This window comes from Candidatus Roseilinea sp. NK_OTU-006, from assembly GCF_012931985.1.
GTDB lineage: Bacteria > Chloroflexota > Anaerolineae > J036 > Brachytrichaceae > JAAFGM01.
The window spans coordinates 1-42,110 of sequence record NZ_JAAFGM010000027.1; the positions used below are offsets into that span (position 1 = coordinate 1).

The following is a 42,110-nucleotide window of genomic DNA, read 5'->3' on the forward strand; positions in this document are numbered from 1 at the left end:
AACCGGCGACGCATGCAATACCAGAGCCTGCGCGAAGATGGCTGGCCGATCGGCAGCGGCGTGGTCGAGAGCGCCTGTAAGCAATTCCGTCATCGCTTCGCCGGTAGCGGGATGCGCTGGAGCCGTCTCGGCATCGAGCGTCTGCTCCCGATTCGGGCGGCCGTCATGGGTCACGCCTTTGACGCGATGTGGTCTGCTGCCTATTCTTCGCCCCCAAACTGAAATAGACCCTTCACATCTTGCGCATTGCGCATCCGGCCATTCGTGCGCAAAATAGACGCCGTGCGATGACACACGGAGGTGAGCCATGTCGAGAGTGCTGGTGGTCGGTTCGTCGGTGGGCGGCAGCACGGCAGCCAACACACTGCGCGATTTGGGCGTCGAGACGATCCTGCTCGAGCGCGACCTAAACTACGTCAAGCCATGCGGCGGCGCCGTGCCGCCGCGCGTATTTAGCGATTGGGATTTGCCGCATGACCTGATTGATCGCAAAGTCACCATCGCCGTCGTGTGCTCGCCCAGACACTACAGCGAGTTCCCCGTCCTCAGCAGCCATCCGGCGCCGGAGACGGACTTCATCGCCATGGTGCGCCGTGAGAAGTTCGACCGCTACATCCGCGACCGCGCCGTGCGCAAAGGCGCCGAGCTAATCGAGGGCAAGCTCGAGCACGTCGAGTTCGGGCCGCGCGGCATCCGGGCGACCTACGAGGACAAACGCAACAAGACGCACATCATCGAGGCCGACGCCGTGATCGGCGCGGACGGCGCCTACTCCACCGTGGCGAAGTCGCTGGGGCTGGAGCGGCTGCCCATGGCCGTCGCGTATCAGGAGCGCATCCGACTGCCGGCGCACGCGATGACATACTGGGAGAAGCGGGCGGCGCTCTACCTGGGCGACGACGTATCGCCCGACTTATACGCCTGGGTCTTCCCCAAATACGACCATGTGGCCGCCGGCATCGGCGCGGGTGCGGGCAAGACCAAAGCAGCGCGCCAGTTGCTGGCCAACCTCAAGCACAAGCTGCGCGATCAGCTCGGCGAAGGGCTGAGCGTGAAGTTCGAGGCGCACCACCTTCCGATGCACCCGCGCAAGCACCTCTCGTACGACCGCGCCGCACTGGTGGGCGACGCTGCCGGCCTGGTGCAGCAGACCAGCGGCGAAGGCATCTACTGGGCGATGAAGAGCGGCGAAATGGCCGCGCGCGCCATCGCCAAACACCTGGACGCGCCGACCGCTGCCAACCTCCGCCAGGACTACGACGCGCCGTGGTGGAAAGCCTATCGCCCGACCTACCTCTTCCTCGCCTTCCTGCAACGCATCAGCTACAACGGCGACCTGCAACGCGAAATCTTCGCCAAGATGTGCGACGACCCCGATGTGCAACGCCTGACTTTCGACGGCTACCTGACCAAGCATATCGAGCCTGCGCCCTGGACGGTGCAGATGCGCATCACCAGGCATTGGCTAAGCACCGCGGTGCATGAGTGGATGCGTCAGCAGAAGGAGAAGACGAGTTCGTCGAGCGCATCTTCAGGATGATGGCTTGGGATGATCAAGGGCCGGCAACATGAACCAAAACTCGCTGCCCTGCCCCAGCCGACTCTCGACGCCGATCCGCCCGCCCATGTTCTCGACCAGCGACTTGGCGATCGCCAGGCCGAGGCCGGCGCCCCCTGTGCTGCGCGACCGCGACCGGTCGCTGCGGTAGAAGCGATCGAAGACGCGCGGCAGGTCTTCTTCGGCGATGCCCTCCCCGGTGTCGCGCACGCTCACCCGCACGCCATCCGCCAACGCCTCCGCGCTCAGCGTGATCTGCCCGCCCGGCGGCGTGTGCCGGAAGGCGTTGCTCACCAGATTGTGCAACACCTGCGCCAGCCGGTCGGGGTCGGCCTGGGCCGGCGGAATCCCCTCTGAGATGGAGACGCCCAGCGCGACCTGCTGCGCATCCGCGGCAGCCGCGAAGCGCTCAGCCGTCGCACGCAGCGCCGCGCCGACATCCACCGGCCGGATCGCCATCGGCAACTGGTGCGCTTCGGCCAGCGCCAGCTCGCGCACATCCTCCACCAAGCGCGCAAGCAACCGCGTCTCGTCATAGACGGCGGCGATTTCCTTCATCTGCAGCGGATGCACGCCGTCCAACAAGGCGCGTAGCGAGCCTTGAATTACCGTCAGCGGCGTGCGCAACTCGTGCGCCACGTCGGCCATCAGGTTGCGCCGTTGCGCCTCCGCTTGCTGGAGCGAGTCGGCCATGCGGTTGAAGGCTTGCGCCACTTCGGCGACCTCGGCGATATGGGCTGTTGCTTTCAGCGGCACGCGCTGCGACCAGTCGCGCTGGGCGAAGGCGTGCGCCGCCTGGGCCACCACGGTCAGCGGCTTCGACAGGCTGCGGCTGACGAACAATCCCGCGACGATCCCTAAGCCTACGCCGACCAGGGCAATCAGGGCGATTGAGCCTTGCAGATCGCTCAGGAAGCGCCGCTCCAACGGGCCGAGCGGATCGAAGTCCGGCGAGCCGGCAAGCACGTAGCCGACGACGGCGTCGCTGACCACGACCGGCTGCGCCGAGGCCAGCGCGATGGGATCGAGCATCTGGCCGATGCGCTGACGTCCCGCCTCGTCATACACGATTCGGCCCTGGGCATCGGTCACGAGCAACGGCGGGCGGTGTTTGGGAAACGCGCCGCGCCGAAGCCGAGGACGCACCGCGCGCAGTGAATCTCCCACCCCCGCCCATGAGCCGTACGCCTCGTAGTGTGCCTCCAACACGTCGAGCGCGCCGCCGCGGGCGAAAACCCCCGGCTGCGCCAAATAACCACGGAACTGCCGGCTGGCGCTCCACGTGATGGCGACGGCGACGAAGGCAGCCATCAGCAAAGTCACCAGCAGAAACGCCAGCGTCAGGCGCACCCAAAGGCGGTTCACAGGGGCGCTCCAATGCCGCGCGCGTCCGGCTCACCGTTTGCACTGTTCGGCGCGGCGCGCAGACGATACCCCACCCCAACCACCGTCTCGATGTAGGTTGGGTTGGCCGGATCAGGCTCGATCTTGCGGCGCAGGTTCTTGATGTGGCTGTCTATCGTGCGCTCCAGACCCTCATAGTCGTAGCCCAGCGCGCGCTCGATCAGCTCGCTGCGCGTAAAGGCATAGTTCGGGTTGGCCATCATCGCGCGCAGCAGCGCGAACTCGGTTGGGGTGAGATCAAGCGGCCGGCCGTCGAGCGAGACAGTATGTTCGTGATCGTTCAGCCGAAGGCCGCCGATCTGATAGACCGCTTGCGGCGTCTGCGCGCTCCACCGCGCCCGGCGCAGAATCGCCCGCACACGCGCGACCACCTCCTGCGGGTTGAACGGCTTGGTGATGTAGTCATCCGCGCCCAGCTCCAGGCCGACCAGCTTGTCGGTGTCTTCGACGCGCGCCGTCAGCATTAGGATGGGCGTGGCGGCGAGATGCTCATCTCCGCGCACCCACCGTGTCACGTCCCAGCCGCTGCGCTTGGGCATCATCAGGTCGAGCACCACGCAGTCCGGCCGTTCGCGCCGGATGACGTGCATCGCTTCCTCGCCATCAAACGCCGTGAAGACGATCATGCCGGCGTGCTCGAGGTAAGACTGCAACAGCCGGACGATCTGCCGATCGTCATCCACGATAAGCACGCGCGCAGACATGACGCGATTTTAGGACGAGGGAGACCGCTAGGCCATCGCCAGACCGATGTCGAACGTCGCGCGGTAACCGTCGCCGTCCGGCGTCAGCGTGAGCGTGGTCTGATCGCCACCGCTCCGGTAGATGCCATCGTTGGCATTGCGCAGGAACCCTGATCCCTTGCTGGAGTACGGCGCCCGCATGAACACCTGCTCACTCAGCCCGTCATCAAAGAAGAACTGCGACGTGAATTCGTAATTTTGACCGGCGGCGTTCGCACTGCGCACCTTAAAGTGGATGTGCACTGCTCTGCCTGGATACCACCCAGGATAGATCGTGGTGAAATTGACCACACCGTTCGCGTCGGTGATCTGATAGCCGCGCAAGAAGTCTTGGCCAACAGTGTTGAAGCTGCGATCCACGACGTCCGAATACACGCCCAGCGCGTCGCAATGCCAGATATCCACCATCGCGCCAGCCAGTGGCGCACAGCCGCGGCCGCTGACCTGCAGCACACGCAGCGTCAGTTGGAGCGGAACGCCCGCCTTCACGGCGCCGTCCGCAGTGTTCACGCGAATGTCGGAGCGGTTCAGCCGCTCGTCTACGAAGTATGGCCCTTCCGTCATAGCCGGGCTGACCACGCACGTCGGCAGCGCGACTTCACTCGTGGTCGTCTCGATTGCGCTCGGCGCTGAGGTTGCAGCCGGTGTAAGCTCCTGAGCGATCGCAGCGATGGTTGCGCCAGGCGTTGGGGAAGCCACCGGTTCGGGCGAGGGTTGTTCGCCCACCGATGCGCCTGAAGATTGTGTTGCAATAGGCGCAGCACAGGCTGCCAGCACGCCAACACCCAAAACACCGAGGACCATGAGCGCTTCGCGCCGGCTCAGGATGCGTCCAACGGGCAAATCGTCGTTATCCATAAGGCGCTTAATGTGTCGGGCTGGGCTACGAACACAGCCCAGCCCTCACCGTATAAGCGATTACAGCGTTGTATCGGTATTCGTCGGTTGCGGCGTGACGCCTGGCCGCAACCACTTCCCCGGCCAACGGCCAAAGCCGAAGCCGAAGGCGCCGCCTTTCAGCGCGAGCAGTTCTGGCAGATTCTCTTTCAGATTGGCGATGGCCGCATCGGCCTGTTCTTGCGTGATGCGCCCCGCAGCGACCGCAGCGTTGAGGCGCGTGGTTTGCTCGGCGACAATGGCGTTAATCACTGTGTCGAGCGCGACACCCTTGGCGGCAGCCACGTCGGCGATGGACTTGCCCGATTGGAGTTCGGCGGCCAGCTCGGCGACGGTCATGTTCAGCGATGTGGCGGCCGGGCCGAGCAAAGCGCCGGCATGATTGCCCAAGCCACCTTTACGCCCGTGCGCCCGGCCCCACTTGCCCAAGCCGACGCCATGGCCTTTTAACCCAACCACCGGCCGCACTTGCAAATGTGCGGGGAGCACTATCTTGAGATTGGCCAGGATCGCATCGGCCTGCGCTTGGGTGAGGCGGCCCGCCGCTACGGCTTCATTCAGCGCGGTCGTTCGCTCGGCGATGACGGCGTTCACGATGGTCTCCAGCGCCACACCCTTGGCGGATGCGACGTCGGCGACCGACTTGCCGGCCTGCAGCTCCGTGCGCAGTTCAGCTTCGGTCATGTTGAGCGCTTGGGCGATGGCGGCCAGTTCTGCGCCGCTCCGGCCCAACCCGCCGCCCCAGTGCTGCGCGCCGGCTCGCAGCGACGCTGCCGGCACCAGCGCCGCCGCCGGCGACGCGAAGGCCAGACCGGCGGACGCGATCAGGGCAACAGCGCCCATCCCCAAACTTACTTTGAACCATGTGCGTGTCTTCATATTCATCGTCTCCTTTTTGTTTGTCGTCTTGCGGCTTTGCCGCTCGCGCTCGATGGTATTGCGGCGCTGTGGAGAAGCGATGGAGGCAAGATGAGAGCAGAATAAGCGTTGAGCTGCGCGCTTACGACACGCGCGGCACGCGCGCCAGGATCGCCGAGATCACTTCGTAGCTGATCGTGCCCAGGCGCGCGGCGACATCCTCGGCGGTGATGCGCTGGTCGCCCTGCCGGCCGATCAGCACCACCTCGTCACCCAGCCGCACGCCGGGGATGTGCGAGACGTCAATCATGGCCTGATCCATGCACACGGCCCCGACGATGGGTGCGCGCCGGCCGCGCACCAACACCTCGCCGAAGGTGGACGGCGCACGGCGGAAGCCATCCGCATAGCCTACCGGGATGACGGCGATGGTCGTCTCGCGTTGGCAGATGAACTGCTTGCCGTACGACACCGGCGAACCGGGCGGCAGACGCTTCACCTGGGCAATTGTGGTCTTCCAGGTAAGCGCCGGCCGCAAGGCGAGCCCGGCCGGTCGGAGCGGCGCGGGCGAGAATGGGTTCAAACCGTACAGGGCTAAGCCCACGCGCACCAGATTGAAGCGCGCTTCGGGGTAAGCCAGCGCGCCCGCCGAGTTCGCGGCGTGAACGTAGCGCAGCGTCGGAAGCGCATCCCCCAGCGCGTCAAGCACCTCACGAAAGCGCGCGATCTGTAGTCGCGTGTAATCCGGGTCGGAATCGGCGCAACTGAAGTGGGTGAAGATGCCCTCGACGCACACGCCCGGCAGCGCCGCGACCGCGCGGATGAAGTCCGGCGCGGCATCCGGCAGCACACCCAAGCGGCCCATGCCGGTATCCACCTTCACGTGCAGGCGCGCCGTGCGGTTCAGCTCCTGCGCTGCCCGCGCGTAGGCGCGCGCCACGTCCAGGTCATAGACCGTGAGTGCGACGTCGCGCAGCAACGCCTCGCGGGCGTGCCAGGGTGGGGTAAAGCCCAGGATCAGAATGGGCGCGTCTATGCCGGCGTTGCGGAGCGCTGCGGCCTCGTTCAGCGAGGCCACGGCGCACGCGCTCGCGCCGTTGTTCAGCGCCGTGCGCGCCACCTTCACCGCGCCGTGGCCGTAGCCGTCGGCTTTGAGCACCGCCATCAGCGCCACGTCCTCGCCGACGACTGCCTTCACGGCGCGCGCATTGTGGGCGATCGCGTCCAGGTCCACCTCCAGCCAGGTCGGCCGGGACGGCATAGCCACGCGCACCGACTCCCAGCCCGGCTCTTGGCGCGGCAGCCGCGCAAGGTCGGCGCGGTCGGCCAGCAACTCGGCGACGATGCGCTCCATGCGCGCGCTCACGTCACCCTTCACCAGCACCAGATCGCCGGCCCGCGCGTGGTCGCGGATGTAAGCGACCGCATCCCGCGCCAGGTAGGTGACGACGACTGAGGCCGGGTCCATCCCCGCTTCGCGCGCGCCCTCGGCAACGTGATACGCCTGTTCGCCCAGGGTGATCAGCCTGATGCGCCCATCGGCGCGCTGCGCTACGAGCGCGCCGATCTCGCGGTGCAGGCGCGCGCTGTGTTCGCCGAGATGGTCCATGTCGCCGAACACCAAAAAGCGGCATCCGCGCGGATGCGCGCCGACGCGCGCCGGCAGGTCGCCGGATGCCCATGCGACGGCGTCGCGCATCGAGGCCGGCGAGGCGTTGAACGAATCGTCCACCAGGATCGCGCCGTTCACGCCGCGCAGGACACTTTTGCGGCCGGGCAGCGCCGGCAGGCGCGAGAGCGCCTCGCCCGCCTCGCGTTCCGGGATGCCGTAGTGCCGCGCCATGGCGTGAGCGATGGCGCACGACAACGGATGCAGATGAGGCGGGGCTGCCTGACAAAGCGACGCTCCGACGGCAACCACTTGGGCGCGGGTAAAGTCGCGCATCGCCCAAACGCGCGGGTCCTCGCAGTTCAGGATGGCCAGGCCGTCGGTCGGCAGCGCCTCGACCAGCGCGCGCTTCTCGCGCGCGGTCTCATCGAGTGCGCCGAAGTAGGCCAAATGTGCCTCGCTCACATTGGTGACCACGCCCACGCGCGGCGCGGCGATCTCACACAACTCACGGATCTCGCCCAGCCGGTCGGCGCCCATCTCCAGCACGATGATCTCGTGCTCCGCTTCCAGCGCGCCGAGCGCGATCGGCACGCCCAGCCGCCCGTTGAAATTCGCCGGGTTCTGGAAGACGCGGAAGCGGCGACCGAGCACAGCAGCGATGGCGGCGCGCGTGCTGCTCTTGCCCACGCTGCCGGTGATGGCGATGACGGGGAGGTTGCGCCGACGAATGATGTGGCGCGCGTAGCGTGTCAGCGCCTCGTAGGTATCGGGCACGACGATCAGGGGCGGCGCATCGTCGGGCGCGAACGGCTCACGCGCCACGAGACGTCCTGCTTCGACCAGCGCCCCGCCTGCGCCCTTGCGAATGGCGTCGGCGACGAAGTCATGCCCATCGCCGCGTTCGGTTCGGAGCGCGACGAACAGCTCGCCGGGCCGAGCGCGGCGCGAGTCGAAGCAGAAGCCGGCGAATGCGCGCGCACCGGGCGCATCACCGAGCAGACGGCCGCCCGTCGCTTCGATCAGATCGAGAAGGCGAATCAAGTCAATAAACCGGCCTGGGAACGAACGTCAACACGAACACCAGCACAGCAGCGACGATGAGGGCGTAGTGATGCGATTGCAGCCGCACGGCTTCGTTGAGCGGCGGCGGATGCTGGCGGGCGAAGGAGAACAACAGCACCGCCCACACCAGCCAAGTCTGCGCAATCAGCGCCAGGCCGAACATGGCCAGGATGACGACGTAGGACAAATAGCGCGCGCGGGAGCCGAGCAGCGCGTAGGCGATGTGTCCGCCGTCGAGCTGGCCGGCCGGGATCAAGTTGATGGCCGTGATCAACAGCCCGATCCACGCGCCCAACGCGATCGGGTGCAGCATGATGTCATAGCCGTCGCTCGGATACACCCTTCCGAAGCGCGCGACGCCGACCAGCCGCGTGAGGAGCGAATCGCCCAGGGTGATGTATTCGCCGGCCGGCGGCAACGGCGCCACGTTCGACAACCAGATGCCGAGCACGAACAACGGCACGGCGAGGATGAAGCCGGCCAACGGCCCGGCGACGGCGATCTCCAGCAGCGTGCGGCGATTCTCGAACGGCTCGCGCTGGACGATGACGGCACCGAGCGTGCCGACGAAGCTGAACGGCGCCGGCAATGGAATGAAGTAGGGCAACGACACGCGCGCCCCGCGCAGCCGGCCCACAATGTAATGCCCGGCTTCATGCACCCCAAGGATACTCAGCAGTGACGCGCCGAACATCAGCCCGTTGCCCAGGTTGAAGCCGTCGGCCGTCAGCCCGCCGGTGAAGATCACCGAAACCACGGTGGCGATGAACAAAATCAGGTTGATCGCAGGGTTCGATGGCGTGCGCGGCACCACGCCCGGCACGGCCAGCACCTCGTAGCGCTCGCCATGGATGCGCAGATAGGGCGTGTAGCCCAAATCCTCCACGCGCGGCCGAAGCCGGCGGTAGGCCTCATCGGGCGGCAGCTTGAGTTGTCCGCGCAGGCTGATCTCGCCATTGGGTTGCACGGTGTAGGCCTCGATGCTCATCGCATCTTCTACGGCCAAGCGCAGCCGGGCGATGAGTTCCAGGCGATCAAGCGACATGAGGCGTGGTGTAGCGCTGCGCCAGCCGCTTGACGACAGCAGCAATGCTGAGCAAGCCCTGCCCCTTACCCATCGAGATGTTCTTGCCGAACAGCGTCGGCACGATGTCCTCAATCGGCATGTTGGCGATCTCGTCGGCGGGCAACCCGCTGATCGTCGAGTCGAGAATGGCAGAAAGCGCGCGCGCGGAAACGCCGAACGGGTTCTCCACAGCAAAATAGAACTTCAGCCGCGGCGGCCCGCCGGCGCTATCGCCAATCGGCTCGACGAACACGTAGGAATCTGATTCGCAGTGCGGCACCTGATTGGACTGCGGATAAGGGCGCTTGGCGATGCGCTCCGGCACACCTTGGAACTGATCGGAATACTCGATCAACATGTGATTGCGTTCGCCCGGGTTTGCGGCGAAGATCTCCAGCACTTCGCGCAGCTTCTCCGGATAGCGGGAAAGGTCAGCCATACACTGCTACTATAGCGCAGCCGCGCCGCGCCATCGGCGCGGAACGGCGCCGGCGCTTGACGGTGTGATGTGTTGCTTTTACCGCGAAAGCACCCTACAGCCCCTGAGTCAGCCTGCGATACAATTGAGCTTCACATGGCGCTATTCGGCGAGCGACTCCCGGACTTAGAGCGGATCAAACGAGACATCACGACCGGGCCCATCGGCTTGTATGTTTCGATGTGCTTCGCCTACGCCATGCTCTGCGCCCTGATCGCCGCCAGCACGGTGAACGAACTGCTCGAAGACGGCCGGCACTTTCTGCAGGCGCCGCGGCTGGATCTACACTTAAAGTTCAAAGCGCTCATCGTGCTGTGCCACGAGAAGCTCGGTTACCACACCCTCCCCTCGGCAGATTTCATCCCTGAAACGGCTCAGCTCGACCGCGTAATCGGTTTCATCCCGTCGTGCATAAAGAGCGCGTGGCCTGGGCCGGCTGCCGTCCCCCGCGCGCCCTGATCGCTGTCTTGCCCCGCAACCGCATGCGGCGTCAGGTGTTTCTCTCGACAGCCTGATCATGCCGCGCACGGCCAATGTGTGGACGATCGAAGCCCTTCAAGGCTGGATCGTCGCTTTTGCGATTCCTGAGGGAATCCTTTCAGGCAATGCTAAATGGAGCAAGCAGTGATCAGCAACAACCATCATTCCCAATCCATGCCGCGCGTCGTCATCACCGGCATGGGCGCAATCACGCCCTTAGGGCACGATGTACGCACGACCTGGGACGCTATTGTGGCGGGCACGTCCGGCGTTAGTTACATCACCCTCTTCGACCACAGCCAGATTGATGTGCACATCGCCGCCGAGGTCAAGCACTTCGATCCCGCCGCGCACTTCGGCAGCAAGGATGCGCGCCGGCTGGATCGCGTCTCGCAACTGGCGCTCGTCGCAGCCAAGCAGGCGCTCGAGGATGCCAGGCTGACCATCACCGAAGACAACACCTACGACATCGCCGTCGTCGTCGGCAGCGGCATCGGTGGCATCACGACGCTGCTCAACGAGCATCACGTGATGATGACGAAGGGCCACCGGCGTATCAGCCCGTTCGCCGTGCCGATGATGTTGCCCGACACGGCCACCGGTCAGATCGCCATTCACTTCGGCATCCGCGGTCCGAACTTGTGCATCGTGACGGCGTGCGCCAGCGGCGTCAACGCCCTGGGCGAGGCGTTCGAGATGATCCGCGCTGGCCGTGCGAAGGTGGCGATCGCGGGCGGTTGCGAGACGCCGATCAACCCATTCTCGATGTCTGCCTTCAACAACATGGGGGCGCTTTCCTCGTACAATGACGAGCCGGAGCGCGCCAGCCGGCCATTCGACAAGACGCGCAACGGCTTCGTCACAGGCGAAGGGGCAGCCATGTTGGTGATCGAATCGCTCGACCATGCGCGGGCGCGCGGCGCGCACATCTATGCCGAAATACTCGGCTACGGCTGCACCGACGATGCCTTCCACATCACGGCGCCCGACACGCGCGGGCCGGCGATGGCGATGCGCATGGCGCTGAAACAGGCCAACTTGCAGCCCAGCCAGATTGACTATCTGAATGCGCACGGCACGAGCACCCCGCTGAACGATGTGAATGAAACGCGCGCGATCAAAGACGTGTTCGGAGAGACAGCCTATGATCTGCATATCAGCTCTACCAAGTCCATGACCGGGCATTCGTTCGGCGCCGTCGGCGCAATTGAGTCGGTAATCTGCGTCCAGGCCATCAACGATGACGTCGTCCCGCCCACCATCAATTACGCGCATCCCGACCCGGAATGCGACTTGAACTACACGCCGAACGTCGCCGTGCGCAAACCCATCCGAACTGCAATGTCGAACTCATTCGGCTTCGGCGGCCACAACGGATGCATCATCTTTTCCGAGTTCAACGATTGACGATCAGCCGGACGCTGCCGCTGCGGCGCGTCCGGCTGCCGATGTCGCAAGATGAGATATGCGCACATTACCGGCTGGGGCAAATATGTGCCCCAGCGCGTCCTGACCAATGATGAGCTCGCGCAGATGGTCGAGACGTCGGACGGCTGGATCCGCGACCGCACCGGCATCGCCGAGCGACGCATTGCTGGTCCGAACGAAACCACGGCCAGCATGGGCATCGCCGCCGCCATCGAAGCGCTGGATGTGGCCGGCGTGAGCGGCAGCCAGCTCGACCTGATCATCGTGGCGACGACGACGCCGGAGCACCTCTTCCCGGCGACTGCGTGCCTCGTCCAGGACGCGCTCGGGGCAACGCGCGCCGGCGCGTTCGATCTGAGTGCGGCCTGCTCCGGCTTCGTCTACGGCCTGAGTATGGGCGCCGACGCAATCAGGGCGGGCAGCGCAAACACGGTGCTGGTGGTCGGTTCCGAGACGCTCTCCCGCATCGTGAACTGGAAGGATCGCAACACCTGCGTGCTATTCGGCGACGGCGCCGGCGCGGTGGTGCTGCAAGCCAGCGACCAGCCGGGCGGCGTCCTCTCCACGTTGCTGCGCGCCGACGGCTCGGGAGGCGAATTACTCATCGTCCCTGCCGGCGGCAGCAAACATCCGCTTACAGCCGAGGCGCTGGCATGCAACCTGCACACCATCCAGATGAACGGGCGAGAGGTCTTCCGCTTCGCTACCCGCGTGATGGAGCGGGCCACGCGTGAGGTGATCTACAAAGCCGGATGGACGACCGATCAGGTGGACATCTTCGTGCCGCACCAAGCGAACCTACGCATCATCGAGCTGGCGGCCAAGTCGCTCGGCGTGCCGCTCGACAAGTTCTATTGCAACATCGCGCGCTACGGCAACACCAGCGCCGCCTCAATCCCAATCGCGCTGGCCGAAGCGGCAGGGAGCGGAGTGCTGCGCCCGAAGGATCGCGTCGTCATCGTCGGATTCGGCGCCGGGCTGACCTGGGCGGCAGCAGCGATGGAGTGGAGCGAGCCCCGGCCGGCGCGCCGGTCGCAGAAGACGCTTCATCGCATCGGCTATGGCGTGGCCAGCGTGCGCTCGCGCGCCTTGCGCCTGTTCCGGCGCGTCGAGGACCGCATCTTCGGCACGCTCGACCCCACGCTCCATCCCCCCTCGCGCGAATTGCCGGACAAGAACGGCAGCGCGCCGAACAAGGTCGCCGATGGACGCGAATCTACGCCCACGCCAAGGCCGGAAGCCGTTACAACGCACAGCTCGGCCCGAGCCGAAGCGAGCACCGTCAACATCAACAACAGTAACAGCGGTTGACTCCACCGGCTCATGTGATGCAGCAGACTGCGCAGCTCTGTCCAGTGACTCGAAGCCGCGGGCAACCCAGCCACTTATTGCCCGGCACCCGGCGATGCAGGGGGGAGACGCAGCGACTGGTCGAATGGCCAGTTCGCCAACTGACCGAGTGACAGACGCACCCAAACACGCACACGCCTAGACTACATAGCGCAATGTCCGGTTTGGTCGCCGAACCCGTGCGCGTATTGCTGGCGGATGACCAGGAGAAGGTTCGCTCCGCGCTGCGCCTACTGATCGAGCAGGAGCTAGGCTTTTTCGTGGTGGGCGAAGCCGGCGCAGCCGACGAGCTGTTGCACAGCATCCTCAAGACCTATCCCCAGATCGTGTTGCTCGACTGGGAACTCCCCGGACTGCCCGAAGCCCACAAGCTCGACGCGCTGCGCCTGCTGGATCCGCGCCTTAAGATCATTGCGCTGAGCGGAGCGCCGGAAGCGCGCAAATCCGCCCTGGCCGAGGGCGTGGATGGGTTCATCAGCAAGTCGGAGCCGCCGGACGGCATCCTGAGGGCTTTATACTTTGTGTACAACAAAGTATGACGCTCTCTCCCGCAGCGTTGAACCTCGCCGACCTGTTCCACGTTATTGTTGACGCCGTCATCGCATTCGACGGTGAGCAGCGCATCCTGTTCTTCAACAAAGGCGCCGAGGCGATCTTCGGCTACACCGCAGAAGAGGTGCTGGGGCAGCCGCTGGACATCCTGCTCCCCGATCGATTCGTCGCGATTCACCGCCGCCATTTCGAGGAATTTGCCGCGTCGCCGGTCGCATCGCGGCCGATGAGCGAACGGCGGCCGATTTACGGGCGGCACAAGGATGGCCGGGAGTTCCCTGCCGAGGCCGCCATCGCCAAGCTGGATCGCGATGGCGAGCGGTTGTTCGTCGTCATCATGCGCGACATCACGCAACGGCAACGCGCAGAGGACGAGCTGCGCGTGCAGGCTCAGCAGGCAGCCGTTGCGGCAGAGCGCAGCCGGCTGGCGCGTGACCTGCACGATGCCGTCACCCAGACGCTGTTCTCGGTCAGCGTGATTGCCGACGTGTTGCCTCGCATCTGGGAACGCAACCCGGAGGAAGGCCGGCGCCGCTTGAACGAGCTGCGCCAGCTCAGCCGAGGCGCATTGGCCGAGATGCGCACGCTGCTGCTGGAGCTGCGCCCATCCGCATTGATGGAGGCCAACCTCGGCGATCTGTTGCGCCAACTCGCCGCTTCGATCAACAGCCGGTCGGGCATCGAGGTGGACGTGCAAATCGAGGGCAACGCCGAGCTGTCACCCGACGTGAAGGTCTCGCTCTATCGCATCGCACAAGAGGCGCTGAACAACGTCGCCAAACACAGCAACGCCGTCCATGCACGCGTCGCGCTCAGCACGGGCCCGAGCAACGGCGCATCGAACGGGCAAGTGCGATTGGTGATCAGCGATGACGGCTGTGGCTTCGACGCGAAGCTCAGCAAGCCCACGCACATTGGTCTGGACATCATGAACGAACGTGCCGCTGCGATCGGCGCGCGCTTGACGATCCACAGCGAAGTCGGCGCGGGGACGACGGTTCAGGTGGAGCTCGGAGATTGAGCATGAGCGCGTAGGCGGCGGCCGTCTGACGGTTTTCGTACAATATGGGCGTGAGTAGCGACGAGAAGATGATCCGAGTTTTGATCGTTGACGACCACCCGATGGTGCGCAGCGGGCTGAAAGCACTGTTGTCCGCCTATGACGACCTTGAGCTGGCCGGCGAGGCGTCCAACGGCGCAGAGGCGGTGCGCATGTGCGCGCGATTGAAGCCCGACGTGGTGTTGATGGATCTGGTGATGCCGGAGATGGATGGCGCTACGGCGACACAAATCATCCGTGAGCAGAATCCCAACGTGCAGGTCGTCGTGCTCACCAGCTTTAAGGAAGATGAGTTAGTGCAGGGCGCGCTGCGCGCCGGCGCGATCGGCTACCTGCTCAAGAATGTTTCCGCCGATGAACTGGCCAGCGCCATCCGCGCCGCGCATGCCGGCCGGCCGACGCTCGCGCCGGAGGCGACCCAGGCGCTCATTCACGCGACCACCCAACCGCCGGCCGTAGGCAGTGACCTGACCGAGCGCGAACGCGAGGTGCTCGCCTTGATGGTGCAAGGGCTGAGCAATCAGGATATCGCTTCCAGGCTCTACGTCAGCCAATCCACCGTCAAGTTCCACGTCAGCAGCATCCTCTCGAAGCTGTACGTGAATAACCGCACCGAGGCGGTCGCGTTGGCGGTGAAGCAGAAGCTGGTGTAGCTACCGGGCGCGTCGCAGAGCACACTTCCGACTCACAGCGTGATCACCGGCTGCTCCTGAAGCACCATGCCGGTGAGGTCGTATTCCAGCGCGCCGGTGATCTTGACAGGCGCCATCTCCCCTGCGGGTAACGTACCCTCGATGATCACCAGCCCGTCTACTTCCGGCGCATCGCGGTAGGTGCGACCGATGCTGATGGCTTGTTCCGGGTCGTTGCCCTCGATCAGCGCGGTGAGCGTCGCGCCAACGAAACGCTGGTTTTTGACCAGCGAGATCTGCTGCTGCCGGCGCATGAGCACATCGCGGCGCGCCTCGGCGACTTCGGCAGGCACCTGGTTGGGCATCCGGCCGCTGGGCGTGTTGGCCTCGAAGGAGTAGGTGAAGACGCCGACGCGGTCGAATTGCATCTCCTCGATGAACTGCACCAGCGCGTCGAACTCGGCGTCGGTCTCGCCGGGGAAGCCGACGATAAAGGTGGTGCGCACGGCCAGGCCGGGGATGGCCGCGCGCATCTTACCGATCGTCCGATGAACCCACTCGATGTTGCTCGGCCGGCGCATACGGCGCAAGGTGTCCGGATGGGCGTGCTGCAACGGGATGTCTAAGTACTTCACCACCTTGTCGTTTGTAGCCATCACTTCGATCAGGCGGTCGGTGACTGCGCCGGGGTAGGCATACATCAGCCGCACCCAGTCGAGCTGGGGCGCGGCGCGGGTGATGTCGGTGATCAAGTGCGCCAGGCCATCGCGCAGGCCGATGTCGTTGCCGTAATCGGTCAGGTCTTGCGCGATCAAGATCAACTCGCGCACGCCGCGTTGCGCCAGATGACGGGCCTCATCCACAATCAACGCCGGCGGGCGGGACTTCATCGTGCCTTTGATCGCCGGGATGGTGCAGAAAGCGCAGGGGCGGCGACATCCATCGGCGATTTTGAGGTATGCGCTCGCGCCTTGCCGGGCGGCACGCAGCGCCCCGCGTTCGTCATCACCGACGGTCGTCGCTTCATCCGGCAGATGGAAGAGTGGCTCGGGCCGGGCGCGACCGCGCAGGCGTTCGATGAATGCGACGATGTCCATCCAGCGGCGCGTGCCGATCACGCCGTCCAGCCCCGGCACGGCTTCGGCCAACTTTGCCCCCCACAATTGCGCCAGACAACCGGCGGCGATGAGCAATTGGCCATGCCGTTTGCGTTCGGCCAAATCGCGCAAGTGGCGAAGCGATTCTTCGCGCGCGGGGCCGATGAAGCCGCAGGTGTTGACGATCAGCACCTCCGCCCGGCGCGCGTCTTCGACGCCACGATAGCCGGACGCATCGAGCAATTGGGCGATGCTGTCCGAGTCAACGGTGTTCTTGGCACAGCCAAGCGACAGCAGATAGTAGGACTTCTTCACGTTGAGGATGCCTATGGGCTGCCCGCGCTCCACGTCTTGACCACCGTCTCGTTGCGCGCACCGAGAGGGCCAAGGCGAACGTTGTTGAGGATGATATCGAACGCGCCAGCGTTGCCAGTCTCGACCTGGATGTCCTGATTAGCGCTGAAGGGAATGCCCGGGCCGATGGGTGGGATGCCCTCGAACACGACATTGCCATCCACCTTCACCCGCACCCAGGCACGTTCGCGCGCGTCGAGGGCAAGCTGCAAGCCGCCGACGAAGGCGGGTTGATTCGGCGCGATCGGTCCGCCTGCTTCGCGGGTGGGCGGCGCAGCAGCAGGGGCGGGCTGATCGGCAACCGCAAGCGCGCGCGTCGGTTGCGGCGCAAAGATCGTCACCTGTGGCACGAATGCGGGTTCGTCGGCTACCGCCGCTGGTGTCTGGGGCGGGAGGACCGAGTTGATCCATTCTCTTATCGCCGGCGCGACGACCAGGATGCAGAAGGCGAGGACGCCGGCAATCGCCAGCGCGCCCAACCCGTAGGGCAAGTAACGCTCGATCCTCGACGGCCGGAGCATGGCGCCGAATGGCTGTTTCGGCCCACGCGCGCTCATCTTGTTCGGGTCGTACTCGGCAAACGGCCCGCGGATGTTCTTCAGACGAAACGAAGAACCACTGGCGCGCAGGGGACGGGGGACCGTGATGATCATCGCCTTGCCTGTAGTGCCGTCACGGCGCGCAACAGCCTGCTGCGAGGAAGCGTAAACGTCTTCCGCCAACGCGCTCACAGATGCAGCGTGGTCATTCGCTGCGTCGGCTGCCTGTGGCTCGGGCAACGCGACTTGAGTCAATCGAGATACCGGCTTATGACGCATCGGTGGAGGCGGCGCGGGGTCGCGCAACATCAGCACCGGCACGCCCACCTCTGCTTCGAAGAGCTTGATTGCAGCTTCGGGATTGAGACCGAGATAGCGCGCATAGTTCTTGACGAAGCCTCGACCCGGCGGGCCGTCTGGAAGCTGCGCAAAGTCGCCCAATTCGATCGCTTCCAGATACTTGCGCCGAATTTTGGTAGCGCGTTCGGCTTCGTCGAGGGTGATCCCGCGGGCATTGCGCGCATCACGAATGCGCTGAGCCAACTCAGACGGCATTTGCAAGATTCTAGCACGCCCGCTCTGGCGACAGCGTGTGGGGCATCGTGCCCTGGCAGGCGATACCTCCGAACGGACCAGCGCACATGCCCGCGTGCGCATCGGGGCGTTTGTGATAGACTGTTTGCCCAACACTATTAGGCCATGCATCGGCACCCCTCACCGTCGAGGACCGTCCGACGCGTGCCCAATTTCACGCTTGTACGAGGAGGTGGAATCAGCCCAGCACTTCATTCCGCGCCTATCTCACGTTACTTACGCACGTCATCCCAAGTCGCGATGATTTGGCATCATGTTTGGAAGTTAAGTTCCTGCAACTCAGGAGGAGAAGGGTAAGAATGTCTGATCAACATTTGACTCGCACTAATAAGAGAATCGCTGCAGCGCTGGCGACTTTTGCCGCGCTATCTCTGCTGGTGGCCGCGTGCGCGCCTGCTGCACCCGCTGCGCCGGCGCAACCTGCCGCGCCTGCCGAACAGCCCACCGCGCCTGCTGCACCCGCTGCGCCGGCGCAGTCCACCGCGCCTGCTGAACAGCCCGCCGGAGAGGTGAAGGATTTCGTCACCTGGTACCAGTACGATGAGACGAACGTAGACCCCAAGTCTGATGAGCGCGTGGGCAACGAATACCTGCGCAAAACCATCCCGTTGTTCAACGAGGCCTTTAAGGGCAAGTGGCGCTGGGTGAATCAGCCTCAGCCGTTCGATAAGATGGCCACCAACTTGGTGGCGGCCGTGCAATCGGGAGGCGAGGTGCCGGACCTGATGCAGTCGGGCGATGCGGACCTGGTGCCGTTCATCAAGAACGGTGCAGTGCAAGACCTCACCGACTGGGTGAAAGCACAGCCCTGGTTTTCCGACCTGGATCCTTCGGCCGTGGCTTCATGCACCGGCCCTGATGGTCGGATTTATTGCGTTCCGGTTGCTATGACGCCGCAAGTCGTATTTGTCTGGCGCGATCACTTCCCGGATGGCTATCCCAAGACCCCGGAAGCATTCAAGCAAGCCGCCGAAGCGCTGAAGGCCAAGGGAGTGTATGCCATCACCTATTTCGGTTCAACCGCGTTTGATGGCGAGGGCACCACGCGCTTCACCAACACACTGATCAAATCCTTCGGCGGCACGTTCGACGACGGCCAGGGGAAGATGAAGCTGGATACGCCTGAGAACGTGGCGGCGATCACCTTCCTGCGCGAAATTATCGCTGCCGGCTACGTCCACCCGCGCACGTGGGAGGGCACCACTACTCCCTTCATTGAAGAGGACCCGATGAAGACTGCCGAGGCCGCGTCGTTCCCCACCGGCATCTTCGGCTATCGCTACGTGAATCCGCTGAAGGCGCCGAACGGCAAGGAATACAACAAGGGCAATGGGGAAGATATGCTGGATGCCATCACCGCCGGCGATGTCTTCATCGCGCCTTTCTTCGCCCCGGAAGGTCGCAAGCCCGGTTGTGGCACCGGCGTGTCCGGGTTCGTCATCCCTACCGGTGCGAAGAATGTCGAGGCGGCAAAGGACTACATCAACTGGATCATGACCAAGGAGCAAAACCCGGATTGGGTGCTTGGCCCAGGTGGTGGCTTCCCGGCGCTGCGCTCCATGTTGCCGGAGATCGAGGCGCGCGCGCCGATAGCCAAAGCGTTCTATGAACAGGCAGCCGCGGCAGTGGCGGCCAGCGAGTGCCGGCCGTGGTATGGCTCGCTTGAGCGTCGCCAAGAGGCGCAGAAGATCATCCAGAGCACGATCTACAAATTGACCAAGGAAGATCCGACTGCCGACATTTCGGCGACGCTGAAGGCGGCCGAAGAGGAATACAACAAGGGCAACTAGCCCTTCATGCTTCTGAACCCGGTGCGCAGGGGGCCTCTCCCCTGCGCACCGGCTTATCTTCGTGATGGCGACACAGGCACAAATCACGAGCACACCCACTCGAACTGCAAACAGACGGATCCGGCAGGGCGGCTTCTTCAACCAAACGCTCCCCTTCTGGTTGTTGCTGCCCACGCTGCTTATTCTTGCTGCCATCCAGTTTTATCCTGGCTTTTATTCCATCTGGCTGAGCTTTCAGGAACGTCAGGGGGCGGTCTGGAACTTCGTTGGACTGCGCAACTTCGAGCGCATCTTCGGCAGCGCAGCCTTCCGCGAGAGCGTCGGCCATACTGTGGTATTCCTGGTGGGCTACGTCGCGGTGACCCTAACCGCTGCGCTGGTTATCGCCTTGCTCCTCAACCGCCGACTCAAGCTCTCCGGCGTTTACATCACGTTGATCTTCATTCCGTGGGTCATCGCAGACGTGATCGTCGGCCTGGTGTTTGGGCTGCTGGTTGTGCCGGATTACGGTTTGCTCTCGCCCATCCTCTCCAACCCAACCTTGTTCCCTCCGAAGGGCATCTCCATCCCATCCGATCCCGCGCCGCGCCCGTGGATTGCTGGTCTCCCTTTCCCGCCCGCGCCGGCCATGTATTACTTGATCCTGGCCACTGCGTGGCGCGCCTTGCCTTTCGTGACCTTGTTGGTGCTGGCGGCGCTCAAAACTGTGCCTCAGGAGATCGTCGAGAGCGCGCGTATTGACGGCGCGAATGGCTGGCAGACCTTGCGCTTCATCACCTTGCCGCTCATTTTGCCGACGCTGGTGGTTGCGCTGTTCAACCTGACCTTGGGCGGCATGAACGGCATCGGCCTGGTCTTCACCTTGACGCGCGGCGGCCCCGGCACGGCCACGGAAGTGCTGAGCTTTTTGCTCTACACCATCGGCTTTGGCCGGCTGGAGTTTGGGCGGGCCGCGGCGTTGTCGGTGTTCATCGCGGTCATTAACCTAGCCTTGATCGTATTAACCTTGCGTGTCTCACGCACCGAGGAGCGTGTCGCCTAAATGTTCGCTCGTCTTCCCTCTCCTCGCGAGCACGCGCTGCGCAAACAAGTCGAGCCGTGGCTGATCAATAGCGCCGTGATCGTGATCGTGGCCCTGTTGCTGTTGCCCATCGCGCTCACGCTCAGCACGTCGTTCAAGCGCGAGCAGGACGTACTGCGCCGCCCACCGGTGCTCTTGCCGTGTGATGACCCACAAGGTCATTTCCGGCTCTCTGCTTGCCGATTTGTCGTTGAGGGCTACGAGCGGGTGATTGCCCCTCGCCCTGATCCGAATGCGTTGCTCGGCGTCAGACTCACCGGCCGCATGTTCAGCACCTACCTGCCGAACACGGTGTTGTACGCCTTGCTCTCTTCTGGGCTGGTGTTTGTGCTGGCCGGCTTCGCCGGCTATGCCTTCTCGCGCTATCGCTTTCGCGGCCGGCGCGCGCTGATGGTCGCCATCCTCGCCATCACCGGCATCCCTTTGTTGACAAACCTGTTGGCGCTCTATCAGATGGCGGTGGACCTGCGCAAGTCGGGCCTCCCTGGCTATGACGAGCGCATGTTCATCATCGCCGTTTATGTGGGCTTTTATTTGCCCATCAGCGTATGGATCGTCAAGGGATTCTTCGACACCATCCCGCGGGAGCTGGAAGAAGCAGCGCTGATTGACGGCTGCACGCCCATCGGTGTGCTGTGGCGCATCGTCGTCCCCTTGGCCATGCCGGGGTTGCTGGCGGCCTTTTTGTTGTGCTTCGTCAACGTGTGGAATGAGTTCATCGCCGGCTACCTGCTGATCACAAAGCGCGACCTGCGCACGGCGATGTTCGGCATGTACGACTTCCTCAGCCAGAACATCATCAACTATCAGGTCATCGCTGCCGCATGTGTGCTGATCGCAGCGCCGGTGGTAATCCTCTTCCTGTTCACACGCCAGACCTTCTTCCAAGCGATGACCGAGGGAGCGGTGAAGGGATAGCCGAGCGTGGCGCAGGCGTGCGGTGTCCCACCCGGGGGATTGAGGTGCTCCCCGGTGCAGTGGAGGGCGGGGTCATGACGCGCGTGATTTTCATGGGCACGCCGTCGTTTGCTGTGCCGGCCTTGTCGGCGCTGATCGAGGCCAACTATGACATCGTGGCCGTAGTCACTCAGCCGGATGCGCCAGCCGGCCGCGGTCGGCAGATTCAATCGCCTCCGGTGAAGGCGCTGGCGCTGCAGCATCGGCTCCAGGTGATGCAGCCGGATTCGCTGCGTCCGCCCTCGGTCGTTGCTGAGCTGCGCGCGCTTGCGCCCGACGTGATCATCGTCGCAGCGTTTGGGCAGATCCTGCGCCCAGAGGTGTTGGCGTTGCCTCCCCATGGCTGCCTCAACATCCACGCTTCGCTGTTGCCGCGTTGGCGCGGGGCCTCGCCGGTGAGCGCCGCGATTGCGGCGGGTGACGCCGTCACCGGCGTCACGCTGATGCTGATGGAAGCCGGGTTGGATTCCGGCCCGATCATTGCGCAACGCCCTGAGCCGATCCGGCCGGACGACACGACCGGCTCGCTCACAGAGCGCCTGGCCCGGCTTGGCGCTGCGCTGTTGATCGAAACGCTGCCGGCCTGGTTGGCCGGCGCAATTGTGCCCCAGCGCCAGGATGAATCGCGCGTCACGCTGGCCGGGCGTTTGAAGAAAGAAGACGGCCGTCTGGATTGGTCGCGCAGTGCCGAAGCGCTGGAGCGGCATGTGCGCGCCATGTCCCCCTGGCCTTCGGCGTTCACCACCTGGCAGGGACGGCAGATGAAAGTGCTGCGCGCCGCGATCGCCGCGGCTGCGTGCGCTCCAGGCCTGCCACCCGGCGGCGTGAGCGTGGATCGCAGCGGCGTCTACGTGCGTTGCGGCGACGGCGCATTGCGCCTGCTGGAAGTGCAGATGGAGGGCAAACCGGCCATGGAGGCCGCTGCCTTCGCGCGCGGCCATCCGAATTTGGCCGGCAGCACACTCGGCCAGTGACGGAAGCCACCTGACTCCTCCCCACCCTCTCTGCCGTTGGGTTTCGTCCTTCCGGCGCTGTCCACACAGGCCGTCCAGACGCGCACGAGCAACCCGATCAGCCTGCGCCTCACGCGCCGGGCGCTTTTTCAGACTGCCACCACACCGATTCGGCCAGCGATGTCGCGCGATCCAACAGTCGTGCCGTCCAAGCCGCGATCGGCCCACGTGTCCGAGAAAAGTTAGGACGCTCTCTAAGGCTCCTTTAAGCCTTGATATACTAAACTGCGAGCTTGCTTGGGAGTGAACGGAGTGAACATCGAGTTGCGATTACGCAACGGAAGGAGCGTCTTGAGTGAAATCCTGATTCTGAACACCCAAACCGAGTATGTCGAACAGTGCGCCGCCTTGCAGCCGCTATGCTATCCCACCTTAGCCAAAGAAGAACAGTTCACGGCGGAGCACTTCCTCAGCCATATTCGGCTGTTCCCAGAAGGCCAATTCATGGCGATTGACCGCGAGACCGGCCACGTCGTCGGCACCACCGCGGGTTTCCTCACCTACTACGATCAAATAGACCAAGAACACTTTCAGCATCATAAATTTATTGACGCCATCGCCGGTGGATGGCTAACCAATCACAACCCCCACGGCAACTATTACTACGGCGTGGATATGTGTGTGCATCCAGACTATCGTGGGCGTGGGATCGCGCGCAGGTTGCACGATGCGCGCAAAGCGTTGTGCAAACGGCTGAACCTGAAAGGTCAAGTGATCGGCGGCATGATCCCCGGCTTTGCCAATTACAAGCATGTGATGACGGCGCACGAGTATGTGCGCTGCGTGCAAGCCGGATTGATCTACGACAGCACGCTGACCACCCAACTGCGCAACGGCTTTGTGCTCCGCGGCATGTTGCAAAACTACCTGAATGATCCCCCAACCGACGGATGGTCTACGCTGCTGGAATGGCGCAACCCAGACTATGTAGAACCCGGCCAGCCCGCGCCGCCGGTGTCTCAAGACGCATCGCACCCTCCACCGGCGACCGCTCGCCCGCCCAGCGTTTCATAGGCCGGCATCGCGGCATCGCAGCGCAAATTCACAATTCCGCGCAAAGCCTGTAAAATGGCGACAGCGAAAGGCAAAGAACGAGACAAGTAGCCCTTCGCAAAAGCGCACAGAGAGCAGCGCGGGTGGGTGAGAGCGCTGCGCGTGGAGCGAAGGGCGAATGGACTCGGGAGCTGCGAGCTGAACGGGGCGCCAAAACACGCTCCCAGTAGGTAAGCCGGAGCCGCCACCGTTACAAGGCGGAGCGAATGATGGTTCGCGCAAAAGGGGCGGCTAGATCGGCCGCCCGAAGCAGGGTGGCACCACGAGCAACGCCTCTCGTCCCTCAAGATGAGAGGCGTTGTTGTTTGCATGGAGTTCTGACCGATGGGACAACTGACGATCACACCCTCCCTTGAAGGGATGCGCGCGCTGAGCGAGCGCGGCAATCTGATCCCGATCTACGCTGAATTGCCATCCGACCTGGATACGCCGGTTTCGCTCTTCCTGCGGCTGGCCGGCGATGACCCCGCCTTCCTCTTGGAGAGCGTCTCCGGCGGCGAGCAGGTCGCGCGCTACTCGTTCATCGGCGTGCACCTGCGCGAGGCGCTGGTGTTCCGCGATGGCCGACTCCACCGCCACACGCTCACGCCGGACGGGCTGACAGCGCAGCCCTTCCCTGCCGGCGAAGGCGACGTGTTAGACCTGCTGCGCCGCGAGATGGCCAAATATCGCTTCGTGCCGTCGCCACAATTGCCGCGCTTCTGCGGCGGGTTAGTAGGTTACACCGGCTACGACGTAGTGCGGCAGTTCGAGCGCCTGCCGGCGTCCGCCGCTGATGTGCTGCACCTTCCCGAAGCCGCTTACTTGCTGGCCAATACGCTGGTCGCATTCGATCACGCGCGCCACCGATTGCTGATCATCGCCAATGCCTACCTGGACGGCGCGCCCACCCTGGTCGAAGCTTACGAGGACGCCGTCGCACGCATTAAGACGATCCATGCGCGGTTGAGCGCGCCGATGGCTACGCTCAAGCCCAATCCGCAGGCCATGTGCACGCCGCCGCGCGCGAACAAGTCGCAGGCAGAATTCGAGCAGATGGTGCGCACGGCCAAGGAGCATATTCGGGCCGGCGACATCTTCCAGGTGGTGCTATCGCGGCGGATCGAGCGGCGCACGACGGCTCACCCATTCACCATCTACCGCACGCTGCGTATGTTGAATCCATCGCCGTGGATGTTCTACTTCAACTTCGATGGGCTGCTGACGGAGAATCTGAAGCTGATCGGCGCGTCGCCGGAGATGCACGCGCGCTTCGAGAACGGCATTGCTAGCGTGCGGCCGATTGCTGGCACACGCCGGCGCGGCTCCAATGAACACGAAGACGCGGCACTGGCAAAGGAGCTGCTGGCCGATCCGAAAGAGCGCGCCGAACACGTTATGCTCGTGGACCTGGGACGCAACGACATCGGCCGCGTCGCACAATACGGCACGGTGCGCGTGCCGGAGTTGATGGTCATCGAGCACTACTCGCACGTGATGCACATCGTCAGCCTCGTGGAAGGCAGGGTGCGCGACGGGCTGGACGCCTTTGACGTGTTGCGCGCTACCTTCCCCGCCGGCACCCTCAGCGGCGCGCCTAAAGTGCGCGCGATGGAAATCATCGAAGCGTTGGAGGGCGAACGTCGAGGCATCTATGGCGGATGTGTGGGCTATTTCTCGTTCAACGGTCAGATGGACACCTGCATCGGCATCCGCACCATCGTGATGCGCGACGACATGTGCTATGTGCAGGCCGGGGCCGGCATCGTCGCCGATAGCGATCCCACTGCCGAGTTCCACGAAACGCACAACAAAGCCCGCGCGCTGATGATCGCGATTGACGAAGCCGAGAATCGGTAGGCGGAAATAGAAGCCAGTCTCCCATCCCCAATCTCAAACGGTGGAATCCAATGATCATCGTCATTGATAACTACGATTCGTTCACCTACAACCTGGTGCAATACTTGGGCGAGCTAGGCGCGGAATTGCGCGTCTTCCGCAACGACCAGGTGACGCTCGATCAGCTCAAAGCGCTCAAGCCCAGGGGATTCGTGATCTCGCCGGGGCCGGGCACGCCGCAGCAGGACAGCGGCATCAGCAACGATGTGCTGCGCGAGTTCAGCGGCCAGACGCCCATCCTTGGCGTGTGCCTGGGGCAGCAGTGCATCGGACATGTGTTCGGCGGCAGCGTCGTCCACGCGCCGCGGCTGATGCACGGCAAAACATCGCTCATCCACCACAACGGGCGCGACCTGTTCCGCGGCCTGCCCAACCCGTTCGAGGCAACGCGCTACCATTCGTTGATCGTAGCCGAGCCGCTGCCGCCGGCGCTCGAGGTCACCGCGTTCACCGCAGAAGGCGAAGTGATGGGCCTGCGCCACAAGCAACATCCCACCTTCGGCGTGCAGTTTCATCCCGAAAGCATCTTGACCCAGAACGGCAAACAGATCATCGCCAATTTCCTCGCCATGGGGTGAGCGCAAGGATGACCGATGCCTCGATCCGTTAGTTGAGGCGGTATAATGTCGCCCGCTTTGCAGCCGCGAAGCGCGTCGGCCCCATGGGCGCGAATCTCGAACATTCCGTCAGCTCCGGCCAACGATGCTACATCCGTGAGTAGGTCCACGCGACCGATGGGCGGCTGTACCGCAAACCGAAGGAGGCTGAACACTCATGGCAGACAAAATCGAATTGCGCGCGGAGATCCGCGCTGCCGTCGGCAGCGGCGTCAACGCGCTGCGACGCTCGGGCAAAGTGCCCGCTATCGTCTACGGACGCAACACGCCGAACATTCCCATTCAACTCGATGCGCGCGAAGTGACCAACACGCTGCGCAAAACCGGCCACAACACGCTCATCACCCTTCACATCGCAGGGAAAGACGCGCCGCAGATGGTGCTCACCCGCGAGGTGCAGCGCGATCCGATCCGTCGCACCATCCAGCACATTGACTTCTACGCGGTCTCGATGACCGAGAAGATCACGGCCAGCATCCGCGTGATGCTCGAAGGGGAACCCGAGGATGTGAAGAGCGGTGTCGGCGTGCTGTTGCAGGAGCGTGACACGTTGAAGATCGAATGCCTGCCGAGCGACCTGATCGAAGCAGTGACGATTGACGTGAGCAAAATGAAAGTGGACGACGTGGTGCGCGTCAAAGATGTCGTTGTGCCGCCGGGGATCACGCTGCTCGACGATCCGGAAGATGAAGTCGTCCGCGTCACGCGCTTCGTGGAAGCGAAGGAGGAGGCTGCGGCCGAACCCGCCGAAGTTGAAGTGATCGAAAAGGGCAAGAAGGAAGAGGCGGAAGGCGCGGAAGAATAGCCGAACGACGGAAGGGAGGCGATCGCGCGCCGTTTGGCGTCGCCGATCAACATCAACGGTCGGGCGCGCGGAGTTCACGCGCGCCCTTTGCTTTGCTCAACCGGTTACACTCTGCGAAGATGAACGCACACTTGGGCCGAGCCTGGCGCGACGCTGTGCTCCTCGTCGCCGGCGCCCTGATCGTCGGCGCAATCGTCTTTGCGGCCGGCCGGCCACAGCAGCCAGCGCCGGCGCCGCTTCAGTCGCCGCTGCAATCACCGATCCAGCCCACAGCGCCGATCGCTCCCGTCGCAACAACGCCGTCGTTCGCGCCCACGCTTGAACCCAATCCGTTATTCTCGCCCACGCCGTCCGGCGCGCCCGACATCCGCAGCACATCCGACGCCGTCATCGCCACACTCACGGCGCAAGCCATCCCCCCGACGATTCCTGTCGCCACGCGGCGACCCATCGGCGCCGGCCCTGAGCAAGCTGCGCAACCGCTGCGCACACCCACCCCACCTCCCGATCCTTCCGGCATCACGTTGCTATCGCTCTCCGACAAGGTGTATGCTGGTGGGGCAGTCGCGTTGACGATTCGCACGCAGCCCAACGCGGTATGTCAATTGCAGATCGCGCGGATGCGAGCCGACGGCAGCCAGCAGGTCGCGCCGATCCCGTCGGGGGCATCGCGCCGGGCAGGCAGCGACGGCATCGTCGCCTGGATCTGGGCTGTGGACGCCCACGAACCGATTGGGCCGGCGACGTTGCTCGTCCATTGCGATGCGATAGGCACCGTGCAGTATCAGGTCGAGGTGACGAATTGACGAACGACGAACGATGGGCGGTCGCGGCTGGACGCGCCGGCGCGTTCAACGCCAAGGGCGCGCCGCTCGACGTGCGCCGAATTCGCGCCGACTTCCCCATCTTGGCGCAGTCGGTCAACGGGAAGCGCGTCGTCTTCTTAGATAGCGCCGCTTCTTCGCAAAAACCGATTCAGGTGCTCCAAGCGATGGATGAGGTGTATCGTTGTGCATACGCCAACGTGCATCGCGGCGTGTACGCCTTCAGCGAGGCTGCCACTGCGCGATACGATGAAGCGCGTGCGAAAGTCGCCCGCTTCATCGGCGCACCGTCGGCCGAGCAAATCGTCTTCACCCGCAATGCGACCGAGGCGCTGAATTTGCTGGCCTACTCGTATGGGCGGCACTTCCTGCGTCCGGGCGACGAAATCCTCATCACCGAACTGGAGCATCACGCCAACTTCGTGCCGTGGCAGGTGCTGGCACAGGAACGGGGCCTGACGCTGAAGTTCATCCCCATCACACCCGAAGGGCAGCTCGACCTGCAACGGCTGGACGAGCGACTCACGCCGCGCACGAAGCTGGTAAGCTTCGCCCACGTGTCCAACGTGCTGGGCACGATCACCGACCCGCGCCCGATCATTCAACGCGCGCACGCCATCGGCGCCAAGGTGATCGTGGATGGTTCGCAATCAGCGCCGCACATGCCGGTGAACGTCGGCGCAATGGACTGCGACTTTCTGGTGTTCTCCGGGCACAAGATGCTTGGCCCGACCGGCATCGGCGTGCTCTACGGCAAGCGCGAGCTGCTGGAAGCCATGCCGCCCTTCCTCACCGGCGGCGACATGATCAGCGCGGTTGGGTTCGACGGGCCGCGCTGGAACGAGGTGCCGCTCAAATTCGAAGCCGGCACGCCGGCCTTCGTCGAGGCGATCGGCCTGGGGGCCGCCGTGGACTACCTGGATGCGCTGGGCATGGAAGCCGTCCGTGCTCACGAGCGCGAGATCACGGCCTACGCGCTCGAACGCATCAGCGAAGTGCCCGGCGCGAAGATCGTCGGGCCAACCGATCCGGAGATCCGCGGCGGCGTGGTGACATTCACGCTGGATCGCGTGCACCCACACGACCTGGCCTCGCTGCTCGACCGCGACGGCGTAGCTATCCGCGCCGGTCATCACTGCGCCCAGCCGCTGCACATCCGGCTCGGCCTGAGCGCCACCGCCCGCGCCAGCTTCTACGTTTACAACGAGTTACACGAGGTGGATGCCCTGATCGAAGCGATCTACAAGGCCAAAGCCGCGCTTAAGCGATGAGGGCTTGGGACATGCAAGACTTGTATCGCGAACACATCCTCGACCATTACGAGAACCCACGCCATCATGGGGTGATCGAGCACGCGGATATCTCACATGAGGAAAGCAATCCCTTGTGCGGCGATCGCATTCGCATTGATGTGAAGCTCGGCAGCGCAGGCGATCGCGTTTACATCGCCGATGCCGCCTTCACAGGCGACGGGTGCATCATCAGCCAGGCCGCCACCTCGATGCTGCTCGAAGACGTGGTGGGGAAGCCGGTGGATGAGATTGATCAAATCGAGCCACAACGTGTGCTCGACCTGGTGGGCGTGCCGTTGACAGCAGCGCGTGTGAAGTGTGCGCTGCTGGGCTTGAAAGTGCTGAAGACCGGCATCAAACTGTGGACGCTGCGACATCCTTGATCGTCGGATGCTTCCCTCCACCGAGCGCCCAGCATCGGGCACGCGCTCATTGACGCCACATGCGCTGCCTCATCATCTCCGACATTCACGCCAACCTAGCGGCCTTCGAAGCCGTCCTGCAGGATGCAGCGAGGCGACGCTTGCGATTCGACATCGTCTGGTGCCTGGGAGATATCGTGGGCTACGGCCCCGACCCCAACGAATGCATTGACCTGTTGCGCAGCTTGCCGCACGTGTGCCTGGCCGGCAATCACGACTGGGCCGTGCTGGGCAAACTCAGCAGCGAGACCTTTCATGAGCACGCCGCCTTCGTCGTGGAGTGGACTCGGGCGCGCCTGACCCGGGAGAACTTGAACTATCTGCGCGCGCGCCCAGAGCAAGACGTGGAAGGCGACTACCTGCTTGCACACGCCAGCCCGCGCGAGCCGATCTGGGAGTATGTGCTCGAGCTGAGCGTCGCAGAGGAGAACTTCGACTACATGCCGACGGCGTATGCGCTGATCGGCCACACGCACGTGCCGGCTATCTTCGTCAAAAACAGCGTCACGCTTGCAGTTTACGCCGCCGCGCCGACGCCAAGCATCCCGATTGCGCTCAAGCCGAACCACAACTACATCATCAATCCGGGCAGCGTCGGACAGCCGCGCGACGGCGACCCGCGCGCCGCCTACGCGCTGCTCGATACGGAAAAGTCGACCTGGACGCCCCATCGCGTCGAGTACCCTATCAAGCGCACCCAGGAGAAGATGCGCGCCGCCGGCTTTCCCGACCGGCTGATCGAGCGGCTGAGCCACGGCCGATGAGTGCGATATGTCCAAAGTTCGCCTGGATGCCCTCATGGTGTCGCGGGGCCTGGCCGAGAGTCGTGACCAGGCGCAGCGCCTGATCCGCGCCGGTGAGGTGCGCGTCAATGAACAGGTGGTGGATCAGCCGGCCAAGCGCTTCGACGAGGATGTCGCGATTACCGTCGCGCACGCGCCGCGCTACGTGTCGCGCGGCGGCTACAAGCTGGAAGCGGCGCTCGATCACTTTCACATCGCGCCGTCCGGCTGGGTGTGCGCCGACGTGGGCAGCAGCACCGGCGGCTTCACCGATTGCTTGCTGCAGCGTGGCGCAGCGCGCGTGTACGCTGTGGACGTGGGGCGCAACCAGTTGCACTGGCGCCTGCGCCACGACCCGCGCGTCGTCGTGATGGAGGGCGTCAACGCCCGCTATCTGGACGCGCTGCCCGAAGCCATTGCTCTGGCGACTGTGGACGTATCGTTCATCTCGCTCATGTTGATCTTGCCCAAGGTGTTCGGCTGGATCGCGCCGACGGCGAGATCAGCAGGCGGCGTCATCGCGCTCATCAAGCCGCAGTTCGAGGCCGGCCGTGCGCGCGTGGGCAAGGGCGGCGTCGTGCGCGATCCCCAGGTGCATCATGACGTCATCGCTCGCATCACCGCATTCTGTGCGCAGCAGGGCTGGCCGGCGCGCGGCGTGATCGAATCGCCCATCCTCGGCGCAGACGGCAACCAAGAGTTCCTCGCTTGGTTTGCGACAAATTGATACAATCGGCGTCAATCAACCTCATGATTCGGAGTCACCATGGCACTGACCGCAGAAGAAGTCATCCGCCTCAACAAAGAATACACCCTGTTTGAGTGGAACATGCAGGGCGGCTATACGCCGATGCCCATTGACCACGCCAAGGGCGTGTATTTTTGGACAACCGACGGCAAGCGCTACATTGACTTCAATTCCCAGTTGATGAGCGTGAACATCGGCCACGGCGACGAGCGCGTGATCCGCGCCATCCAAGAACAAGCCGCTAAGCTGACCTACGCCAACCCCTACGCCGCCACCGAAGTCCGCGGCCGGCTGGGCCAGATGCTGGCCGAGATCACCCCCGGCAACCTGAAGAAGTCGTTCTTCACGCTGGGCGGCAGCGAGGCCAACGAGAACGCGATCAAGATCGCACGCATGGTGAGCGGCAAGCACAAGATCCTGGCGCGCTATCGCTCCTACCACGGCGGCACCTATGGTTCGATGACGCTTACCGGCGACCCGCGCCGCTGGGCCAGCGAGCCCGGCATCCCCGGCGTAGTGCGCATCCCCGACCCTTACTACTACCGTTGTCGGCTGAACATCTCCGAAGAGGAGTTCATGGCCGAGTGCTTGAACCAGACCGAAGACATCATCAAGTTCGAGGGGCCGCACACCATCGCCGCCGTGCTCGTCGAGACCATCACCGGCACCAATGGCATCATCATCCCGACCAAGGCGTATTACCAGGGCCTGCGCCAGTTGTGCGACAAATATGGCATCTTTCTCATCCTAGACGAGGTGATGTGCGGCTTCGGGCGCACCGGCAAGTGGTTCGCCTGCGAGCACTACGACATCGCCCCAGACATCATGACCATGGCCAAGGGGCTGACCAGCAGCTATGCGCCGCTCGGCAACTGCATCGTGTCGGAAGAGATCGGCGCGTATTTCGATGACCACGTGCTGTGGGCCGGCTTAACCTATGGCGGCCACGCCTTGAGCTGTGCTGCGGCCATCGCCTGCATTAACGTCTACAAAGAAGATCGCTTGATCGAGCGCGCGGCGGAAATGGGCAAATTCCTGGCCGAGGAAGAAGACAAGCTCAAGGCCAAACATCCTTCGGTCGGCGACGTGCGCCACATCGGCCTGTTTAGCATCTTTGAGCTGGTGAAGAACCGCGAGACGAAAGAGCCGATGGCGCCTTACAACGCCAAGGGCGACGAGATGCACGTGATGAACTTGATCAAGAAGTTCTTTAACGACAACGGCCTGTTCACCTTCGTTCGCTGGAACAACTTCTTCGTGAATCCGCCTTTGTGCATCACCAAAGAAGAGCTGTGCGAAGGGCTGGAGATCGTGGACCGCGCACTGGACATTGCGGACGATTTCGTCGTCGCGTAACCCGCTGATTCGCTTGCATGGCGCCGGCGCTGCTGAGGCGATGGGGCCGAACTTGCTATGGCCCCCGCCTGCCGCGGCACATCGGCGAATGCCTGCGATGAAGCTGGCGCGTCGCTCGGCGCTAGGAGCCGAGCGACGTCGTGTGCCAGCCGAGATATGCCATGCGGAGAGGGGGCCAGCGCCGGCTATTGTTCCAGCGCTTCCAGTCCGGGCAAGCCAAAACCGCCGAGCTTCGGCACCTGGCGGCGATCCTCATCTTTGCCGAAGTGAATGACCTCGCCCGCTTCGTTGATCGCCTCGACTGCCAAGCCCAGCGACTGCAATTCCTTCACCAACACCTTGAACGACGCCGGGATGCCGGGTTCCTCAATCGGCTCGCCTTTGACGATGGCCTCGTAGGTCTTCACGCGACCTTGCACATCGTCCGACTTGACCGTGAGCATCTCCTGAAGCGTGTGAGCCGCGCCGTAGGCTTCCAGCGCCCACACTTCCATCTCGCCGAAGCGCTGGCCGCCGAACTGCGCCTTGCCGCCGAGCGGCTGCTGCGTCACCAGCGAGTACGGGCCGGTTGAGCGGGCGTGCACTTTGTCCTCGACCAGGTGCGCCAGCTTGAGCATGTGTAGGTAACCGACGGTCACCGGTTTGTCAAAAGGCTCGCCGGTCTTGCCGTCGAACAGGCGCATCTTGCCCAGCGTCGGCAACGGTTCACCGATCTCCATGCTGACCTCGTTGGCGAGCTCGCGCAGCTTCTCGTCGCTCAGGTTGCCCACCTTGCGCCCCATCGCCTCGAGCCACAGTCGCAGGCAGGCGTTCACCGCTTGGCGGTCGGCTTCTTCACGCTCTTGGTGCGAGCGCGGGTCGTTTTCATAGACCAGCAACGCTTGCGGGGCATATCCTTTCTCTTTCAGCCATTCATTCAACACGATGCGGCGTGCATACGTCTCATCCAGCGTGGCGCGGTCGAGGTCGTAGTCGCTGTCGGCCAACCATTCAGCGATGTAGGCCATGCGCGCGTCGTGGTCGTCGCGCAGCATCTGAGTATCCACATTGTTCTCGCGCAACGCCGCCCACGCGCGCTCGGTAATCTCGTGGTAAGCCCGATCAATCATCCAGGCGCGGCACAGCTCGGCCTCAATTTCCGCCTCCGAAGCGCCGTCAAACACCGGCGAGATGGCACGGAAGCCCAGGCGATTCGCTGCCCAGCCGAGGTGGGTCTCGAGAATTTGGCCGATGTTCATACGGCCGGGCACACCCAGCGGATTCAGGATGATGTCCACGGGCGTGCCGTCTTCGAGGAACGGCATGTCCTCGATGGGGACGACGCGCGAGACCACACCCTTATTGCCGTGGCGGCCGGCCATCTTGTCCCCCTGGGTGAGCTTGCGACGCTGGGCCACACTCACGCGCACCATTTGGTTTACGCCGGCGGGCAGGTCGCGGTGGTCATCGCGGTTGAACACTTTGACCTCCACCACTTTGCCGTGCTCGCCGTTGGGCAGGCGCAGCGAGGTGTCTTTCACTTCGCGGCTCTTCTCGCCGAAGATCGCGCGCAGCAGCTTCTCTTCAGGCGAAAGCTCCTTCTCGCCCTTCGGCGTAATCTTGCCCACCAGAATGTCGTTCTGGTTCACTTCGGCGCCAATCCGAACAATGCCATTCTCATCAAGGTCTTTGAGCGCTTCCTCGCCCACGTTTGGAATGTCGCGCGTGATCTCCTCTGGGCCCAGCTTGGTCTCGCGCGATTCGGTCTCGAACTTTTCGATGTGGATCGAGGTGAATAAGTCCTCGCGAACGAGGCGTTCACTCACCACGATCGCGTCCTCGTAGTTGCCGCCCTCCCAACTGAGGAAGGCGACCAGCACATTCTGGCCAAGCGCCAGCTCGCCGTTCTGGGTGCTGGATGAGTCGGCGATGACCTGGCCTTTCTTGATGCGCTGCCCCTTCACCACAATCGGATGCTGGTCAATGCAGGTGCTCTGGTTGCTGCGATTGTATTTGCGCAACGGATACACGCGGCGGCCCTTGCTGTTCTGCACCACGATTTGTCGCCCGGTGACGCTGATGACTTCGCCGTCCTCCGCCGCAACGACGAGCTGACCACTATCCATAGCCGCCTGCGATTCCATGCCGGTGCCGACGAGCGGCACATCGGGCTTGAGGAGGGGCACGGCCTGGCGCTGCATGTTCGACCCCATCAAGGCGCGCGAGGCTTCGTCGTGCTCGACGAACGGGATGAGCGCCGCGCTAATGCCGACGATCTGCTTCGGCGAGATGTCCATGTAATCTACTTGGTTCGGGTTGGCGAACATGAATTTCTGATATCGCCGCACCGAGATGCGGTTATCCAGGAACTCGCCTTTCTCATTCAGCCGAGCGCTGGCCTGCGCAATGGTGAACTTGTCCTCCGTGTCAGCCGACATATAAACCGTCTCATTGGTGACGTAGGGCCGAACAGGAATCTCCGTGATCGTCTTGTAGCGCTGCAGCTTAACTGCCAGCTCGTGGTCAATCCGCGTGCCGGCTTGGGCGATGACCCCACCTTTGCTGTCTAGGACGTCCTCGCGCAACGTGCGGCCTTCGGTCTCAGACGCCACATTGGGCACGGTGTTCTTCACTTTACGGTAAGGCGTCTCCAGGAATCCATAGGCGTTCACGCGCGCATAGGTCGCCAGGCGGCCGATCAGACCGATGTTCGGGCCTTCGGGCGTTTCGATCGGGCAGATGCGGCCGTAGTGGCTGTGATGCACATCACGCACGTCGAAGCCGGCGCGCTCGCGGCGCAGCCCCCCCGGCCCAAGCGCCGACAAAGTGCGCTTGCTGGTCAACTCGCTGAGCGGGTTGGTCTGCTCCATGAACTGGGAGAGTTGCGAGGAGCCGAAGAACTCGCGCACTGCGGCGACCACTGGCCGAATGTTGATCAGATTGACCGGCGAGGGCGAATCATTGTCCGGCATGGACATGCGCTCCTTCACCATGCGCTCCATCCGGCGCAGCCCAACGCGCAGCTTGTTTTGGATCAGCTCACCGTTGGTCTTTACGCGGCGATTGCCAAGGTGGTCTACATCGTCCACGGGCAACACGCCGTTGTTGATCTGAATCATGTGCCGCAACAGCTCGACGATGTCGCGCTTGGTGATGGTGCGATGCGTGCGCGGGATGATGCCTTCGCAGTTCAAGCGCTGGTTCAGCTTGTAGCGCCCAACCCGCTCCAGGTCATAACGGCGTTGGTCGAAGAGCTGCTGTTGGATGAACTCGCGCGCGTTGTCTAACGTGGGCGGGTCGCCGGGACGCACGCGTTTGAAGAATTCGACCAGCGCCTCCTGCGCGATCGGTCGCGAGGGCTTGTAGGCCCACTCCGGCTCCTGCTTGAAAGTCGCCTCAATATATCGGTGATCGGGGTTATTGTCTACGTCGGCAAACAACGCGCGGATCTCTTCGTCGGTGCCGCTGGTCAAGATGTCCTTGGTGATGCCGTCATCCACCGCTGCCAGCGCGCGCAGCAGGATGGTGACCGGGATGGTGCGCTTGCGGTTGAACTTGAGGACGATATAGTCACTCTTGCGTGTCTCAAATTCCATCCAAGCGCCGCGGTCGGGGATAAGCTTGGCCTGGCTGAGCGGCCGGCCGCTGTTCGGGTCTTCTTCGGCGCTAAAGTACACGCCCGGCGAGCGGATGAGCTGCGAGACGACCACGCGTTCGGTGCCGTTGATGATGAACGTGCCGTTCTCGGTCATCAACGGAAACTCGCCGAAGTAGATCGTATCCACCTTATGCTCGTCGGTCTTGCGATTGTGCAATGCGACTTTGGCATACAACGGCGCGCCGTAGGTCAAGTCGCGCTCGACGCATTCCTCAATGCTGACCTTCGGCTCCTCGAACCAGTAAGTCAAGCCATATTCCCTCGCTTGTTTGTAGTTGCCGGGAAAATAAAGGGCCATCTCGCCGTTGAAGCTCTCGATGGGCGAGATTTCTTCAAAGAGTTCACGCAGTAGTTCGTCCTGGAACAACTTGAACGACTGGATCTGCACCTCAATCAGCTTGGGAAGGAGTTGGATGTCGGCCGCGCGGGCGTATGACTTCGTCGCTCCGTTCTGATACATCGCCATCAATCTACCGTCCTTCTTACGTGGTTGTTCAAAGATAACTAAAACTGCATCCGATCGCGGATGCGCTTTACATGCACAGCGGCGGTTTCGGGAGACGAATTTAAGGCGACCGGGCAATCCCTAGTCGCCTGTGTCCCTGAGCTCCCCTTTTCGGGGCGCGATTATACACGACTTTTTCCCCAAAGGACGATCACACAGGTCTGCCTGCAAGGTGTGACTCAAGCGCAGCACCCTGCGGCGCAGCGGCGCCGGCGCCCATTCCCTCGCTCATGCTGCCGTCCGGGAAGACGAACTGCCAGCGCCCGGAGCCATCCACTCACCATCCGCACGTTGCGCTCATGCGGCTCGGCCACCACCACCGGCGGCCCTTCCCGCGTGCCCACTAGCGTCTGGCGCACTCGACGAAAGGCTGCGCAGCGCCTAGAATCCGCTTTCACCGCACACTATGAACATCGGCATCTTCGGCGGAACGTTCGACCCGCCGCATCTGGGTCATCTGGTCGTCGCCGACCAAGCGCTCACCCAACTCAAACTCGACGAAGTCTGGTTCATGCCGGTCGGGCAACCGCCGCATAAGGCCGGTAACTCGATCAGCGGCGCGCGCCATCGCGCGCGCATGGTACAACTCGCGATCGGCGACCACCCGGCTTTTCGGCTATCGTTGATTGATATCGAGCGCCCCGCGCCGCACTACTCCAGCACGGCGCTGGAGTTGCTGGAGACGCGACATCCGCAGCACGATTGGTGCTTCATCATGGGCGCCGATTCGCTCGAAGACCTGCCGCACTGGCACAACCCACGCCGGCTAATTGAGCTGGCGACGTTGGCCGTGGCCAGCCGGCCAGGTGCGCATCCCGACCTGAACGCGATCGAGCGCGACATACCTGGTATAAGCAGCCGCGTGCGCTGGATTCACGCGCCGCTGGTGGACATTTCATCTACCGAGCTGCGCCGCATGGCGCGCCAGAACGCCTCGTTGCGCTACCTTGTCCCCTATCCTGTCGAGGTATACATCAGAACTGAACGACTATATCGGGATTGATCGCGGCTGGCGCAGCATGGCTTCGAAGCGCGCATAGGCATCATCCCAGCGCCCGGCTTCCTGCGGCTCGTAGGTGACGAGCGGGAAGGAACGCCGGATGACCTGGCGCGCATCCTCCGTGGAAGCCAACTCTCCGAGCGCCACCATCTGCATCAGCAAGTTGCCGATCGCCGTCGCCTCAACCGGCCCGGCCACGACCGGCACACCGCATGCATCGGCGGTGAACTGGCACAACAGCGCGTTCTGCGCGCCGCCGCCGACGACGTGCACGACCTCGACCGAATAGCCCAGCAGCGCCTGCAACTGATTGAGCGTGTAGCGATACTTGAGCGCCAGGCTTTCCAGGATGCAGCGCACCATCGCGCCGCGCCCGTCGGGCGCGAGTTGGCCAGTGCGGCGGCAGTACTCAGCGATTGCCGCCGGCATATCATCGGGATGCAGCAAGGTCGCATCGTCAGGGTCCACCAGCGCGCCGAGCGGCGGCGCTTGCTCGGCCATGGCGAACAACTCGCCGTATGGGATCAGGTCGCCCGTCGGCGACGCCCACGCGCGCCGGCACTCCTGCACCAACCACATCCCCATGATGTTCTTCAACACGCGAAACGTGCCCCCCACCCCGCCCTCGTTGGTGAAGTTGAAGGCCAGCGCCTGCGGCGTAATCATCGGCTGATGCGCGACGGCGCCCAGCAGCGACCAGGTGCCTGAGCTGATGTAGGCGTAACGCTCGATGGACGCCGGCACGCCGGCAACCGCCGAGCCGGTATCGTGCGTGGCCGGCGCAACGACGCGCGTCTGCTGCAGGCCATTCGCGCCGAGCGCGCGGACGAGCGACGGCGACAACGCGCCCAGATCCGTCCCTGGCTGGATGACCGGCGGCAAGAAATGCGTGGGAATGCCCAACGCCGCCAGCAGATCGCGCGCCCAATCGCCAGCGCGCGGATCGTAGCACTGCGTCGTCGTCACATTGGTGAACTCGCAGGCCTTGTGACCGGATAGCCAAAAGTGCAGCAGGTCGGGCATCATGAGGAAGGTGCGGGCAAATTCCAGCGCCGGCGCGCCGGCGCGCACCATCGCCAGCAACTGATAGAGCGTATTGATCTGCATGAACTGAATGCCGGTGGATTCAAAAATGCGCTGGCGGCCCACGCGGGCATCGGCTTCTTCCAACATGCCATCGGTGCGCGCGTCGCGATAGTGCCGTGGGTTGCCGATCAGCTCATCATGCGCATCGAGCAGCGCGAAGTCCACGCCCCAGGTGTCCACGCCCACGCTGGCGAGCGGGCCGCATTGCGCAGCGGCCTTGCGCAGGCCGGCGTGCACTTCGTCCCACAGCGCCAGCACATTCCAATACAAACGCGTGCCTACGCGAACCGGCCTATTGGGAAAGCGATGCGCCTCGGTCAACCGCAGCCGCTCGCCATCGAATGCGCCGACCATGGCGCGGCCGCTTTCTGCGCCGATGTCGAATGCCAGGAAACTGCGCGACGTCATGCCGCGCAGTGTAGAAGCGAAATCTGCAACAGACAAGACAAGCCGGCTGCGGCCGGCCTCTATAATGCTCTCATGGCAGACGCCTCCCCGATCACGCCGGAGAAATTCACCGAGGTTGCGCAGCAGATCGAAAAGCAAGTCTCCAGCGTGATCATCGGTCAGCAAGACATCATCCGGCACACACTGATTGCAATCATCGCCGGCGGCCATGTGCTGCTGGAGGGCGTGCCGGGCCTGGGCAAGACCAGCCTGGTGCGCGCCTTCGCCGATACGCTCAGCCTGCGCTTCGTGCGCATTCAGTTCACACCCGACTTGATGCCGGCCGACATCGTCGGCACCGACATCCTGGAGGACCAAGAGACGGGCAAGCGCGCCTTTCGCTTCCAGCCCGGCCCCATCTTCGCCAACTTGATCCTCGCGGACGAGATCAACCGCGCCACGCCCAAGACTCAGTCGGCGTTATTGGAGGCCATGCAGGAGCGCACGGTCAGCGTGCTGGGCCGCACCTACGCCACGAGCAAGCCCTTCTTCGTCCTGGCCACGCAAAACCCAATCGAGATGGAAGGCACTTACCCGCTGCCGGAGGCGCAGCTCGACCGCTTTATGTTCAAGCTCAACGTCAGCTTCCCCAAGCTCGACGAGCTGACCGCCATCGTTGAACAGACCACCGGCGAAAAGTCTACGCGCGCGACGAAAGTGACGGACGGCAACACGCTAATCGCGATGGGCCAGTTTGCGCGGCAGGTGCCCGCAGCTTCGCACGTGACGCGCTACGCCGCCGCGCTGGTGTCGGCCACGCATCCGGATGGCGAGGGCGCCACGCACGTGGTGAAGAAATATGTGCGCTACGGCGCCAGCCCGCGCGGCGCACAGGCGCTGCTGCTCGGCGGGCGCGTGCTGGCACTGCTGAACGGCCGGTTCAACGTGGCCATCGAGGACCTGAAAGCGCTTGCGCCGGCGGCACTGCGTCATCGCATCCTGCTCAACTTCGAGGGCCAAGCCGAAGGGATCAACCCCGACGACGTGATCGCCGACGTGACCGCCAAGGTCAAAGCGAGCTGAGGACGATGCAAACGCCGATTCCGCTCTCACTCTATGACCTCACGTGCGAGCAACTCGCCCATCAGCTCGCCGAGTGGGGCGAGCCGGCCTTCCGCGCTCGGCAGGTCTGGCACTGGCTCTACCAGCGGCTGGCCAGCAGCATAGACGAGATGACCGATCTTCCTCGCCCCCTGCGCGACCGGTTGAAGCAAACCTACGTGCTGGGCCGCATGACCCTCGTGACCGAGCAGCATTCGTCCGACGGCTGGACGCGCAAGTGGCTGTTCCGACTCGCCGACGGCAGCGAAATCGAGACCGTGCTCATGGAATACGACGGCCTGCGCCGCACGGCATGCGTATCTTCCCAGGCCGGTTGCGCCATGGGCTGTAGCTTCTGCGCCACGGGTCAGATGGGCTTCTTGCGCAACTTGCGCTCGGGCGAAATCGTCGAGCAGGCCCTGTGGGCGGCGCGCGCGCTGCGCGACAAAACACACGGCAACGAACGCCTGAGCAACCTGGTGCTGATGGGCATGGGCGAGCCGTTCGCCAACTACAACAACGTCATGGAGGCAGCGCGACGACTGATGACGCCGGAGCATGAAGGGGGGTTCGGCTTAGGCGCGCGCAAGATTACCCTCTCCACCGTCGGCCTTGTGGCGGGTATCCGGCGCTTCGCCGAGGAAGCAGCGCAAATCAACTTGGCCGTTTCGCTGCACGCCGCTACCGACGCGCTGCGCGACCAACTGGTGCCCATCAACCGGCGCTACCCGCTGCGCGAGCTGACGGCCGCTACGCGCGACTATCTGCGCAAGACCAACCGGCGGGTGAGCTACGAGTGGGCGCTGATTGACGGCGTCAACGACACGGTCGAGCAAGCCCGGGCGCTGGTCGAGTTGGTGCGCCAAACCAACCCCAGGGCCGGCGTCAACCTCGTGCATGTGAACCTGATCCCCCTCAATCCAACCAGCGGCTACGATGGTCATGCGTCGCGCCGTGCGCGCATCCACCGCTTTCGCGATGTGTTGACGCAAGCCGACATTCCCAACACGCTGCGCATCCGGCGCGGCATTGACATCAACGCCGGATGCGGCCAGTTGAAAGCGAAGACGGCGCAGACTGGGTTGGAAAATCAAACGGGCGGATGAGCCGCGCTCACCCGCCCGCGCAAACGAAGAGGCTCACCGTTACTTGCCCTTCGTCTTGACCATCGTGCGCAAGGCTTTGGTGGAAACCATCACCGTCTGCATGCGGCCGTCAATCATCATGCGGCGGCGCTGGAGGTTCGGCTTCCATGCCCGATTGGTCAACTTGAACGAGAACGAGCGAGAATGACCGAAGGTCGTCTTCTTGCCCGTCAATGCACACTTTGCCATGGCGTCCTATGCTCCTGCTTACCCTTGATATTTGCTCAAAAACTGTCTAACATCAAGGGACTATTCTACCATGCAGACGCTTAAGCAGGCGACCGCGCCCGATGGGGCGCAACAAGTGGAGGCGACGCCGCCGGCCGCCGGCCAGATCGTCATCTCGCCGCGCGCGGTATTCACGCTGGCGCGCAACGCCGCGCTCAGCACGTATGGCGTGGTCGGCATCGCCTCGCGCTTCACCGGCTTCGACTGCACCCACGCCGACCCGCGACGCGGTCTGGAAATCCAGATCACCGATCACCCGACGACCGGCAACAAGCACGTCGCCGTCACCATTCACATCATCGCCGAATACGGCGTGCGCATCCAGGCCGTGACCCGCAGCTTGCAACAGCAGATCCGATACAGCATCGAGCGCAGCACCGGTTACGCCGTGGACGCGGTGCACGTCCACGTCACCAGCCTGCGCGTGACGAACGCAGATTAAGCCCCCGCGCGGTCGTGCGTCGGCGAGGCGCACCGCGCGGCGGACAAGAACGCACGAGCAACTTTACTTTAGAACCTATCTCTAAACTTACGGAACGAGCCATAATAGGGATATGGATAATACCAGTGGGACGCGATACGCCGACGTTGCAAGTTGGGAGCTGTCTGATAGTCTGTGGGCGCGCATTGAACCGTTGT

General features: G+C 63.6%; 37 protein-coding genes and 1 pseudogene. 26 read left to right on the forward strand and 12 right to left on the reverse strand.

Annotated features, from left to right (window positions below; all coding sequences use genetic code 11):
• Together GXH28_RS12315 and GXH28_RS12320 are read left to right on the forward strand one after the other, a co-directional pair.
• Positions 1 to 222 (forward strand): annotated as a pseudogene (locus GXH28_RS12315) (ISKra4-like element ISSiac4 family transposase); the annotation flags it as partial.
• 85 nt (positions 223 to 307) lie between these two features.
• Positions 308 to 1,540, forward strand: a complete 1,233-nt coding sequence (locus GXH28_RS12320) for a geranylgeranyl diphosphate reductase (protein WP_169239333.1) — start codon at positions 308 to 310, stop codon at positions 1,538 to 1,540.
• On the opposite strand, the gene GXH28_RS12325 is transcribed toward GXH28_RS12320, so the two are convergent.
• The 7 genes from GXH28_RS12325 to GXH28_RS12355 form a co-directional block, all read right to left on the reverse strand.
• Positions 1,532 to 2,923, reverse strand: coding sequence for a sensor histidine kinase (locus tag GXH28_RS12325; RefSeq protein ID WP_169239334.1), 1,392 nt, complete (start codon positions 2,921 to 2,923; stop codon positions 1,532 to 1,534). The two genes, GXH28_RS12320 and GXH28_RS12325, sit on opposite strands and share 9 nt — an antisense overlap.
• The gene (locus GXH28_RS12330) at positions 2,920 to 3,666 is read right to left on the reverse strand and encodes a response regulator transcription factor (RefSeq protein ID WP_169239335.1); all 747 of its coding nucleotides are present in this window, start codon (positions 3,664 to 3,666) and stop codon (positions 2,920 to 2,922) included. Before GXH28_RS12330 ends, GXH28_RS12325 begins: the two co-directional genes overlap by 4 nt.
• Before the next feature lie 27 nt (positions 3,667 to 3,693).
• Positions 3,694 to 4,563, reverse strand: coding sequence for an intradiol ring-cleavage dioxygenase (locus tag GXH28_RS12335; RefSeq protein WP_169239336.1), 870 nt, complete (start codon positions 4,561 to 4,563; stop codon positions 3,694 to 3,696).
• A gap of 60 nt (positions 4,564 to 4,623) precedes the next feature.
• Positions 4,624 to 5,481, reverse strand: coding sequence for a hypothetical protein (locus tag GXH28_RS12340; RefSeq protein WP_169239337.1), 858 nt, complete (start codon positions 5,479 to 5,481; stop codon positions 4,624 to 4,626).
• 121 nt (positions 5,482 to 5,602) lie between these two features.
• Positions 5,603 to 8,113: an alanine racemase gene (gene alr, locus GXH28_RS12345; protein ID WP_169239338.1), complete on the reverse strand. Its 2,511-nt coding sequence runs from the start codon at positions 8,111 to 8,113 to the stop codon at positions 5,603 to 5,605.
• Between the two features lies 1 nt (position 8,114).
• Positions 8,115 to 9,179: a site-2 protease family protein gene (locus GXH28_RS12350; RefSeq protein ID WP_169239339.1), complete on the reverse strand. Its 1,065-nt coding sequence runs from the start codon at positions 9,177 to 9,179 to the stop codon at positions 8,115 to 8,117.
• Positions 9,169 to 9,639, reverse strand: coding sequence for a SufE family protein (locus GXH28_RS12355; protein ID WP_169239340.1), 471 nt, complete (start codon positions 9,637 to 9,639; stop codon positions 9,169 to 9,171). Before GXH28_RS12355 ends, GXH28_RS12350 begins: the two co-directional genes overlap by 11 nt.
• Positions 9,640 to 9,774: 135 nt before the next feature.
• Between GXH28_RS12355 and GXH28_RS12360 the strand changes: the two genes are divergently transcribed.
• The 6 genes from GXH28_RS12360 (at position 9,775) to GXH28_RS12385 (ending at position 15,201) form a co-directional block, all read left to right on the forward strand.
• A complete protein-coding gene (locus GXH28_RS12360; protein WP_169239341.1) occupies positions 9,775 to 10,137 on the forward strand; it encodes a hypothetical protein in 363 nt (120 codons plus the stop codon).
• A 153-nt stretch (positions 10,138 to 10,290) separates the two neighbouring features.
• Complete coding sequence (gene fabF / locus GXH28_RS12365; RefSeq protein ID WP_240550379.1) at positions 10,291 to 11,565, forward strand: beta-ketoacyl-ACP synthase II; 1,275 nt, start codon at positions 10,291 to 10,293, stop codon at positions 11,563 to 11,565.
• A 51-nt stretch (positions 11,566 to 11,616) separates the two neighbouring features.
• Positions 11,617 to 12,897, forward strand: a complete 1,281-nt coding sequence (locus GXH28_RS12370; protein ID WP_169239342.1) for a beta-ketoacyl-ACP synthase III — start codon at positions 11,617 to 11,619, stop codon at positions 12,895 to 12,897.
• Positions 12,898 to 13,091: 194 nt separating this feature from the next.
• Complete coding sequence (locus GXH28_RS12375; RefSeq protein WP_169239343.1) at positions 13,092 to 13,475, forward strand: response regulator; 384 nt, start codon at positions 13,092 to 13,094, stop codon at positions 13,473 to 13,475.
• Entirely contained in the window at positions 13,472 to 14,509 is a 1,038-nt protein-coding gene (locus tag GXH28_RS12380) for a PAS domain-containing sensor histidine kinase (RefSeq protein WP_169239344.1), read from the forward strand. Before GXH28_RS12375 ends, GXH28_RS12380 begins: the two co-directional genes overlap by 4 nt.
• 50 nt (positions 14,510 to 14,559) lie before the next feature.
• Positions 14,560 to 15,201, forward strand: coding sequence for a response regulator transcription factor (locus GXH28_RS12385; protein ID WP_320447958.1), 642 nt, complete (start codon positions 14,560 to 14,562; stop codon positions 15,199 to 15,201).
• A 32-nt stretch (positions 15,202 to 15,233) separates the two neighbouring features.
• Here the strand turns inward: GXH28_RS12385 and rimO are convergent, their stop codons facing one another.
• The gene (rimO, locus tag GXH28_RS12390; RefSeq protein WP_169239345.1) at positions 15,234 to 16,592 is read right to left on the reverse strand and encodes a 30S ribosomal protein S12 methylthiotransferase RimO; all 1,359 of its coding nucleotides are present in this window, start codon (positions 16,590 to 16,592) and stop codon (positions 15,234 to 15,236) included.
• 11 nt (positions 16,593 to 16,603) lie between these two features.
• Positions 16,604 to 17,725 (reverse strand): helix-turn-helix domain-containing protein, encoded by a 1,122-nt coding sequence (locus GXH28_RS12395; protein ID WP_169239346.1) that lies wholly within the window; start codon positions 17,723 to 17,725, stop codon positions 16,604 to 16,606.
• Between the two features lie 338 nt (positions 17,726 to 18,063).
• Here GXH28_RS12395 and GXH28_RS12400 point away from each other — a divergent pair, with 338 nt between their 5' ends.
• From GXH28_RS12400 to GXH28_RS12460, 14 genes are all read left to right on the forward strand, one after another.
• Positions 18,064 to 19,554 (forward strand): ABC transporter substrate-binding protein, encoded by a 1,491-nt coding sequence (locus tag GXH28_RS12400; RefSeq protein WP_169239347.1) that lies wholly within the window; start codon positions 18,064 to 18,066, stop codon positions 19,552 to 19,554.
• 64 nt (positions 19,555 to 19,618) lie between these two features.
• The gene (locus GXH28_RS12405; protein WP_169239348.1) at positions 19,619 to 20,596 is read left to right on the forward strand and encodes a carbohydrate ABC transporter permease; all 978 of its coding nucleotides are present in this window, start codon (positions 19,619 to 19,621) and stop codon (positions 20,594 to 20,596) included.
• The gene (locus GXH28_RS12410; RefSeq protein WP_169239349.1) at positions 20,597 to 21,553 is read left to right on the forward strand and encodes a carbohydrate ABC transporter permease; all 957 of its coding nucleotides are present in this window, start codon (positions 20,597 to 20,599) and stop codon (positions 21,551 to 21,553) included.
• A 74-nt stretch (positions 21,554 to 21,627) separates the two neighbouring features.
• Positions 21,628 to 22,566: a methionyl-tRNA formyltransferase gene (gene fmt, locus GXH28_RS12415; protein WP_169239350.1), complete on the forward strand. Its 939-nt coding sequence runs from the start codon at positions 21,628 to 21,630 to the stop codon at positions 22,564 to 22,566.
• 330 nt (positions 22,567 to 22,896) lie between these two features.
• On the forward strand, positions 22,897 to 23,619 hold the full coding sequence (locus GXH28_RS12420) for a GNAT family N-acetyltransferase (RefSeq protein ID WP_169239351.1): 723 nt from the start codon (positions 22,897 to 22,899) through the stop codon (positions 23,617 to 23,619).
• A gap of 363 nt (positions 23,620 to 23,982) precedes the next feature.
• Complete coding sequence (gene trpE, locus GXH28_RS12425; protein ID WP_169239352.1) at positions 23,983 to 25,497, forward strand: anthranilate synthase component I; 1,515 nt, start codon at positions 23,983 to 23,985, stop codon at positions 25,495 to 25,497.
• Between the two features lie 50 nt (positions 25,498 to 25,547).
• Complete coding sequence (locus GXH28_RS12430) at positions 25,548 to 26,114, forward strand: anthranilate synthase component II (protein ID WP_169239353.1); 567 nt, start codon at positions 25,548 to 25,550, stop codon at positions 26,112 to 26,114.
• Positions 26,115 to 26,310: 196 nt separating this feature from the next.
• A complete protein-coding gene (locus GXH28_RS12435; protein WP_169239354.1) occupies positions 26,311 to 26,958 on the forward strand; it encodes a 50S ribosomal protein L25 in 648 nt (215 codons plus the stop codon).
• Positions 26,959 to 27,077: 119 nt separating this feature from the next.
• Complete coding sequence (locus GXH28_RS16465; RefSeq protein ID WP_240550380.1) at positions 27,078 to 27,764, forward strand: hypothetical protein; 687 nt, start codon at positions 27,078 to 27,080, stop codon at positions 27,762 to 27,764.
• Positions 27,761 to 29,053 carry a cysteine desulfurase gene (locus GXH28_RS12440; protein ID WP_255464577.1) on the forward strand — a complete coding sequence of 431 codons (1,293 nt, stop codon included), beginning with the start codon at positions 27,761 to 27,763 and terminating at the stop codon, positions 29,051 to 29,053. Before GXH28_RS16465 ends, GXH28_RS12440 begins: the two co-directional genes overlap by 4 nt.
• An 11-nt stretch (positions 29,054 to 29,064) precedes the next feature.
• Positions 29,065 to 29,457, forward strand: a complete 393-nt coding sequence (gene sufU, locus GXH28_RS12445; RefSeq protein ID WP_169239356.1) for a Fe-S cluster assembly sulfur transfer protein SufU — start codon at positions 29,065 to 29,067, stop codon at positions 29,455 to 29,457.
• A 59-nt stretch (positions 29,458 to 29,516) separates the two neighbouring features.
• Positions 29,517 to 30,260, forward strand: a complete 744-nt coding sequence (locus GXH28_RS12450; RefSeq protein ID WP_169239357.1) for a metallophosphoesterase family protein — start codon at positions 29,517 to 29,519, stop codon at positions 30,258 to 30,260.
• 7 nt (positions 30,261 to 30,267) lie between these two features.
• Positions 30,268 to 31,005 carry a TlyA family RNA methyltransferase gene (locus GXH28_RS12455; RefSeq protein ID WP_169239358.1) on the forward strand — a complete coding sequence of 246 codons (738 nt, stop codon included), beginning with the start codon at positions 30,268 to 30,270 and terminating at the stop codon, positions 31,003 to 31,005.
• A gap of 39 nt (positions 31,006 to 31,044) precedes the next feature.
• Positions 31,045 to 32,382: an aminotransferase class III-fold pyridoxal phosphate-dependent enzyme gene (locus GXH28_RS12460; RefSeq protein WP_169239359.1), complete on the forward strand. Its 1,338-nt coding sequence runs from the start codon at positions 31,045 to 31,047 to the stop codon at positions 32,380 to 32,382.
• A 185-nt stretch (positions 32,383 to 32,567) separates the two neighbouring features.
• Here the strand turns inward: GXH28_RS12460 and rpoB are convergent, their stop codons facing one another.
• The gene (gene rpoB, locus GXH28_RS12465; RefSeq protein WP_169239360.1) at positions 32,568 to 36,485 is read right to left on the reverse strand and encodes a DNA-directed RNA polymerase subunit beta; all 3,918 of its coding nucleotides are present in this window, start codon (positions 36,483 to 36,485) and stop codon (positions 32,568 to 32,570) included.
• 445 nt (positions 36,486 to 36,930) lie between these two features.
• Between rpoB and nadD the strand changes: the two genes are divergently transcribed.
• Positions 36,931 to 37,527: a nicotinate-nucleotide adenylyltransferase gene (nadD, locus tag GXH28_RS12470; protein WP_169239361.1), complete on the forward strand. Its 597-nt coding sequence runs from the start codon at positions 36,931 to 36,933 to the stop codon at positions 37,525 to 37,527.
• On the opposite strand, the gene GXH28_RS12475 is transcribed toward nadD, so the two are convergent.
• Positions 37,513 to 39,018, reverse strand: coding sequence for a rhamnulokinase (locus tag GXH28_RS12475; RefSeq protein WP_169239362.1), 1,506 nt, complete (start codon positions 39,016 to 39,018; stop codon positions 37,513 to 37,515). The genes nadD and GXH28_RS12475 overlap by 15 nt on opposite strands.
• Before the next feature lie 72 nt (positions 39,019 to 39,090).
• Here GXH28_RS12475 and GXH28_RS12480 point away from each other — a divergent pair, with 72 nt between their 5' ends.
• Both GXH28_RS12480 and rlmN read left to right on the forward strand, forming a co-directional pair.
• Positions 39,091 to 40,080: an AAA family ATPase gene (locus GXH28_RS12480; RefSeq protein WP_169239363.1), complete on the forward strand. Its 990-nt coding sequence runs from the start codon at positions 39,091 to 39,093 to the stop codon at positions 40,078 to 40,080.
• Positions 40,081 to 40,085: 5 nt separating this feature from the next.
• The gene (rlmN, locus tag GXH28_RS12485; RefSeq protein ID WP_169239364.1) at positions 40,086 to 41,204 is read left to right on the forward strand and encodes a 23S rRNA (adenine(2503)-C(2))-methyltransferase RlmN; all 1,119 of its coding nucleotides are present in this window, start codon (positions 40,086 to 40,088) and stop codon (positions 41,202 to 41,204) included.
• A 39-nt stretch (positions 41,205 to 41,243) separates the two neighbouring features.
• Here rlmN and rpmB read toward each other — a convergent pair whose 3' ends face one another.
• The gene (gene rpmB / locus GXH28_RS12490; protein ID WP_169239365.1) at positions 41,244 to 41,432 is read right to left on the reverse strand and encodes a 50S ribosomal protein L28; all 189 of its coding nucleotides are present in this window, start codon (positions 41,430 to 41,432) and stop codon (positions 41,244 to 41,246) included.
• A 70-nt stretch (positions 41,433 to 41,502) separates the two neighbouring features.
• Between rpmB and GXH28_RS12495 the strand changes: the two genes are divergently transcribed.
• Entirely contained in the window at positions 41,503 to 41,913 is a 411-nt protein-coding gene (locus GXH28_RS12495; protein WP_169239366.1) for an Asp23/Gls24 family envelope stress response protein, read from the forward strand.
• Positions 41,914 to 42,110 lie beyond the last annotated feature (197 nt).

Coding starts and splice junctions, on each gene's coding strand:
- rlmN (WP_169239364.1), top strand. CDS start 40,086: ATGCAAACGCCGATTCCGCTCTCACTCTATGACCTCACGTGCGAGCAA.
- GXH28_RS12495 (WP_169239366.1), top strand. CDS start 41,503: ATGCAGACGCTTAAGCAGGCGACCGCGCCCGATGGGGCGCAACAAGTG.
- GXH28_RS12360 (WP_169239341.1), top strand. CDS start 9,775: ATGGCGCTATTCGGCGAGCGACTCCCGGACTTAGAGCGGATCAAACGA.
- GXH28_RS12480 (WP_169239363.1), top strand. CDS start 39,091: ATGGCAGACGCCTCCCCGATCACGCCGGAGAAATTCACCGAGGTTGCG.
- GXH28_RS12375 (WP_169239343.1), top strand. CDS start 13,092: ATGTCCGGTTTGGTCGCCGAACCCGTGCGCGTATTGCTGGCGGATGAC.
- GXH28_RS12350 (WP_169239339.1), bottom strand. CDS start 9,179: ATGTCGCTTGATCGCCTGGAACTCATCGCCCGGCTGCGCTTGGCCGTA.
- GXH28_RS12380 (WP_169239344.1), top strand. CDS start 13,472: ATGACGCTCTCTCCCGCAGCGTTGAACCTCGCCGACCTGTTCCACGTT.
- GXH28_RS12410 (WP_169239349.1), top strand. CDS start 20,597: ATGTTCGCTCGTCTTCCCTCTCCTCGCGAGCACGCGCTGCGCAAACAA.
- rpoB (WP_169239360.1), bottom strand. CDS start 36,485: ATGGCGATGTATCAGAACGGAGCGACGAAGTCATACGCCCGCGCGGCC.
- GXH28_RS12435 (WP_169239354.1), top strand. CDS start 26,311: ATGGCAGACAAAATCGAATTGCGCGCGGAGATCCGCGCTGCCGTCGGC.
- GXH28_RS16465 (WP_240550380.1), top strand. CDS start 27,078: ATGAACGCACACTTGGGCCGAGCCTGGCGCGACGCTGTGCTCCTCGTC.
- GXH28_RS12430 (WP_169239353.1), top strand. CDS start 25,548: ATGATCATCGTCATTGATAACTACGATTCGTTCACCTACAACCTGGTG.
- GXH28_RS12335 (WP_169239336.1), bottom strand. CDS start 4,563: ATGGATAACGACGATTTGCCCGTTGGACGCATCCTGAGCCGGCGCGAA.
- fmt (WP_169239350.1), top strand. CDS start 21,628: ATGACGCGCGTGATTTTCATGGGCACGCCGTCGTTTGCTGTGCCGGCC.
- GXH28_RS12395 (WP_169239346.1), bottom strand. CDS start 17,725: ATGCCGTCTGAGTTGGCTCAGCGCATTCGTGATGCGCGCAATGCCCGC.
- GXH28_RS12355 (WP_169239340.1), bottom strand. CDS start 9,639: ATGGCTGACCTTTCCCGCTATCCGGAGAAGCTGCGCGAAGTGCTGGAG.
- sufU (WP_169239356.1), top strand. CDS start 29,065: ATGCAAGACTTGTATCGCGAACACATCCTCGACCATTACGAGAACCCA.
- GXH28_RS12450 (WP_169239357.1), top strand. CDS start 29,517: ATGCGCTGCCTCATCATCTCCGACATTCACGCCAACCTAGCGGCCTTC.
- GXH28_RS12330 (WP_169239335.1), bottom strand. CDS start 3,666: ATGTCTGCGCGCGTGCTTATCGTGGATGACGATCGGCAGATCGTCCGG.
- GXH28_RS12340 (WP_169239337.1), bottom strand. CDS start 5,481: ATGAAGACACGCACATGGTTCAAAGTAAGTTTGGGGATGGGCGCTGTT.
- fabF (WP_240550379.1), top strand. CDS start 10,291: ATGGAGCAAGCAGTGATCAGCAACAACCATCATTCCCAATCCATGCCG.
- GXH28_RS12370 (WP_169239342.1), top strand. CDS start 11,617: ATGAGATATGCGCACATTACCGGCTGGGGCAAATATGTGCCCCAGCGC.
- GXH28_RS12400 (WP_169239347.1), top strand. CDS start 18,064: ATGTCTGATCAACATTTGACTCGCACTAATAAGAGAATCGCTGCAGCG.
- GXH28_RS12405 (WP_169239348.1), top strand. CDS start 19,619: ATGGCGACACAGGCACAAATCACGAGCACACCCACTCGAACTGCAAAC.
- GXH28_RS12475 (WP_169239362.1), bottom strand. CDS start 39,018: ATGACGTCGCGCAGTTTCCTGGCATTCGACATCGGCGCAGAAAGCGGC.
- GXH28_RS12320 (WP_169239333.1), top strand. CDS start 308: ATGTCGAGAGTGCTGGTGGTCGGTTCGTCGGTGGGCGGCAGCACGGCA.
- rpmB (WP_169239365.1), bottom strand. CDS start 41,432: ATGGCAAAGTGTGCATTGACGGGCAAGAAGACGACCTTCGGTCATTCT.
- GXH28_RS12455 (WP_169239358.1), top strand. CDS start 30,268: ATGTCCAAAGTTCGCCTGGATGCCCTCATGGTGTCGCGGGGCCTGGCC.
- nadD (WP_169239361.1), top strand. CDS start 36,931: ATGAACATCGGCATCTTCGGCGGAACGTTCGACCCGCCGCATCTGGGT.
- trpE (WP_169239352.1), top strand. CDS start 23,983: ATGGGACAACTGACGATCACACCCTCCCTTGAAGGGATGCGCGCGCTG.
- GXH28_RS12460 (WP_169239359.1), top strand. CDS start 31,045: ATGGCACTGACCGCAGAAGAAGTCATCCGCCTCAACAAAGAATACACC.